This window comes from Dactylosporangium salmoneum, assembly GCF_039532525.1.
Taxonomy (GTDB): Bacteria; Actinomycetota; Actinomycetes; order Mycobacteriales; family Micromonosporaceae; genus Dactylosporangium; species Dactylosporangium salmoneum.
Window position 1 is genome coordinate 28139 of record NZ_BAAARV010000004.1, and the last position, 56297, is coordinate 84435.

At 71.6% G+C, this 56297-nt stretch carries 50 protein-coding genes (1 of these 50 cut by a window edge); 22 read left to right on the forward strand and 28 right to left on the reverse strand.

The genetic code is table 11. The features are described 5' to 3' along the window. Positions 1 to 54: 54 nt before the first annotated feature. From ABD352_RS01005 to ABD352_RS01020, 4 genes are all read right to left on the reverse strand, one after another. Positions 55 to 555 (reverse strand): prepilin-type N-terminal cleavage/methylation domain-containing protein, encoded by a 501-nt coding sequence (locus ABD352_RS01005; RefSeq protein WP_344610240.1) that lies wholly within the window; start codon positions 553 to 555, stop codon positions 55 to 57. 172 nt (positions 556 to 727) lie between these two features. Next, positions 728 to 1960: a type II secretion system F family protein gene (locus ABD352_RS01010; protein WP_344610241.1), complete on the reverse strand. Its 1233-nt coding sequence runs from the start codon at positions 1958 to 1960 to the stop codon at positions 728 to 730. 144 nt (positions 1961 to 2104) lie between these two features. Further along, positions 2105 to 3316, reverse strand: a complete 1212-nt coding sequence (locus ABD352_RS01015) for a type IV pilus twitching motility protein PilT (RefSeq protein ID WP_425553431.1) — start codon at positions 3314 to 3316, stop codon at positions 2105 to 2107. Positions 3317 to 3415: 99 nt separating this feature from the next. Continuing rightward, a complete protein-coding gene (locus ABD352_RS01020; protein ID WP_344610242.1) occupies positions 3416 to 5086 on the reverse strand; it encodes a GspE/PulE family protein in 1671 nt (556 codons plus the stop codon). Between the two features lie 198 nt (positions 5087 to 5284). Here ABD352_RS01020 and ABD352_RS01025 point away from each other — a divergent pair, with 198 nt between their 5' ends. After that, entirely contained in the window at positions 5285 to 6475 is a 1191-nt protein-coding gene (locus ABD352_RS01025; RefSeq protein WP_344610243.1) for a M48 family metalloprotease, read from the forward strand. 181 nt (positions 6476 to 6656) lie between these two features. On the opposite strand, the gene ABD352_RS01030 is transcribed toward ABD352_RS01025, so the two are convergent. Together ABD352_RS01030 and ABD352_RS01035 are read right to left on the reverse strand one after the other, a co-directional pair. Next, a complete protein-coding gene (locus ABD352_RS01030) occupies positions 6657 to 7520 on the reverse strand; it encodes an NAD-dependent epimerase/dehydratase family protein (protein ID WP_344610244.1) in 864 nt (287 codons plus the stop codon). Positions 7521 to 7842: 322 nt separating this feature from the next. Beyond that, complete coding sequence (locus ABD352_RS01035; protein WP_344610245.1) at positions 7843 to 8562, reverse strand: NADPH-dependent FMN reductase; 720 nt, start codon at positions 8560 to 8562, stop codon at positions 7843 to 7845. 51 nt (positions 8563 to 8613) lie between these two features. Here ABD352_RS01035 and ABD352_RS01040 point away from each other — a divergent pair, with 51 nt between their 5' ends. Next, positions 8614 to 9135, forward strand: a complete 522-nt coding sequence (locus ABD352_RS01040; protein WP_344610246.1) for a MarR family winged helix-turn-helix transcriptional regulator — start codon at positions 8614 to 8616, stop codon at positions 9133 to 9135. A gap of 165 nt (positions 9136 to 9300) precedes the next feature. Here ABD352_RS01040 and ABD352_RS01045 read toward each other — a convergent pair whose 3' ends face one another. The 3 genes from ABD352_RS01045 to ABD352_RS01055 form a co-directional block, all read right to left on the reverse strand. Next, positions 9301 to 10584 (reverse strand): LCP family protein, encoded by a 1284-nt coding sequence (locus tag ABD352_RS01045; RefSeq protein ID WP_344610247.1) that lies wholly within the window; start codon positions 10582 to 10584, stop codon positions 9301 to 9303. Positions 10585 to 10972: 388 nt separating this feature from the next. Then, positions 10973 to 11098 carry a hypothetical protein gene (locus tag ABD352_RS01050; protein WP_344610248.1) on the reverse strand — a complete coding sequence of 42 codons (126 nt, stop codon included), beginning with the start codon at positions 11096 to 11098 and terminating at the stop codon, positions 10973 to 10975. 230 nt (positions 11099 to 11328) lie between these two features. Beyond that, complete coding sequence (locus ABD352_RS01055) at positions 11329 to 12447, reverse strand: isopenicillin N synthase family dioxygenase (protein WP_344610249.1); 1119 nt, start codon at positions 12445 to 12447, stop codon at positions 11329 to 11331. 97 nt (positions 12448 to 12544) lie between these two features. Between ABD352_RS01055 and ABD352_RS01060 the strand changes: the two genes are divergently transcribed. The 3 genes from ABD352_RS01060 (at position 12545) to ABD352_RS01070 (ending at position 14595) form a co-directional block, all read left to right on the forward strand. Further along, on the forward strand, positions 12545 to 12826 hold the full coding sequence (locus ABD352_RS01060) for a helix-turn-helix domain-containing protein (RefSeq protein ID WP_344610250.1): 282 nt from the start codon (positions 12545 to 12547) through the stop codon (positions 12824 to 12826). A gap of 68 nt (positions 12827 to 12894) precedes the next feature. Beyond that, positions 12895 to 13446, forward strand: coding sequence for a Clp protease N-terminal domain-containing protein (locus tag ABD352_RS01065; protein WP_344610251.1), 552 nt, complete (start codon positions 12895 to 12897; stop codon positions 13444 to 13446). Between the two features lie 117 nt (positions 13447 to 13563). Continuing rightward, positions 13564 to 14595 carry a winged helix DNA-binding domain-containing protein gene (locus ABD352_RS01070; RefSeq protein ID WP_344610252.1) on the forward strand — a complete coding sequence of 344 codons (1032 nt, stop codon included), beginning with the start codon at positions 13564 to 13566 and terminating at the stop codon, positions 14593 to 14595. On the opposite strand, the gene ABD352_RS01075 is transcribed toward ABD352_RS01070, so the two are convergent. Then, the gene (locus ABD352_RS01075; RefSeq protein WP_344610253.1) at positions 14576 to 16204 is read right to left on the reverse strand and encodes an HNH endonuclease signature motif containing protein; all 1629 of its coding nucleotides are present in this window, start codon (positions 16202 to 16204) and stop codon (positions 14576 to 14578) included. The two genes, ABD352_RS01070 and ABD352_RS01075, sit on opposite strands and share 20 nt — an antisense overlap. Positions 16205 to 16257: 53 nt before the next feature. Further along, positions 16258 to 16899, reverse strand: a complete 642-nt coding sequence (locus ABD352_RS01080; RefSeq protein ID WP_344610254.1) for a hypothetical protein — start codon at positions 16897 to 16899, stop codon at positions 16258 to 16260. A gap of 59 nt (positions 16900 to 16958) precedes the next feature. Between ABD352_RS01080 and ABD352_RS01085 the strand changes: the two genes are divergently transcribed. Together ABD352_RS01085 and ABD352_RS01090 are read left to right on the forward strand one after the other, a co-directional pair. Continuing rightward, positions 16959 to 17753 carry a phosphatase gene (locus tag ABD352_RS01085; RefSeq protein ID WP_344610255.1) on the forward strand — a complete coding sequence of 265 codons (795 nt, stop codon included), beginning with the start codon at positions 16959 to 16961 and terminating at the stop codon, positions 17751 to 17753. A 274-nt stretch (positions 17754 to 18027) separates the two neighbouring features. Then, the gene (locus ABD352_RS01090; protein ID WP_344610256.1) at positions 18028 to 21354 is read left to right on the forward strand and encodes an AfsR/SARP family transcriptional regulator; all 3327 of its coding nucleotides are present in this window, start codon (positions 18028 to 18030) and stop codon (positions 21352 to 21354) included. 67 nt (positions 21355 to 21421) lie between these two features. Here the strand turns inward: ABD352_RS01090 and ABD352_RS01095 are convergent, their stop codons facing one another. Both ABD352_RS01095 and ABD352_RS01100 read right to left on the reverse strand, forming a co-directional pair. Continuing rightward, positions 21422 to 22252, reverse strand: coding sequence for an ABC transporter permease (locus tag ABD352_RS01095; RefSeq protein ID WP_344610257.1), 831 nt, complete (start codon positions 22250 to 22252; stop codon positions 21422 to 21424). Beyond that, positions 22249 to 23193 carry an ATP-binding cassette domain-containing protein gene (locus ABD352_RS01100; RefSeq protein WP_344610258.1) on the reverse strand — a complete coding sequence of 315 codons (945 nt, stop codon included), beginning with the start codon at positions 23191 to 23193 and terminating at the stop codon, positions 22249 to 22251. Before ABD352_RS01100 ends, ABD352_RS01095 begins: the two co-directional genes overlap by 4 nt. Positions 23194 to 23551: 358 nt before the next feature. Between ABD352_RS01100 and ABD352_RS01105 the strand changes: the two genes are divergently transcribed. Genes ABD352_RS01105 through ABD352_RS01115 form a run of 3 tightly spaced genes read left to right on the forward strand, consistent with a single transcriptional unit; the run spans position 23552 to position 24704 of the window. Beyond that, on the forward strand, positions 23552 to 24007 hold the full coding sequence (locus ABD352_RS01105; protein WP_344610259.1) for a cysteine dioxygenase: 456 nt from the start codon (positions 23552 to 23554) through the stop codon (positions 24005 to 24007). After that, positions 24004 to 24432 (forward strand): rhodanese-like domain-containing protein, encoded by a 429-nt coding sequence (locus ABD352_RS01110; RefSeq protein WP_344610260.1) that lies wholly within the window; start codon positions 24004 to 24006, stop codon positions 24430 to 24432. Before ABD352_RS01105 ends, ABD352_RS01110 begins: the two co-directional genes overlap by 4 nt. Continuing rightward, a complete protein-coding gene (locus tag ABD352_RS01115; RefSeq protein ID WP_344610261.1) occupies positions 24429 to 24704 on the forward strand; it encodes a Smr/MutS family protein in 276 nt (91 codons plus the stop codon). The genes ABD352_RS01110 and ABD352_RS01115 overlap by 4 nt, the downstream gene beginning before the upstream one ends. A gap of 480 nt (positions 24705 to 25184) precedes the next feature. Here the strand turns inward: ABD352_RS01115 and ABD352_RS01120 are convergent, their stop codons facing one another. Beyond that, the gene (locus ABD352_RS01120; protein ID WP_344610262.1) at positions 25185 to 25565 is read right to left on the reverse strand and encodes a DUF6401 family natural product biosynthesis protein; all 381 of its coding nucleotides are present in this window, start codon (positions 25563 to 25565) and stop codon (positions 25185 to 25187) included. A gap of 206 nt (positions 25566 to 25771) precedes the next feature. Between ABD352_RS01120 and ABD352_RS01125 the strand changes: the two genes are divergently transcribed. Next, complete coding sequence (locus ABD352_RS01125) at positions 25772 to 28348, forward strand: M28 family peptidase (protein ID WP_344610263.1); 2577 nt, start codon at positions 25772 to 25774, stop codon at positions 28346 to 28348. A 63-nt stretch (positions 28349 to 28411) separates the two neighbouring features. On the opposite strand, the gene ABD352_RS01130 is transcribed toward ABD352_RS01125, so the two are convergent. Continuing rightward, positions 28412 to 30487, reverse strand: coding sequence for an Hsp70 family protein (locus ABD352_RS01130; RefSeq protein WP_344610264.1), 2076 nt, complete (start codon positions 30485 to 30487; stop codon positions 28412 to 28414). Positions 30488 to 30651: 164 nt separating this feature from the next. Here ABD352_RS01130 and ABD352_RS01135 point away from each other — a divergent pair, with 164 nt between their 5' ends. After that, positions 30652 to 30918 (forward strand): hypothetical protein, encoded by a 267-nt coding sequence (locus ABD352_RS01135; RefSeq protein ID WP_344610265.1) that lies wholly within the window; start codon positions 30652 to 30654, stop codon positions 30916 to 30918. Between the two features lie 432 nt (positions 30919 to 31350). Further along, positions 31351 to 31983 carry a hypothetical protein gene (locus ABD352_RS01140; protein ID WP_344610266.1) on the forward strand — a complete coding sequence of 211 codons (633 nt, stop codon included), beginning with the start codon at positions 31351 to 31353 and terminating at the stop codon, positions 31981 to 31983. Positions 31984 to 32039: 56 nt separating this feature from the next. On the opposite strand, the gene ABD352_RS01145 is transcribed toward ABD352_RS01140, so the two are convergent. Next, on the reverse strand, positions 32040 to 34535 hold the full coding sequence (locus ABD352_RS01145) for a SpoIIE family protein phosphatase (RefSeq protein WP_344610267.1): 2496 nt from the start codon (positions 34533 to 34535) through the stop codon (positions 32040 to 32042). A 129-nt stretch (positions 34536 to 34664) separates the two neighbouring features. Here ABD352_RS01145 and ABD352_RS01150 point away from each other — a divergent pair, with 129 nt between their 5' ends. Together ABD352_RS01150 and ABD352_RS01155 are read left to right on the forward strand one after the other, a co-directional pair. After that, on the forward strand, positions 34665 to 35942 hold the full coding sequence (locus ABD352_RS01150) for a glycosyltransferase (protein WP_344610268.1): 1278 nt from the start codon (positions 34665 to 34667) through the stop codon (positions 35940 to 35942). Between the two features lie 305 nt (positions 35943 to 36247). Then, the gene (locus ABD352_RS01155) at positions 36248 to 37060 is read left to right on the forward strand and encodes an RNA polymerase sigma factor SigF (protein ID WP_344610269.1); all 813 of its coding nucleotides are present in this window, start codon (positions 36248 to 36250) and stop codon (positions 37058 to 37060) included. Positions 37061 to 37106: 46 nt separating this feature from the next. On the opposite strand, the gene ABD352_RS01160 is transcribed toward ABD352_RS01155, so the two are convergent. The 4 genes from ABD352_RS01160 to ABD352_RS01175 are packed head-to-tail and all read right to left on the reverse strand — an operon-like array spanning position 37107 to position 39127. Beyond that, positions 37107 to 37853, reverse strand: a complete 747-nt coding sequence (locus ABD352_RS01160) for a metallophosphoesterase family protein (RefSeq protein WP_344610270.1) — start codon at positions 37851 to 37853, stop codon at positions 37107 to 37109. Next, positions 37850 to 38095 carry a hypothetical protein gene (locus tag ABD352_RS01165; RefSeq protein ID WP_344610271.1) on the reverse strand — a complete coding sequence of 82 codons (246 nt, stop codon included), beginning with the start codon at positions 38093 to 38095 and terminating at the stop codon, positions 37850 to 37852. Before ABD352_RS01165 ends, ABD352_RS01160 begins: the two co-directional genes overlap by 4 nt. Positions 38096 to 38106: 11 nt before the next feature. Further along, the gene (locus ABD352_RS01170) at positions 38107 to 38706 is read right to left on the reverse strand and encodes a nucleotidyltransferase family protein (RefSeq protein WP_344610272.1); all 600 of its coding nucleotides are present in this window, start codon (positions 38704 to 38706) and stop codon (positions 38107 to 38109) included. A gap of 22 nt (positions 38707 to 38728) precedes the next feature. Next, positions 38729 to 39127, reverse strand: coding sequence for a hemerythrin domain-containing protein (locus tag ABD352_RS01175; protein WP_344610273.1), 399 nt, complete (start codon positions 39125 to 39127; stop codon positions 38729 to 38731). A gap of 111 nt (positions 39128 to 39238) precedes the next feature. Here ABD352_RS01175 and ABD352_RS01180 point away from each other — a divergent pair, with 111 nt between their 5' ends. The 3 genes from ABD352_RS01180 to rocD all read left to right on the forward strand — a co-directional run bounded on the left by ABD352_RS01180 (position 39239) and on the right by rocD (position 41592). Beyond that, entirely contained in the window at positions 39239 to 39454 is a 216-nt protein-coding gene (locus ABD352_RS01180) for a hypothetical protein (RefSeq protein ID WP_344610274.1), read from the forward strand. A gap of 120 nt (positions 39455 to 39574) precedes the next feature. Beyond that, complete coding sequence (gene ddaH / locus ABD352_RS01185) at positions 39575 to 40366, forward strand: dimethylargininase (protein WP_344610275.1); 792 nt, start codon at positions 39575 to 39577, stop codon at positions 40364 to 40366. Next, complete coding sequence (gene rocD, locus ABD352_RS01190) at positions 40363 to 41592, forward strand: ornithine--oxo-acid transaminase (RefSeq protein ID WP_344610276.1); 1230 nt, start codon at positions 40363 to 40365, stop codon at positions 41590 to 41592. The genes ddaH and rocD overlap by 4 nt, the downstream gene beginning before the upstream one ends. Here the strand turns inward: rocD and ABD352_RS01195 are convergent. The 5 genes from ABD352_RS01195 to ABD352_RS01215 form a co-directional block, all read right to left on the reverse strand. Next, on the reverse strand, positions 41567 to 42970 hold the full coding sequence (locus ABD352_RS01195; RefSeq protein WP_344610277.1) for a nitric oxide synthase oxygenase: 1404 nt from the start codon (positions 42968 to 42970) through the stop codon (positions 41567 to 41569). The two genes, rocD and ABD352_RS01195, sit on opposite strands and share 26 nt — an antisense overlap. Before the next feature lie 192 nt (positions 42971 to 43162). Continuing rightward, on the reverse strand, positions 43163 to 44179 hold the full coding sequence (locus ABD352_RS01200; RefSeq protein WP_344610278.1) for an ABC transporter permease: 1017 nt from the start codon (positions 44177 to 44179) through the stop codon (positions 43163 to 43165). Beyond that, positions 44176 to 45165: an ABC transporter permease gene (locus ABD352_RS01205; RefSeq protein WP_344610279.1), complete on the reverse strand. Its 990-nt coding sequence runs from the start codon at positions 45163 to 45165 to the stop codon at positions 44176 to 44178. Before ABD352_RS01205 ends, ABD352_RS01200 begins: the two co-directional genes overlap by 4 nt. Then, complete coding sequence (locus tag ABD352_RS01210) at positions 45162 to 46673, reverse strand: sugar ABC transporter ATP-binding protein (protein ID WP_344610280.1); 1512 nt, start codon at positions 46671 to 46673, stop codon at positions 45162 to 45164. Before ABD352_RS01210 ends, ABD352_RS01205 begins: the two co-directional genes overlap by 4 nt. 81 nt (positions 46674 to 46754) lie before the next feature. Then, positions 46755 to 47843, reverse strand: coding sequence for an ABC transporter substrate-binding protein (locus ABD352_RS01215; protein ID WP_344610281.1), 1089 nt, complete (start codon positions 47841 to 47843; stop codon positions 46755 to 46757). Positions 47844 to 48108: 265 nt separating this feature from the next. On the opposite strand from ABD352_RS01215, the gene ABD352_RS01220 reads away from it, so the two are divergent. Continuing rightward, a complete protein-coding gene (locus tag ABD352_RS01220) occupies positions 48109 to 50226 on the forward strand; it encodes an NPCBM/NEW2 domain-containing protein (RefSeq protein ID WP_344610282.1) in 2118 nt (705 codons plus the stop codon). Here the strand turns inward: ABD352_RS01220 and galK are convergent. The 3 genes from galK to ABD352_RS01235 are packed head-to-tail and all read right to left on the reverse strand — an operon-like array spanning position 50216 to position 53229. Then, positions 50216 to 51340 (reverse strand): galactokinase, encoded by a 1125-nt coding sequence (galK, locus tag ABD352_RS01225; RefSeq protein WP_344610283.1) that lies wholly within the window; start codon positions 51338 to 51340, stop codon positions 50216 to 50218. The genes ABD352_RS01220 and galK overlap by 11 nt on opposite strands. After that, positions 51337 to 52413, reverse strand: a complete 1077-nt coding sequence (gene galT, locus ABD352_RS01230) for a galactose-1-phosphate uridylyltransferase (protein WP_344610284.1) — start codon at positions 52411 to 52413, stop codon at positions 51337 to 51339. The genes galK and galT overlap by 4 nt, the downstream gene beginning before the upstream one ends. A 36-nt stretch (positions 52414 to 52449) precedes the next feature. After that, the gene (locus tag ABD352_RS01235; protein ID WP_259859061.1) at positions 52450 to 53229 is read right to left on the reverse strand and encodes a DeoR/GlpR family DNA-binding transcription regulator; all 780 of its coding nucleotides are present in this window, start codon (positions 53227 to 53229) and stop codon (positions 52450 to 52452) included. Between the two features lie 426 nt (positions 53230 to 53655). Here ABD352_RS01235 and ABD352_RS01240 point away from each other — a divergent pair, with 426 nt between their 5' ends. The 3 genes in view from ABD352_RS01240 to ABD352_RS01250 are tightly spaced (at most 11 nt apart) and all read left to right on the forward strand, a layout consistent with a single transcriptional unit that may run on beyond the window. After that, positions 53656 to 54930: an ABC transporter substrate-binding protein gene (locus ABD352_RS01240; protein WP_344610285.1), complete on the forward strand. Its 1275-nt coding sequence runs from the start codon at positions 53656 to 53658 to the stop codon at positions 54928 to 54930. A gap of 11 nt (positions 54931 to 54941) precedes the next feature. Continuing rightward, a complete protein-coding gene (locus ABD352_RS01245) occupies positions 54942 to 55817 on the forward strand; it encodes a carbohydrate ABC transporter permease (RefSeq protein ID WP_344610286.1) in 876 nt (291 codons plus the stop codon). After that, positions 55814 to 56297: the 5' portion of a carbohydrate ABC transporter permease gene (locus tag ABD352_RS01250; RefSeq protein WP_344610287.1), read on the forward strand. The gene runs 368 nt beyond the window's last position; 484 of the gene's 852 nt are visible here — the first part of the coding sequence; the start codon lies at positions 55814 to 55816; the stop codon falls past the right edge of the window. Before ABD352_RS01245 ends, ABD352_RS01250 begins: the two co-directional genes overlap by 4 nt.

Sequence of the window (56297 nt, forward strand, 5' to 3'; positions counted from 1 at the left end):
GATGGCCGTTTCGATCACGTTGTGCGTGGTCAGCCATGGTGCAGCCGGGTTCGGTCAACCCGTGGCGAGGCAGGTGTCCATGGTCTTGATGCCGTCCGCCGCCTTGCGGACCGAGCCGCCGGCCGAGCTGTCGTAGACGTAGTAGACGCCGCCGTCGGTGTTCACGGCGCAGATGCGGTAGCTGTCCTTGGTGGACGCCCTCTTGTACTGCATGCTGTTGCCGGGCGACAACGTGGCCGTCTGGGGCGTACCGCCCGTGGCCGTGGTGCCACTGGCCGTGGTGCCGAACAGGAGCTTGGTCTGGACGTCGGCCGTCGTGCTCTCCGGGTACGCGTTGTTGTTCTCGGTGTAGAACTGCTCGATCGCGCTGACCGCGGCGCGCACGTCGGACTCGGCGGACTTGTTGGCGGCGCCCTTGCGGTAGTTCAGGTACATCGGCACCGCGATCGCGACGAGCACGCCGATGATGACGACCACGACGAGCAGCTCGACGAGCGTGAAGCCGCCGTCTCCGGCAGCACGCTTCTTCTGCATCCTGCGCAGCGTCTCTTTCATGGGTGAGCCTCCTGCTCGACTGCCTGGGGTGTGGGAAGTGGCGAGGCTCCGGTGCCGGTCGCCAGGGGTCTTGCGTTGCTTTGGTGTGCTGTCCTGCGTGGTTCTCAGTAACCGGGCCGCCGGGTGCGCCGCCGTTGTCGTGTGCGGTGCGATCGTGTTTGCGCGGTCTCGGTCAGTTGCTCTGGATGTTCTGGTAGATCGAGAACATCGGCAGGTACAGGCAGACGATCATTCCGCCGACCACGCCACCCATGACGAGCACCATGATCGGCTCGATGGACGCGGTCAGTGCCTCCGCCGCACTGTCGACCTCTCGGTCGTAGAAATCGGCAACCTTTTCGAGCATCTGACTGATTTGGCCGCTCTCTTCGCCGACCTCGATCATCTGCACGACCATCGACGGGAAGATCTTGTGCTGGCTGAGCTGGGTCGACATGGGCCGGCCCTCGCGCACGGCCTGCTGCAGGTCGGTCATCGCCGCGGTGATGACCGTGTTGCCCGTGGTGGCGCCGACGACGTCGAGGGCCTGCAGTACCGGGACGCCGACCCCGAGCAGGGTGCCGAGGTTGCGGGAGAAGCGGCTCAGCGCGATCTTCGTGAACAGTGGGCCGAACACCGGCAGGCGCAGCTTCACCTTGTCGAACCACAGGCGCACGGCCGGATTGGCCGTCATGAGCCGGCGGAAGGCGACGGTGATGACAACCACGACGACGATGAGCACCGGCCCCAGCCAGAACAGCGTGTGACTGGCGGTGACGATGATCCGGGTGGGCAGCGGCAGCTCGCCGCCCAGCTGCTTGAACATCTTCTCGAAGATGGGCACGATGAAGATCAGGACGGCGCTGATCATCACCACGGTGAACAGCAGGACGATGACGGGGTACGTCAGCGCGCTCTTGATCTTTCCGCGAAGGGCGGCGTCCTTCTCGAAGTTGGTCGCGATCCGGTCCAGGGCGCCGTCGAGGAAACCACCGGTCTCGCCGGCCCGGATCATCGCGACCATGAGCGTCGGGAACACCTTCGGGTGCTTGCCCAGCGCCCCGGACAGCGACATGCCGCCCTCGATGTCCGCGCGCACCTCGCCCAGCGCCTTCTTCAGCGACGGCTTGGGCGCCTGGTCCTCCAGCACGGCCAGGGAGCGCAGCAGCGACATGCCCGACTGGGTCATCGTCGCGAACTGGCGGGCGAAGATCGACAGGTCCTTGAGCGTGGTCCGGCTGCCGAGCCCGGGGATGGTGATGTCGCGCTTCATCAGGCTGTCGGCGCTGGTGATGGCCAGCGGCGTGAGACCCTGCTGGCGCAGCAGCTGGGCCGCGGCCAGCTCGTTGGACGCCTCGATCTTGCCCTTGGTGCGCTTACCGTCGTGGTCGATCGTCTGGTAGTCGTACGTCTTGGTGGCAGCCATCTCTCTCGGCACCCTCGGTCGTCGGGTCGTCGGGTCGTCGGGTCGGGTCGTCGGGTCGCCGGGTCGTCAGGTCGTCGTCGGGCCGGTCGCTCCCGGGTCGTCCTGGTGGCGGGCGGCGGCTGGGCGCGGCCGGGCGGGCGGCGGCTAGTTACGGCCGGCCAGGCGGCGGAACTCCTCCGCCGAGTGGCTCAGCTCGAGCGCCACCTCGTAGGTGATCAGCTGCTGGCGGACCCGCTCGGCCAGGTGCTGGTCGAACGAGAGCATGCCGTCGTTGCCGCTGGACTGCATGAACGACGGGATCTGGTGGTTCTTGCCCTCGCGGATCAGGTTGCGGATGGCGGGGGTGGCGAACATGATCTCGCTGACGATCGTGCGGCCCTGCCCGTCGGCCCGCGGCGCGAGCGCCTGCGTGACGACGCCCTGCAGCGCGTTGGACAGCTGCGCGCGGATCTGCTGTTGCTGGTGGGGCGGGAAGATGTCGATGACCCGGTCGACCGTCTGGGCGGCGCTCTGCGTGTGCAGGGTGGCCAGCACGAGGTGGCCGGTCTCCGCGGCGGTGAGCGCCGTCGAGGTGGTCTCCAGGTCGCGCAGCTCGCCGACGAGGATGATGTCCGGGTCCTGGCGCAGCGCGTGCTTGAGGGCGAGCGCGAAGGACTGCGTGTCGGCGCCGACCTCGCGCTGGTTGACCAGGCAGCGCTTGTGCTCGTGCAGGAACTCGATCGGGTCCTCGATGGTCACGATGTGCGACGAGCGGGTGCGGTTGGCCAGGTCGAGGATGGCGGCGAGGGTGGTCGTCTTGCCCGAGCCGGTCGGGCCGGTGACGAGCACGAGGCCGCGGTGCATGTGGGCGAAGCGGGCCACCTGCTCGGGCACGCCGAGCTGGTCGAGCGGCTTGATGTTGTGCGGGATGGCGCGGAAGGCGGCGCCGAACGAGCCGCGCTGGTTGTAGAGGTTGACCCGGAAGCGGGAGACGCCCTCGATGGCGTAGGCGAAGTCGAGCTCCTGTACGTCGAGGAACTGCTGCCACTGGTTGGTGTTGAGCACCGCGGCGCGGGCCAGCATCTGGGTGTCCTCGGGCGTGAGGTCGTCGTAGCCGGGCAGGTAGCGCAGGCCGCCGTTGATGCGCACCGTGGGCGGGGCGCCGACGGTCAGGTGCAGGTCGGAGCCGCCGACGCGGACCAGGGAGACGAGCATGGCGTCCAGTGAGGCCCGCTCGTCGCTGGTGGCGACCCGGGTGGCCAGGGCTCCGGCCATGGCGTTGTGCATCGCGCCCTGGTGTGCGCCTTCCTTGGGGCTTGCCGATGCGCCGTAGGACATCGGGGTTTGCCAGCCGCCCGGGGCTGCTTGTGTGGTCACGCGGGCTCCTTGCGGTACCGATGCAGCGAAAAAAAGACCTCGTGAGCCCGATCGGCAGCCGTGGGGTAGAGCTGAGAACTCGGGCCGCTCGCGGCGCGCTCAGACGGCGACGCGCACGATCTCGGGGATCGACGTCTGGCCCTCGGCGGCCTTGGCCAGGCCGTCGATGCGCAGGTCGAGCAGGCCCTCGCGGTAGGCGACCGCCTGGATCTCGTGGGCCGAGGCGCGGTCGATGGCGAGCTTCTCGATGTCGGGGGAGACCGGCATGACCTCGTGCAGCGCGATGCGGCCGCGGTAGCCGGTGTTGGCGCACGAGCGGCAGCCGACCGGGCGCCACAGCGTCTCCGGGGTGCCGAGCAGGTCGTACGGCCACCGGGCACCCATCAGCTCGGCCTCGTTGGGGCGGTACTCGGTCTTGCACCAGTCGCACAGGCGGCGGGCGAGGCGCTGGGCCAGGACGCAGTCGACCGACGAGCCGACCAGGAACGGCTCGATGCCCATCTCGACGAGGCGGGTGACGGCGCTGGGGGCGTCGTTGGTGTGCAGCGTGGACAGCACCAGGTGGCCGGTGAGCGCGGCCTCGATGGCCAGCTGGGCGGTGGTGCGGTCGCGGATCTCGCCGATGAGGACCACGTCGGGGTCGGAGCGCAGGATCGCCGGCAGGACGGCGGCGAAGGTCAGGCCGGCCTTCATGTCGACCTGGACCTGGTTGATGCCGGGCAGCCGGTACTCGACCGGGTCCTCGACGGTGATGATGTTGACGGTGGGCTTGCTGATCTCGGCGAGGGTCGCGTACAGCGTGGTCGACTTGCCCGAGCCGGTGGGGCCGGTGACGAGCAGCATGCCGTGCGGCTTGTTGAACGACGTGGCGAACCGGTCGTAGTTGGTCTTGCTGAAGCCGAGCTTGGCCAGCTTGAGGTCCATGCCGCTGGTGTCGAGCACGCGCAGGACGATCTTCTCGCCCCACACCGTCGGCAGGGTGGCCGTGCGCAGGTCGACCGCCCGCTGGTTGATCTCGACCGTGATGCGGCCGTTCTGCGGCACGCGGCGCTCGGTGATGTCGACGTTCGACATGATCTTGAGGCGGGAGATCAGGGCCGACTGGACGTGCTTGGGCACCGTGTCGACCTCGTGCAACACGCCGTCGATGCGGTAGCGCACGCGCATGTTGTGCTCGCCGGGCTCGAGGTGCAGGTCCGAGGCGCGGTTGACGATGGCCTGCTCGAGCAGGGAGTTGACGTACCGCACGATGGGCGCGTCCTCGTTCACGGCGGTGAGGTTGGACACGGTCGGGGTGGCCTCGGCGCGCAGGCTCTCGGCGACCTCGCCGAGGTCGTTCTCCTCGCGCTTGAGCCGGTCGATGATCTTGCGCAGCTCGGAGCGGGCGACGACGACTGGGCGGACCGTGAGGCCCGTGGCGGCGCGCACGTCATCCAGGGCGAGCACGTCACCCGGGTCGGTGATGCCGACGGTGATTTCGTGGTCGTTGAGGGCGATGCCGAGGACGCGGTGCTTGAGCACCAGGGCCATCGGGATCTTGGTGACGGCCGCCGGGTCGATGGGGTATCCGACCAGGTCGAGGGTGGCGATGCCGTACGCGTCCGCGGACGCCTCGGTCAGCTGCTCCTCGGTGACGATGTGGTCGTTGATGAGCACGGCACGAATCGATCGGCCGGTGTGCTCGGCCTCCTCGGCCGCCCGGTCGACGGCCTGTGCGTCTGCCCCGCGTGCTTTCAGCGCGTCCAGTAACGGCCTGAACGTCTGGTACATCTCACCCCCGTGTCGCTGGAGGCCTTATCGGCGACTACCCGGGTGACTTTCGGGTTTCACCCCGGGCGCGTGGGCCGCACTCGTTGACTGGCCGCGATGGCGTCGTGAGGATGCTTCGCTGTGTCGGTTGCCGTCGTGGAAGAATTCAGAAGCGGATTGCCCGGCAATATCAGTATTTGGCGGGCGCGGTGGTTGCTGATGCGGTACGGCGGCCGCGCCCCCGGGGAGCCGTCATATCCGGGCGTGCCGGCCGCCGCGCAGGCCGAGCTGCTGTCGCTGGTCGCCGAGGTGGCGGCCCGGGTGGGGGTGGCGCGGCCGGACGCTGTGCTGCTGACCGGGTACGGAACGATCCGTTCCTGGGCGAGCCGGCGGCGCCGGCTGTTGCTCGTGGGGCTGCCGTTGCTGCAGTGCCTGACGGTCGACGAGGTGCGGGCGCTGGTCGCGCACGAGCTCGCGGTCGTCGACCACCGGCGGGCGCACCTGGTGGTGCGGCTGCGCGCGCTGTACGAGGAGGCGGTCGATCCGCTGTCGATGCTGCCGTCGATGCGCTCGGAGACGATCGCGCGGGCCACCCGGGACTTCGCCTCGGCGCTGGAGCGCAAGGCCGACCAGGCGGCCAGCAGCGCCTCCGGGCTGCACACCGCGGCCCGGGCCGTGGTCAAGGCCGACCTCGCCGCGTTCGAGTTCGCCGACCTGGCCTTCGACGTGGAGGAGCAGGTCTGGCAGCGCACCAGCGCGGGGGTCCAGGACCTGCACGCCGGCTGGCAGGAGGCGGTCCGGGCGGGGGCGGTGGTCGCGTCGCTGGACGACGACACCCGCATCGCCCTGATGGCGCGCCACCCGAGCCTGGCCGGGGCGATCGCGTCGCTGTCCCCGGCGCACGTGGCCTTGAGAGCCGTGGATTCGGTACCGCTGGTGCCGCTACCGCCGGACATGGAGCGGGAGCTGGCGCGGCACGTGCTGAAGCGCGACAGCGGTCAATGGGTCACGTTCGCCGCGGTCCCGGACGACGAGTGGCCGGGCTGGCTGGCCCGGCAGGCCCGGGCGGTGTCCGACCAGGTGGCGACGCTGCTGCGGCGCCCGCCGATCGGGCCGGCCGAGGTGGTGGAGGTGCTGATGACCCGGCTGGACGAGCTGGTGGCGGCGAACTGGCCGGCGCAGCCGGAGCCGCCGGCCGAGCCGGAGGAGCTGGACGGCACGCCGTCGGTCGTGGTGGTGGCCGAGTCGGCGCTGACCGCCCAGGGCTGGCGGCGGGTCCATCCGGCGGCCGCCGGAGTGCTGGTCAGTCCGGATGGAGAGCAGCACAACCTGATTCTGCTGGCGCGGGCGGCGCTCGACTCGCCGGCTGCCTTGGCGGTACTGCTGGAGCTCCTGTCCCGCCGGCCGTGACCTGGCCCGGGCCGCCTGGCGGTTGCCGCGTGCCTTCGGAGTGCCAGCCGCCTGTGGGGCTGGCCGGGCTCCTCCGTCGGCTCGGCGGCCTCGGCTACGTGGTCGGCCGGCCGTGCCGTGGCGCGGTGACCACCCTCTGTCATGCGGCATGGGTGGTCACCGCGGCAATGGGGTCTCGGGGTTACTCGGCCACGTGGTCGCGCCACGAGTGGGCCGGGGCGTAGCCGAGGACCTCGCGGGCGCTGTCGATGGCCAGCAGCGTCTCGAACTCGCCGAGCTCCCGGCGGATCGGGACGTCGGGGAACACCTCGGCCATGAGGCTCGCCGACGAGCGGTTCATGATCGTGTCGGCGGCGGCGATGACGAAGGACTGGGCGCCCTCGACGGGGGCGTCCAGCGAGAGGCGGCAGGCGGCGGCGACGTCGCGGGCGTCGACGTACCCCCAGAGGTTCCACTTCCGCGCGTGGGGGGCGGCCCAGTAGCCCGGCACCGCGGCGTAGTCGCCCGGCTGCGATCCGTCCACGGTGTGGACGTTGGACAGGCGCAGGGCCACGAACGGGATGCCGCTCCAGCCGGAGATCTCCCGGGCGAGCGTCTCGCCGACGACCTTCGACAGGGCGTAGGTCGTGGTCGGGTACGGGAAGTGGTCCTCGTCGGCCGGGGCGTACCGCGGCGGCGTGTCGAACGGCAGGCCCAGGGTCGTCTCGCTGGACGACCAGACGACCCGCCCCACCCCGGCGGCCTGGGCGGCCAGGAAGACGTTGGCGTTCATGGTGGAGTTGCGGTTGAAGGTCACCGCCGGCGGATACATGCCGGGCGCGGGGATGTTGGCCAGGTGCACCACGGCTTCGGCGCCCTGCAGCACCTCGACCGCCTGGCCGTAGTCGGTCAGGTCGGCGACGAGCATCGGGGTGCCGAGGTCGCTGAGGTGGCCGGCCTTGCCGACGGCGTCGGTGGCGACGACGTCGTAGCCGTGGGCGAGCAGGTCGGCCACGACCACCCGCCCGGTCTTGCCGTTCGCTCCGGTGACGACGATCCGTGACATGGGGCGATCCTGTCATGCGGCCGCGCCCGGCCGGCCGCGCGGTGCTGGAGATCGCACGCCCGAGGCGGCCGTCGGTGGTGCCGGCGACCGCCCTCGCGGTCCAGGTTCGGGTTGCCTTGCTGCTGGCCTACGTGCCGGCGGCTCTGCTCGCGGTCGTCCTGTCTGCCGGTGGTCCGTTGCCTGCCGCTGATCTGTTGCCTGCCGGTTGGTTGCCGCCGCCGGTTGCTCTGTTGCCTGGTTGCGCTTTGCCCGCTTGCGCTTGGGTCATCTGCGCCTCGGTCAGGTGCGCCGCCTGCTTGTGCTTCGGGCTCCTTGCGCCTGGCTACTTGACGGCCCTGAGGTTGGCGAAGGCCGGGGCCAGGCGGGCCAGGTCGTCGAGGACGGCCTTCGCGGAGGCCTCCAGGCCGGGGTCCGAGGTGAACCGCTTGTCCGGCGTGATGTGCGTGCGGGTGGGGATGGCCACGGCGGAGTTGATCGCCATCATGCCGAGCACGCTGACCACGGGGCGCAGGGCGTACACCGCCCGGGTGCCGGAGGAGATCCCGCCGTAGCTCACGAACGCCGCCGGCTTGTCGCGCCACTCCTTGGAGAGGTAGTCGAGCGCGTTCTTCAGCGGGGCGGTGAAGCTGTGGTTGTACTCCGGCGTGACGAACACGATCGCGTCGGCGGCGTCGATGGTGGCGCTCCACTCGAGGGTGTGCGGCTTGGTGTAGCGGCGCAGCGCCGGGTGCTCCGGCTCGTCCAGCAGGGGCAGGTTGAGCTCGGCAAGGTCCGACACGTGGATGTCGAAGCCGCCGTGCTGCTCGGCCTGGCCGATGAACCAGTCGGCGATCACGCGGCCGACGCGGCCCGGACGGGTGCTGGCCACGATGACCTCGAGCCGCGGGCGGCGCGCCGGGTGCTCGGCGGTGCCTTCCGCCAGGGCGGCGTTTTCCGCCAGGGCGGCGTTTTCCGCCGGAGTGGTGGTCTCCGCAGGTCGGGAGGGGGTCGTCGCGTGGGCCGCACTGGTAGGAGCGAAGTGTCCGGAACTGGTCGTTGACATGTCATCATCATGACCCTGGATTGGTGACGCGTCAACAAGTACAGTTGAGACATGGAAGACACCGCAGTGCTGCCAACGCCGGCCGAGGGCGTCGGGGCGAGGCCGGCGGCGGGCGAACCCCGCTGGCTGAACGACGCCGAGTTCCGCGCCTGGATCGGCTACCGGCGGATGCGCGCCCTGCTGGACCTGCAACTGGCCCGCCAGCTCGCGGCCGACCAAGGGCTGTCCGAGCCCGACTACGACGTGCTGACCAGCCTGTCCGACTCACCGGACCGGCGCATCCGGCTCAGCGAGATGGCCGAGCGGATGCTGTGGTCCAAGAGCCGCCTCTCCCACCACGTGACGCGGATGCAGCAGCGCGGGCTCGTCACGCGGAAGGAGTGCCCGTCCGACGGGCGGGGGGCGTTCATCGTGCTGACCGACCACGGGATGGAGATCCTGCGGGCGGCCGCGCCCGGGCACGTGACGGCGGTACGGGAACACTTCATCGACCTGATGACCGAGGAACAGGTGCGGGTGTTGGGGGAGATCACCGAGACCGTGCTGGAGCATCTGCGGAGGAGCACGGCGTAGCCGCGGGGCGGTAGCCGGTCGGGTCGTCGCTCTGGTTCGGCGTTTCGCGGTCCACGCGTTCTGGTCGCGTGCCTGTCCGGGTCCGCGCCCGTGCCTGTCCGGGTCCGTCCCCGTGCCGCTGGAGGCTTCGCGCTGGGATGGGCTTTCGCGGTACGACTGCGGCCTTTAGCTCTTGCTCACGAGGTCGACGTGGGAGGTCAGGAACTGCTCCACGGTGTTGCTGCGGACCGCCTGCAGGAGCGCCAGGGTGGTGTCGTCGAGCGCCTCCGCGCCGGGCTGCTCCGCGGACTCGTGGAACGTGCCGTTGTTGGATTTGACGGTGAGCAGGTTGTCGGCGCCGATGCCTTTCATGGCGAAGATCCAGTCCTGCAGGTCGATGCCGCCGGAGTCAATGGTCATCGACTGACCGACCACGTCCAGGACCTTCTTGAGCTTTCCGGGGTCGGTCAGCACGTCACGACTGGCGATCTCCCTGAACAGAGCCTTGATGAACTGCTGCTGGTGGCGCTGGCGGTCGTAGTCGCTGTTCGGCAGTGTGTCCCGCTGGCGGACGTAGTCGAGGGCCTGCCAGGGCTCCAGGTGCTGGTAGCCGACGTGGTACGTCTGGGGGGTCACGCCGGCGATGGGGATGAGGTCGGTGCCGCCCGAGCTGTTGAAGCGCTGGATGTACGGCACCTTGGTCTCGCCCTTGGCGTTGTGACCGATGTGGACGGAGCGGGTCTCCTGGTCGACGTACATGTCCACGCCGCCGAGCACGTCGACGACCTTGGTGAAGCCGGCGAAGTCGACGATCGCCGCGGCGTCGAAGGTGAGGTCCCAGTTCTCCTCGATCGTCTTGGCCAGCAGGGACATGCCGTAGCGGCGCTGGTCCTTGCCGGTCAGCTTCAGGCCGCCCTCGGCGAAGGCGGCGTTGATCTTGTCGTGGCCGCCGTTGTACCGTGTCCGGCCGTTGTTGAACTCCGGGATCCGGACCCAGGTATCGCGCGGGATCGAGATCAGGTACGCCGACCGGTGATCCGCCGGGATGTGGACGACGATGATCGAGTCGGAGCGGATGGCCTCCGACGGATCCTGGTCCGGCCGGGGGTCGATACCGACGAGGAGGATCGTCTTCGCGCCGCTGATCGTCACGTGGCGGCCCTGCTGCTCGGCCGCGGGAACGATGAGGTCGTCCTGCTGTACGTTGCTCGTGACGTACCCGACCAGCAGGTTCTTCGTCACGAAGGCGCTGCCGGCGAGCATCATCATGAGCGCGCCCAGGACGATCAGCGTGCGTGCCCACTTCGGATCGCGGCGGGTTCGGCGGAGGCTGCTCGTGTTCGCGCCGGTGACCGGTTCTCCGTTGTTGCCTTTGCCTTTGCCTCTGCTCCGGTCCTTGCCTGCTTCGGTGCCGGCGAGCGCGTGAGGGCGGGTGCCGTCGCCTGACGCGGCCGGCTGCTCGGAAGTCATCTCCGTCCTTCGCCCGCCCGGTACGGCTTGCGACTCGGCCCTCGGTTTGGTTCGAGTGGCGTTTGATGACGTGGGCACGGACGACATCGGCCGGCGCGACGTGTCGTCGGCCGGCCGGTCGGACTTCTCGTCGAGGGGCTCGTGGCGTTGGAACACTGCTCGTGGCTCCTGTTCGAGGGACTGCTGCGCTCGATGCTCGTCGACATGAGCGCCGGGTCGGGTTACGGGCTCCGTTGCTCATGCGGCTGTCTGGCTGTGCAGTTCTGCGTCGGCGCGTTCTTCCTGCTACTTGCCTCTGTTCGAGCTTCGGCCCGGCGGACGTCCGCGGATGGTGGTCGGCGTCGTCGCCAGGGCCGGAGCCTTTGGTGACAGTCGCGATCGGTGGCGGTCAGCCGCCGACGGCGATCACGCTGACCACGCTCAGCAGGACGACCGCCGCCAGGAACAGCAGCATGCCCTGCTCGCTGTCGAGCTTGGTGAGCTTGCGGGTCGTGGTGGGGGTCGGGGTGGCCATCGTCGCCTCCTGTTGCGGTGTGGTGACTCTTACGCTACGAACACCGCGGACAGGTTTGCTCCCGTCATCGTGCCACCTGCCCGACCTGCTCGAACGGCTCGCCGAACCCTTACGTGGGTTCTACGATCCGGGCCGCCGTGGGGTAACGGGCGCGCCGTCCTGAACCGCCTCGGCGGCGCTCGTTCGAGGCTGCCGTGGCGGCTGGACGTCGTTTCCGTTGACGGCCGGTGTCAGGTCGTCGGGCCGATGCCGGGTGCGTTACCGCCGCCGACGTCCGCGCTCAACTCTGGAAACACCTTGCCCACCTTTCGCACGAGGTATTCACCGTAAGTGCCGGTAAATGCCCTCAGATCCTGGCCGTCCCAGCGCTTGGCTCCGCTCGGGTCGCCGGTGGCGGCGCGTCCGGGCAGCGGAGGTACCTCGGCGGTGAAGTCCGGGTCGAAGAAGAACGGGAACGACAGGCGCTCGTTGCCGCTTACATTGCGGACCCGGTGTGGCGTCGAGCGGTACCAGCCGCCCGTCATCCGGTCGAGCATGTCGCCGATGTTGCATACGAACGTTCCGGGGATCGGCGGGGCGTCGAGCCACTGTTCCGGGTGATCGTCGCCGGTGGGCCCCTCGCCGGGCGAACGGTCGACGGTGGCCTCCTGAGCGGCCGGGGTCTGTGGCTGCGCTGGCGCCGGGTCGGGTACGCGGACCTGGAGGCCGCCGTTGTCGTCCTGCAGCAGCAGCGTCAGCAAGCCGTAGTCGGTGTGCTCGCCGACGCCCCAGTCAGTGCTGTCCGGGGGTGTCGGCGGATAGTGGAAGATCCGGAACAGGACGGTGGGGTTCGCGGTGTAGCTCGCCGCGAAGTAGTCGGGGGACAGACCGAGGCTCTGCGCGATGCCGCGCATCACGGCCTGCGCGGTGGCGGTCATGGCCTCCAGGTACTCCAGCACGGCGCCCCGCAGCTCGGGGATCTGCCGCGGGAAGAGGTTGGCGCCGTGCAGCGGCAGGCCGGCGCGCACCTGCGGGGCGTCCGGGCCCAGTTCGGTACCGAAGTAGAGCCCCTCCTTCTGGTCCGGCACGCCGGATGTCAGCTCGGCACCGACCGGGAAGAAGCCGCGCCAGGCACGCCCGCCCTGGGCCATGGCGATCTCGAGCTTGTCGGCCTCGGGGAGGGCGAAGAAGTCGCGGGCGCTGCGGTCGAGGCGGGTGATGAGTCCGGGGTCGACGCCGTGGCCCGATATGTAGAAGAACCCGCTGGCGCGGCAGGCCGACTCGATCTCGCGCGCGGCGTGGTCGTCCTCGCCGTGGCGGATCAGGTTGGCGACGTCAACGACAGGAAGCCCAGCCTGAAATGAGGTCACCCAACGAAGGGTAAGTGCCGGGCGGCCGCTACTCATTGCCTCATATTCGCGTCAACTCTGGTTGACGCGGCGCAGGGGTGTCAACTAAGGTTGACGCATGACGGAGGCAAACGACCTCGCGGCCGCGGCGGCAAGTCCCGATCCACGCATCGGCCTGCGGGCGGCGGTGGCGCTACGGCGGCTCGCCGACGCGCTGGAGGTGCTCCAGGTCGACAATGCGCGCCTGCAGGGCTGGTCGTGGCAGGAAATCGCCGACGCCCTCGACGTGTCGCGGCAGGCCGTGCACAAGAAGCATGCCGGGCGCACACCGACGCGCGCTGCCGCTGACGCGTCGCAGGCGACATCAGGGCCCCCGGGGCCTGGGCCTGGGCCTTCCTAGGGGACGGCCTCGCAACCGACAACCGGAGCGTCGCCCTCGGTGGCGCACACGCCGAAAGGGGAGCATTGATGTTCGAACGGTTCACCGACCGGGCCAGGACGGTCGTCAGGGTCGCCAAGGATGAGGCCGACAGCCTCAACCACCGCACGATCGGCACGGAGCATCTGGCGCTGGCGTTGCTGCAGGACGAGGGCGGCATCGGTGGCACAGTGCTGCACGCCTGCGGCATCGAGTACGACGCCGTCCGGGCGGCCGTGGCCGCGGGGGACGATGCCGCGGCCCTGCGAACGATTGGCATCGACCTCGACGCGGTGCGGGCCAGCGTCGATCAGACCTTCGGGCCGGGCGCGCTGGACCGTGCCGAGCCGGCCGAGCGGGGCGGGTTTCTGTTCCGCCGCACGAAGATGCCGACCCGGTTCAACAACTCGGCCAAGAAGAGCCTCGAACTCTCCCTGCGGATCGCGCTGTCGATGAAGCACAACTACATCGGCACCGAACACCTGCTGCTGGGGGTGCTCAAGGAGGACCGTGGCAACGGCGGCGGGCTTCTGCGCGAGCTCGGCATGACGTACGACCGCACCGCCGACCTCGTGCTGACCGCGTTGAAAAACGCCGCCTGAGAGGCTTGACCCGCCTGGCAGGCTCGACAAAACGCGCCGCTACGACGCGCGGCGCACGCCGGTCGGCCGGGCCTTGGGAATTCATGCGCCAACCCGGCAATCGTTTACGGTTCCGGCATGGACCGGACCCTCACCTGGCACGACCTGAACCGATCGCTCCTCGCCCGCCAGATGCTGCTGGAACGTGTCTCACTGGACGTCCCTGAGGTCCTGCAGCGCATGGGTGGCCTCCAGGCCCAGTACGCACCGTCGATGTACATCGGCCTGTGGACCCGCATCGCGGGCTTCGACCGCGACGAGCTGACCCGCCTGCTGGAGCGCCGCGAGGTGATCCAGGCGACCCTGCTGCGCGCCACCATCCATCTCGTCTCCCGATCCGACTACTGGCCATTCGAGGTCGGCGTCCGGTCGGCGCGCCGCGACGTATACCTGCGGGCGGTCCGCGACCGGCATGACCCCGAGGCCATGGACGACGCGGTACAGCGGCTGCGGACGCTCCTCAGCGAGCGCCCGGTCCGCCGAACCGAGATCGACAAGCTCTTCGGACCGCAGGTCCGCCACGGGATCGGCATGCACCTCGACCTGGTCCGCGTTCCCCCGTCCGGTACGTGGGCGCGGCGCCGGGCCGACCTCTTCGGCGCCGCCGAGGACTGGGTAGGCCCGTCCGACGTGACCGAGGAGGACGCGCGAGACCTCCTGATCCGCCGCTATCTCGGCGCGTTCGGTCCCGCCCACCGCACCGAGATCGCGGACTGGGCGGGACTGCCGGTGTCCGAGGTGACCAAAGTGCTCGCCCGCCACGAACTGTGCACCTACCGCGACGAACGCGGCCGGGAGTTGGTCGACGTGCCGGACGGCCCGCTCCCGGATCCCGACACCCCCGCCCCGGTACGGTTCCTGCCGACCTACGACGCCACGCTGCTCGCCCACGCCCGCCGGACGCTGATCCTCCCCGAGGAGCACCGCTCGAAGGTGTTCCATGTACGTATGCCGCAGTCGATCGGCACGTTCCTGGTCGACGGGCAAGTGGCCGGGACCTGGTCCCTGAAGGCCAGCCGCGTCGAATGGACCGAGTTCGCCCCGCTACCGCCGCGAGTCCGCCAGCAGGTCGCCGCCGAGGCCGATCGTCTCACGGCGTTCCACGGCTGACCCGGTCCTCCTGCCCTCGCTCGCGCCGCCCGCGGACCCTGAGGCTCCCGCGCCCAGGCCCGGCCCGCCCCGCCTCCATCGTCGGCGGCGGGGAACCCCCAGCCGGCGGCGAACCGCGCCTGCCGACCGAATCACCGGATGACGCCGCAGCCTCGCCCGGCGTCCCCGCGGCCCCGTCGGTTCCGGCGCTCCGCCCGCCGCTCACGACCGGCGCAGAGGGCAGCACCGCCGCGCCCACCGAGCCGACGTCATTCGCGTGCCGCGACCCCGGCGGCGGCTTCCCGCTCGCCGCGCCCGGCGGCGCTGCACGGACCCGCGGCTGGCTAGGCCCCAACTCGTACCGCCGCCCGTCCGGCCGCATGATCCAGATCCAGCCACTACGCGGCTCACGGAACATCCGCCAACCGCGCTCGTGCATGCAGACGTGGTGGTACCGGCACAAGAGCACGAGATTGTCCACGTCGGTCTCGCCGTGGTCCCGGATCCACTCGCGCAGATGATGGCTGTCGCACCAGTTCGCCGGTATCCGGCAGCCCGGCCATCGGCAGAATGGGTCCCGAGCCGCGAGCGCCCGCCGCAGCGCCGCCGGCGTGTTGCGGTACGCCCGGCCGAGCTTGAGCGGCACCCCGTTCTCGGGATGCAGCCACAGCTGCTGCAGCGTCGCATCGCAGCTGAGCCGCGCGACCAGCGCATCGCTGACCGGCCCCCACCCCGCCATCACAGCGGGCCCGTCGACATCCCCGCCGTCGGCATCGGAGCCCGAGCCGCGCCCCGACTCCCCGCCGTCGCCGGAAGCCATCTCCGCGGAGACGCCGCCATGATCGTGCACCTGCAGGTACCGCCGAACCGGCATGAGCAACCCGATACAGGGCCGTCCCCCGGCGACCTCGGGCGCCTGACCCGAGCGCAGCACCGCGTTGAGCATGTCCGCCGCCGCATCGTGCCGCCGCTGGGCCGGGCTGCGATCGTCTCCCTGCCCGGGCGGCTTCGTGAACGCCTCCAGCGCGGAGTCGAACAGCGCTCCCGTCTCGATGTCGAGCACGCCGCGCAGCCGCCACATATCGCCCAGCCGGGTCAGCGTCACACCCCGCCGCCGGTACTGCTCCTCCCGCGGCGTGTTCCGATCCGCCAGCGCGAGATCCCGGAGATGGCCGCACGCCTCCTGCAGATGCTCCGGGTTGGCGTTCTGCGCCAGCTCGACCAGCGTGTGCTCAGCCTGCTCCATGACCTCGTCGCCGACTTCCTCGGCGGTCAGGCCCATCCGGTTGACGTGCTCAGCGCTCACCTCGCCTGACTCGAACGCCTGCGCCAGCTCCGGCAGCAGCCGGGTGACCTCGGTGGCGCGCATTCTGCCGCTGGCCGCCGGCCCGGACAGCCGCCCGAATCCGACCAGCCACTGCTTCGTCGTCCCGAACCCGTCGCGATGACTCAGCCGGCGGTCGTCGAAGGCGCCGACGAATTTGCCGATGACCGCGTCCAGCCGATGCTGGCACCGCAGCAGCTCCAGCAGCGCATCCCGCATCGCCGCGTCGTCGAGCGTGTCGGGATCGAGCGTCGCGAGCGTGGACAGCGCCTCCGAGAGGGGCTCCACCACCCCCGTCGCATCCATTCCCCGACCGTAACCACCCCCACCCCGGATCCCCGCATCGTCAATCTCCTATGTCACTCTGTGCGGTCCTCCATCTCCCACAAGTGATCGAGCGCGTGCCACACGAACCGCCGCGTCGCGTACCGCGCGGTCCAGCCCTTGTCCGCGAGCGGCCCGCCGTCGCCGGTCCGGCCGAGCACGCCGATCACGTCTTCGCGCAGCGCCTCGATGGCGGCCCGGTCGTCGAGCGCCGGCGGCCGGTGCTTGACGCCGATCTTCCTGGCGTACGCCGCCTCGGCCTCGACGACGTGGCCGATCATCTTGTCCCGGTCCCGCCCGCCGCCCCGCGGACCCTTGCGCAGCGACTCGGGCGCGACGGCGCTGTACGCGTCGAACGCCGCCCACGCGGCCCGCAGCAGCTTGATGTGCCGATCGGCCACCGCCGCGGTGACCGGAGCGTTGTCCGCCGCGGGCCGCCCGTCGGGCGCACCGAACTCGGTGGTCGCCGTGCCGGGCACCCGCTCGACCACGGTCAGCCGGGGAGCGGCGGGGAAGCTGTACCCTGCGGCGGTGGCGATCGGCGCATAGCGGGCGCCGTACGAGGTGAGCGCCTCGATCGCGTCTTCTTCGGTCTTGCCGAACCGCCCCCAGCCGGGCCAGTCAAGGCTCCCGGCGAAGACCTTCTTCTTGCCCATCTCGAGGTAGATGTCGGCCATATTGTGACCTTAAGCCGCATACCTCGGCTGCGCTGCGCGTGTTACCTACCATGGTTCACATGCCTGAGCTTGTGAATTACCTTCGCGAAGCCCTGCTCGCCGGTGATGTCGAGACCACCCGGGACTCCAATCATGGCAACGCCGCGGCCTTCGCCGAAGGGCGCGAGGGCTATGTCTTCGGTCTCGTACCGCTGAAGACCTGGACGCTGCCCGAGGTACTGGCCGTCATGGCCGAGCGGGTGGGCATCGACCCCGACCCCGGGCGCTCGACGGGCACCGACATCATCGACCCCCACAAGACGGTCCGGGCGCTCGAGCGCATGCGCGACCGCCTGCGCCTCGCCGCCCGCCGCCGCGAGCGAGTGATCGTCGCGACGGGCCACCCGGCCGGCATCATCGAGGTGCACCTGGCGATCGCCGCAGCACTGCGCGCGGCCGGCTGCGAGCTGCTGCAGCCCGCCCCCGGCGCGGCCTTCGACGGCCCAGGCCGTTACGCCAGCCGTGAATTTCCGCTGGCCGTCCGGTACATCGGCGGCGTCGCCGTCGCCGCGGAGCGCGGCATCGCGCTGTGGCACACCCACTCGCCCGACGGCATGCGGGCCATGCTGGCCGAGCTCGACCAGCAGCGCCAGGCGCCCCCGGACCTGGTCGTCGCCGACCACGGCTTCGCCGGCGCGGCCGCCGCGGCCGGCCTCGACGTGGTCTCGTTCGCGGACAGCAACGACCCGGCACTCTTCATCGGCGAGGCCGAGGGCCGTGTCTCGGTGACGGTCCCGATCGACGACAACGTCCAGCCGCAGCTGTACGGCCCGGTCAGCGACTTCCTGCTGGAGGGCGTCGCCGCGAAGGCGTGATCGCAGGCGCAACGGACCGTCGGAGCGGGTGCCCGCCGAAAGAGCCACCCGGACCACCAGCAGGTCAACGCAACAGCGGCGGCTCCCTGTCCGGCGCCACGACGGCGATCGGACCCACGTCGTGGCGGCAGCGGCAACCGCACCACCGGCGGCGTCACCGACCTCCAGCCGGTCACGAAACCGCTGAACGTGTACGGCGTGAGCGTCCACTGACGACAGTAGGCGGAATCGCCCGGTCACCGTTTTTGTCGTACCCGGATGGCAAAGTTGAGGCATGCGAGTCGGGCTGCTCGGACCGCTCACGGTCGAGGTGGACGGCCGGCCCATAGAGGTCGGCGGGGCGAGGCTGCGCACCCTGCTCGTCCGCCTGGCACTCGAACCTGGCCGCTTCGTGCCCGTCGATCAGCTCGTCGACGCGCTCTGGCCGGAGAGCACACCCGCGCCCAACACGCACACCAGCGGTGGGACCACCAGCGGCAGGACGAACACGCCGACCCCCAGCGACCCGGCCAACGCCGTCCAGTCGCTCGTCTCCCGGCTGCGGAAGGTGCTCGGCGGCCACCCCGCCCTGGAGTCTGGCCCGCGCGGGTACCGCCTGGACATCGAGCCCGCCGACGTGGACGCCTGCCGGTTCGAGCGCCTCGTCGCCGACGGCCGCCGCGCCCTGCGAGCCGACGACGCGCCCAACGCGACCCGGCTGCTACGCGAAGCGCTCGACCTGTGGCGCGGCCCCGCGCTGGCCGACCTCGACGAACACGGCGCGGTCGTCGCGCGTTGGGACGAGCTGCGCCTGGCCGCCACCGAGGACCTCATCGAGGCCTCCGGCTTCGCCCCCGACACCCGCGCGGCCGCCATCGCCGAGCTGCAGGAGCTGATCGTCGCCCACCCCCTGCGCGAGCGGCTCGCGGCGCTGCTCGTCCGGGTCCTGCACGCCGACGGGCGGCAGGCCGAGGCGCTCGCCGCGTTCGAGCAGACCCGGGCCCGCCTCGCCGCCGAGCTGGGCGCCGACCCCTCCCCGGAGCTGCGCGACGCCCACACGGCCGTCCTGCGCGCGGAGGCCCGCCCGCCCCGCGCCGGCAACCTGCGCGTCCCGCTGACGAGCTTCGTCGGCCGCGCTGACGACGTCGAGCGGCTCGCCTCCCAGGTCGCCGACAGCCGCCTCGTGACGCTCGTCGGTCCGGGGGGCGCCGGCAAGACCCGGCTGGCCACCACGGTCGCCGCGACGCTGACCCGGCACCTGTCCGACGGTGCGTGGCTGGTCGAGCTCGCGCCGGTCGCCGAGGCGGAGGAGGTTCCCGCAGCGGTACTGCGAACGCTGACCGCCGGGGGGCTCGTCCAGCAGGAGGCGGCTATGCGTCCGCGCCGGGTCGACGTCCTGGACCAGCTGGCCGAGACGCTGACGCTGCCCGGCGTCCTGCTCGTGCTGGACAACTGCGAGCACGTGGTGGACGCCGCCGCCAAGCTGAGCGAGGAACTGCTCGGCCGCTGCCCGAAGCTGCGCGTCCTGGCCACGAGCCGTGAGCCGCTCGGCATCCTGGGGGAGACGCTGTTCCCCGTCGGCCCGCTCCCGCTCCCGGCCGCGGACCAGGCATCCCCCGACCGCCCGGCGGCGGTGAACGCCGTGTTGGCGGGCGCCTCTCCCGCCGTACAACTCCTGCAAGATCGGGCGACGGCCGTGCGCCCCGGATTCACCGTGACCGACGACAACGCCGGGGCGGTCGTGGAGATCTGCCGCCGCCTCGACGGCCTGCCGCTGGCGATCGAGCTGGCCGCGGCCCGGCTGCGATCGTTCACGCCGGAGCAGGTCGCAGCGCGCCTCGACGACCGGTTCCGGCTGCTCACCGGCGGCAGCCGCACCGCCCTGCCCCGGCACCGCACCCTGCACGCCGTGGTCGCATGGAGCTGGGACCTGCTCGGCCGCCGGGAGCGCGAGTTCGCCGAGTCTCTGGCCGTGTTCCCGGGCACGTTCGACGCCGATGCGGCCGCGGCCGTCAGCGGCGCCGCCGACGCCGAGCAGCTCCTCGACACCCTGCTCGACCGGTCGCTGCTCCAGGTGGGCGGCGACGGCCGGGTGCGGTATCGCATGCTCGAAACCATCCGCGAGTTCGCGCTCGAGGAGCTCGGCCGCCGCGGGGGAGTGGGCCCCGCGCGGGCCGCCCACGCCGCCCACTTCCTGGCCCTGGTGGAGGAGGCCGACCCGCACCTGCGCACCGGCGCGCAGGTGGAGTGGCTCGAGCGGCTGCGTCCCGAGCAGGACAACGTCCATGCCGCGGTGGCCTATGCGTGCGACGCCGGCGACGCCCCGACCGCCTACCGCCTGGGCGCCGCCTGCGGCTGGTTCTGGACGTTCGAGGACAACCACGGCGAGGCAGCGCTGTGGCTGCGCCGCATCCTCGCCATACCGACCGGCCCGGCCGACGAGAAAGCCGGCGACAAAGCCGGCGACAAGCCCGACCACGAACCCGGTGAGGAGGCCGGCGAGCAAGCGGACGGGGGATCGGCGCCCGCGCCCGCGTCCGTGCCGCTGGAGCTGCGGCTGGTCGTCATGTCGATGTACGTGGTCAACAGCGGCTTCTCCGGCGACTTCCAGTGCCCGTCGGACCAACTCGACGAGCTGGTCGAGCTGTCCGCCGCGATCCCACCCGGCGCCCACCCGTTCGTCACGCTGATCGAGCCAGTGGTCCTGCTGTTCCGCGACGACAGCGAGCGCGGCGCCGAGGCCATCCAGCGGCGGCTGGCCTTGCCGATCGACACCTGGACGAGGGGCATGCTGCTGTCGATCCTCGGTCACCTGCACGAGAACGACGGCGACATCGACGGCATGGTGCGCGACCTCGACGCCTCCGCGGCCGCGTTCCGCCGTGTCGGCGAGCGCTGGGGCCTGGCGATGACCCTCGCCTCACTGGCCTCGGCCAACACCCGTCGCGGCGACTTCGCGGCGGCGATAGAGCTGTTCGAGGAGTCGATCGATCTCCAGGCCCAGCTCGGAGTCCACTCGAGCCAGGCCTACCTTCAGGTCAGCATGGCCGCCCTGCGCCGGCACACCGAGGGCACGGAGGCGGCCCGGGCGGCGCTGCGCGGGTTCGTCGAGGACGTCACGCAGAGCGCCCGCGACGTGTCGCACGCGATGCTCGTGCTCGGTCACCTGGAGCGGGCCGCCGGAGACCTCGACGAGGCGGACCGGCTCTACGCCGAGGCGTGGCGGCTCCAGCAGGTGTCACCGGTGGTCGCCCCGCAGTACAAGGCGATCCTCCTCGCCGGGCGGGCCGAGGTCGACATAGCCCGCGGCGAGGACGACCTCGCCCGCAGGCGCCTGGCCGAGGCGATGACCCTGGCCCTCAGCGCCCGGGACATGCCGGTGGTCGGCACCCTCGCCGTCACGCTGGCCGGCCTGACCATGGCCCTCGGCGACCACGCCCGGGCGGCGCAGCAGCTGGGCGCCGCCGCCCAGCTCGCCGGCGCTCGCGACGCCGCCAACGCCGACTGGACGGCCCGGCTGGCGGCCCTGCGCGCCGAGCTGGGCGGGCCCGCCCTGGAAACGGCGCTGGCCCGCGGCACGAGCATGCCGCGGGCCGAGGCGCTGGAGTTGGTCACCCCGTGAGAACGGGACCACCAGCTCCAGCGTAAGAGTCGGACAACCAGCGTCGGAGCCGGCGAACGACGGGGCGTCAGGCCTTGCGACGGTAGGCGCGCACGGCCAGCGGCGCGAACACCAGCAGGATCGCGACTGACCATGCCAGCGTCTTCATCACCGGCTCGAACACCGGCGAGTGCCCCACCATGAGCCCCCGCGCCGCCTGCATCGCGTCCGCGACCGGGTTGACCTTGACCCAGGCCTGCAGCCACCCAGGCAGCGTGTTCGTCGGCACGAGCACGTTGGTCCCGAAGGTCAGCGGGAACATGATCACGAAGCCGAGCCCCTGCACCGCGCCCGGCTCCCGCACGATCATGCCCAGCAGCACGAACATCCAGCTGAAGCAGAACGCCATGAACATGACCAGCAGGCAGCCCGCGATCACCTCGGGCCACGACGTGCCGATGCGGAAGCCCAGGATGTACCCGAAGCCGATCATCACCACGATCGACACCACGAACCGGATCATGTCCCCGAGCACGCCGCCGATGAGCGGCGCCGAGCGCCCGATGGGCAGGCTGCGGAACCGGTCGAAGACCCCCGTCTTGATGTCCGTGTTCAGGCTCACCCCGGTCGGCGCCGATGCGAAGAGCACGTTCTGCACCATCAGGGCCGGCAGCAGGAACTGCAGGTAGTCGTGGCGCGACCCGGCGATGGCGCCGCCCAGGAGGTACACGAACAGCACGATGAAGATGATCGGCTGCAGCGTGACGTCGAGCAGCTGCTCCGGCGTGCGCATCGTCTTGATCAGGCTGCGCCGGGCCATCACCAGGCTGTGCCGCACCAGCCCGAACGGCCGCGCCGGCACGGCCGCGATGAACTGCGTGCCGTCGGCCGAGGCCTCGCGCGTCGTCGTGGTCGTCATGCCGCCACCTCCTGCCGCTCGCGGGTCAGCGTGAAGAACACCTCGTCGAGGCTGGGCAGGTGCAGCGACAGCTCGATGACGCTGATCCCGGCCTCGTCCAGCCGCCGCACCACGGCCGTCATGGCGCTGTCGTCGGAGACCGGCACCGACAGCACCCCGCGCGCGTGTGACTCCGGCTCGTTGCCGGACACCGCGGTGAGGATCGTCGCGACCATGTCCAGGTGTGCCGGATCGGCCGGCCGCACGCTGACCGTCTGCCCGCCGACGATGTGCTTGAGCTGCGCCGGCGTGCCGTGCGCGATGACCTTCCCGTGGTTGATCACCGAGATGTTGTCGGCGAGCGCGTCGGCCTCCTCCAGGTACTGCGTCGTCAGCAGCACCGTCGTGCCCTCCTGCACCTGCGCGCGGACCATGTTCCACACGTCCTCGCGCTTGGCCGGATCCAGCCCGGTGGTCGGCTCGTCGAGGTAGACGACGGCCGGCCGCCCGACCAGGCTCGCGGCCAGGTCGAGCCGGCGCCGCATGCCGCCGGAGTACGTCTTGGCCGGCCGGTTCGCCGCCTCGGTCAGGTCGAACTCGGCGAGCAGCTGCGCCGCCCGGGTCTTGGCCTCCTTCGCCCGCAGGTCCAGCAGCTGTCCGATGAGCACGAGGTTCTCGGTCCCCGTGAGATCCTCGTCCACCGACGCGAACTGCCCGGTCAGCCCGCTGATGCGGCGCACCGCGGCCGGCTGGCGCACGACGTCGTACCCACCGACGACCGCCCGGCCCTCGTCCGGGCGCAGCAGCGTGGCCAGGATGCGCACCGCAGTGGTCTTCCCGGCCCCGTTCGGGCCCAGGACGCCGAGCACCGTCCCGGGCTCGGCGGCCAGGTCCACCCCGGCCAGCGCGGTGGTCTTGCCGAAGCGCTTGACCAGGCCGGTTGCCTGGAAAGCGAAGCTCATGGCGTGTTCCCCCTGTGGAAGTCTTTCCTAACGCAGTGCAGCATGCCCTGCCCCGCTGTCAAACCGCGCACATCGTCCTGTCATCCGCTGACAGCCCGCCAGCCGTTCTCAGCATCACATCTTTCCCGCATCGTGGACGCAGGTTGACGATGTCGCGGGTAGCTCGGCAACATCGATTTCATGGGGCCTGACGGCGCGCTGCTGACCCAACGACTGGTGGTCGACCTGGTTCGACACGCCAGCGCGCGCTGTCCCCGCTAGAGCTCTCGCTCGCGACCCCTTCGCCGTGCCTCCGTCCATAGGGGCACTGTCTCTGGTTAAATTCCTATCTAACAAGTACTAATACTGGAGAAATGACATGCCCATCGTCACCGCCACCGACTTCCTGTCGCTCGCCCGTGCCTACGCCGCGGAGCCCGACGACTGGCCGTTCGCCCCCCGTTTCGACCCTGCCAAGCGCTGGTACGGCCGCCTCGCCGTCGCCGACGACCACGAGGTCTGGCTGCTCACCTGGCTGCCCGGCCAGGCCACCGACCTGCACGACCACGGCGGCTCCGCCGGCGCCTTCACCGTGGTCTCCGGCGAGGTCGTCGAGCAGACCGTCCGCGGCGGCGAGCTGGCCGCCACCCCCTACGCCGCAGGCGACGGCCGCCGCTTCGGCGCCCACCACGTGCACCGCATCGTCAACGCCGGCGCCCGCCCGGCCGTCACCGTGCACGCCTACGGCCCGGCCCTGACCGCCATGACCCGCTACCGGCTGCACGACGGCCGCCTCAGCGTCGAGTCCATCACGACGGCGGGGGCGGACTGGTGACGACGACCACCCCGACCCGCACCCCCGGCCGAGGCATCGACGCCATCCTGGCCGAGGCCCGCGCCCGCCTGACCCGCCTCGACGCCGACCAGGCCCGCCTGGCCGCCGCGGAAGGCGCCGTCCTCGTCGACATTCGCCCCGCCGCCCAGCGCGCGGCGGAGGGCGAGATCCCGGGTGCGCTCGTCATCGAGCGCAACGTCCTGGAGTGGCGGTTCGACCCGCGAAGCGACGCCCGCCTCGACATCGCCGACCGCTACGACCTGCCGGTCGTGGTCTTCTGCTCCGAGGGCTACACCTCGTCGCTGGCCGCCGCGGCGCTGCAGGACCTCGGCCTGCACCGGGCGACCGACCTGGCCGGCGGCTTCCACGCCTGGAAGGCGGCGGGGCACCCGGTCACCGGGGGAGTGACTACGCTGGGAGGGTGAAGCTCAAGCTCGACCTCCACGACATCTTCAACCGCAGCGGCGACATCGACCGCGCGCTGCGCGCGATCATCGACGAGGCGGTGGCCAAGCGCGCCACCCTCGTCGAGATCATCCCCGGCAAGGGGTCGGGCGCCCTCAAGAAGCGTGTGCTGCGCTTCCTCGACCAGCGCGAGATCAAGGCCCTGTACCACCGCGTCGAGAAAGACTCCGACAACTTCGGCCGCCTGTTCGTGCACTTCCGCTGGAACGAGTCCTCCGGCCGCCGCCGTTAACGACCGCAGTTGTACGTCAAGTGCCCACTTCGGTATCCCACAGTGCCCTAGCGGCAACAAGCAGTGACACCCGGCCCGAAGCGCGCACAGTGCCCTGCGGGCACTCCGCTGATGTGCTGCCCCATGCGTTGACGCGTGCCCTGATGGCGTCCGCGCTGCACCGCGCTCGCCGCTGGGCGACCTGCATTCCTGTGCTGAACCTCGGCCTGGTTCCAGCCAACGGCCCTGGCCTGGGTCAATGCGGGCCTGGGTCAATGCGGGCCTGGGCCAATGTGCCCGGCCCCGATGATCGGTCTTGGTCTCGGCAAATCGGTCTTGACTTCGATAAGTCGGGCGCTCCGCGCCACGACTTATCGGATTTTTCGCCCGACGGGACTTATGTCCAGTTCGACGGCACTCCGATCCCGAGTCGCGCGCCCCACGACCCGCCCGCGGCGAGCCGCACGGTGAGCGCGCCACACACCCACCCCCAGGCGGAGATCAGAACGCGTCGACGGCGTCGGCAAGATGGCAGACCGCCACCAGCCGCAGCACGGTCCAGTCCGCGTCCGACCAGTTCACGCTGTCCGGCGTCGGCAGCGGCCGCCCGTGCCGCTGGTGCACGGCGATAACCGACCGGGCGTACCCGGCCAGCGCAATCGAGTCGATCGTCTTCCCGGCCGCGACCAGGCTCTCCCGCACCGCCGCGGCGTGCTGGTCGACCCGCGCGAGCAGGAACGGCTGGGCAAGGGCCTCGACCAGCCCGTCGACGCCGACCATGGCCATGACCTGGTCGAGATAGAACCGGGCATCGAGCTCGGCGGTCGCCAGGTACCCGGCGTCGAATTCCACGGGGGCGGCGGGGGTGAGTTCGTTGTTCATGGACGATGACGCTAGGCACTCCAGGCCCCGAATTGGTCGCCAACAACCGACCGGCACCCGTTCATGAACCGGAGCACTCCGTTCGGAGGACATCACACTCCGGAATCGGTCTTCCTGGCCCGCCCGAGCCCCGCGGGAGACCGTGTGCAGAATGGCTTCACCCCGCGCCGGGACACCCCGCCGGCACCTGCCCAGGAGGACGAACCGTGTCCGACGACACCACACCCGCCAGCCCCGGCGACACCCCGGCCCCCGCCGCCAAGCCCGCCCCGGAGCCCGTCGCAGCCACGACGCCCCCCTCCGTGGAGTCCACCGAGCCCGCTCGAATCGACGCCACCAGCACCGAGCCGCCGGCCCACAGCGAGCCAAAGGCCGGCACCGAGCAGGCGAGCAACGCCGAACCGGACGACCGGACCAGCGCCGTCACCCCATCGCCAGCCACGGCTCCCGTACAGGGGGACCGCAGCTTCGCCACCCCGCCCCGCCGCCCGCTGGTCGCCGCCGCCACCCTCATCGTCCTCGCGATCATCGCCGCCCTGGGCATCGCCGACGTGCAGCCGCCATCCCCCCGCCCGGCGACGGCCCCCGCCGACCAGTTCTCCGCCGGCCGCGCGTTCGAGCACGTGCAGCGCATCGGCCAGGAGGTCCACGTCACCGGCAGCCCCGCCGCCGACCGCGTCCGGCAGTACGTCATCGACACCCTCACCGCCGACGGCCTCCACCCCGAGGTCCAGGACGCGGTCGGTGTCAACGCCGGCAAGTTCGGCGACGGCGGCATGGCCCACATCCGCAACGTCGTCGCCGTGCTCCCCGGCACCGCCTCGACTGGCCAGCTGGTCCTGATGGCCCACTACGACTCCGTCCAGGTCAGCTACGGCGCCAACGACGACGGCGCCGGCACCAGCACCCTGCTCGAGGTCGCCCGCGCCCTCACCGCCCCCGGCGCCGAGCGCCCCCGCAACGACGTCGTCTTCCTGTTCACCGATGCCGAGGAGGCCTGCCTCTGCGGCGCCGAGGCGTTCGTCAGCCAGCACCCACTCGGCCAGAAGCCGTCCGTCGTGCTCAACTTCGAGGCCCGCGGCAGCAGCGGCCCCGCCGTCATGTTCCAGACCTCCGAGGGCAACGCCGACCTCATCGACGTCTACGCCCGCACCCCGTACCCCGTCGGCACCAGCCTCGCCGTCGAGGTGTACCGCCTGCTGTCCAACGACACCGACTTCACGCCGTTCCTGGCCCAGTCCCGCTTCACCGGCCTCAACACCGCGTACATCGACGGCTCCTCGGTCTACCACAGCCCCTTCGACCGCCCGTCGACGATGAACCGGGCCAGCCTCCAGCACCACGGCGACGAGGCGCTGGCGCTGACCCGCGAGTTCGGCCGCGCCGACCTGCCCCCGCTCATGCGCCCCGCGAGCAGCGACGCCGTGTACTTCCCCTTCGCCGGCCTCCTGGTCCGCTACCCGGCGACACTGACCTGGCCGATCGCGGCGCTGGCCCTGCTCGCCGTCGCCGCCCTGGTCCTTCTGGCCCGCCGCCGAGGCCTGACCACGATCCCGCGCACCCTGTCCGCCCTGGCCCTGACGTTGGTACCGCTGATCGCCGCCGCCGTGGCCGCCCAGGTCCTGTGGTCGCTGCTGGTGCTCATCCGCCCCGGCTACGGCGAGCTGCTCGACCCGGCCCGCCCGACCTGGTTCCGTTTCGGCGTGCTGGCGCTCACGGCCGCGATCTTGCTGACGTGGTACGCCACGAGCCGCCGACGCCTGGGCCCGGTCCCACTGGCGACGGGCGGCCTGGCGCTGCTCGCCCTGCTGGGCGCGGTCTTCGCCGCCGTGATCCCCGGCGGCTCCTACCTGGTGGCCATCCCCGCCCTGGCCGGCTCGCTGGCCGGCATTGCCGCCCTGTACGTCCGCCCGCACCTGGCCAGGACCGCCGTGCTGACGGTGGGCGCCGCCGTGCCCGTGCTGGTGCTGGCCCCGACCGTCGCGCTGTTCCTCCCGGCCCTCGGCCTGGCCACCGGCGCGGCGGCGGCGATGTTCGCGACGCTGCTCGGCCTGGCCGTGCTGCCGGTCCTGGAACTGCTGTTCCGCCCGCCGCTGGCCGCGCGCAGCCGTCTGCGGGCCGCCGCCCCGGCCGCCGTGGCCCTGGTGGTGTCGCTGGTGTGCACCACCACCGGCATGGTGGTCGACAACTGGGACCCGGCCCACCCCGAGCCGACCCACCTGATGTACGCCCTGGACCGCGACACCGGCACCGCCGAGTGGGTCAGCCTGGAGCAGTCCCCGGGCGACTGGACCTCCCGCTATGTGCACGGCCACCAGTCCCTGAACCGCCAGTTCCCGGTCCTGCCGGCCGGCGAGCTGTCGGTAGGCCCGGCCCAGGCCGCCGACCTCCCCGCCCCCGAGGCCACGGTGCTGTCCGACAGCACGGCGGGCGGGCAACGCACCCTGCACCTGCGCATCGCCTCGAAGCGTTCGGTCCGCTTCCTGTCCTTCTACGGTCCGGTCGGCGACCACCGGATCGTGTCGGCCACGGTGGAGGGTCGCGCCGCCACCACCTACATCGAGGAGCAGGACCGCTTCGGCGTCGTCTTCCACGGCCCGCCGGCCGAGGGCCTGGACGTCACGCTGGTGCTGAAGGACACCGCCCCGTTCGCCCTGCGCCTGGTCGACGGCAGCGACGGCCTGACCGCCCTGCCCGGCTTCACTCCCCGCCCCGACACGGTAGGGGTCTTCGGCAGCCACTCCAGCGAGCTGCTCGCCGTGGCCAAGACCCAGACCCTCTGACCCCGGGGCCGACCGCCGATCGCCGCGCCCGGGCCGCACGGCCCGGGCCCGGTGGCGCGTGCGTCAGCCGACGAACTCGTACGCCCAGGCGAACTCGCCGTACGAGACGGTCACGATGTCGTGTCGCGTGGTCCCCTCATAGGAGCTCGGCCCGGCCACGATCTTGATCACCACCCGGCCACCGTCGTCGAGCGTGATCTTCCCGGCGTGCACCGCTGCTGTGCAGACCGAGGAGTCCGTCGTGTACGGCCCCGACCCCCACACCGTGATGATCGTCCCGCTCGCCGGGCACTGGTACCCGATCGTCGTGCCCGGCTTGTTGTCGTACGCCTCGGCCGTGCTCGACCAGTCGACGTCGGGATGCTCGAGGTCCGCCGTGACGTGCGTGCCCTGACCGGATCCGTCGTCGCCGGACCCGCCGCCCAGCTTGTCGATGGCGTACACCACCCCCCACGCCCCGAGCCCGAGCACCAGCACCAGGATCACGACGGCGGCGGCGATCACTCCCTTGCCGCGCCTCCGCTCGGCCGGAGCCCCGCCACCCGCGGCACCACCGGAGGCGGCCCGCCCACCGCCGGTCGGACCGACCCCGGCCGGACCCGCGGGAATCCGCCCGCCGGCCGGACCGGAACGCTCCGCTCCACCAGCGCCACCGGAATAGACTGCTCTGTTCCCGGGCGACGCGACCGGTGACCCACCGACCGGAAACCCGCCGGCCGGAGACCCACCGACCGGGGACCCAGTGGCCGGAAACCCGCCGGCCGGAGACCCACCGACCGGGGACCCAGTGGCCGGAAACCCGCCGGCCGGAGACCCAGTGACCGGCGCCGACAAGAGCCCGGGCGACACCGGCGCGACCGCCCCACCTCCGCCGAGTCCACCCCCGGAGGACGGCGTCCCCGACACGGGCATCCCCGACACGGGCACTCCCGACACGGGCGCCGGGTAAGGCCCGGAACCGCCCGCATACGCCGCGCCGGAACCGCTCGCATACGCCGTGCCGGCACCGCCCCCGTAACCGCCTCCGGCAACCCCACCCGGCGACGGCAGCGTGAACTGCGCGGAGGCCCCCACGGCCCCCTGCGCCACCACCAGCTCCGGCTGCTCCACCACCGTGGGAGCCTTCCCGAGCGCCTGGTGCAGCATCGTCGCCACCAGCGGAATCCGGCTCCCGCCGCCCACGAGGAACACCCCGCCGACGTCCCCGGGCCCGAGCCCCGCCGCCGCGACCGCGGCCCGCGTGGCCGTCACGGTGGCCGTGAGGATCGGCCGCGCCAGCTGCTCGAACTGGTCCCGCCCCAGCGGCACGTCGGCGTCGAGCGGGGGCACGTGGATCATCGTCGACGCGGTCCGCGAGAGGATCTCCTTCGCCGAGCGCACGTCGTCCCAGAGCATCCGGTGCGCCCGCCGCTCGGCGCTGGTCGACGGGTGCGCCAGCCGCCCCCACGCCTCGGGGTTCTGGCCGCCGTTGCTCGCGCCGAGGTACGCCACGATCGCCGCGTCGATGTCCAGCCCGCCGCTGGTGTTCAGCCCCTCCGTCGCGAGCACCTCGAAGAACTCCCCGGCGTGCCGGACCACGGAGGCGTCGAACGTCCCGGCGCCGAGGTCGTACACGACGAACGCCGGCCCCGGCCGCCCGCGCGGCGCGTCCTGCCCGGGCAGCGTGAGGAAGACCTGGGCGGCGGCCACCGGCTCCGGCACCAGCGTCACCTCGCCGAGCCCGGCCCGCCGCGCGGCGGCCAGCAGCACCCCGCGCCGGGTCTGCGCCCACGCGGCCGGGCAGGTCACGGTGGCCGGCCCGAGGACCCCGCCGGTCACCCGCCGCGCCTCCCCGGCGACCCGGCCGAGCACCGCGGCGATGAGGTCCACGGTGGCGATCTCCCGGTCGCCGAGCAGCACCGCGGGCTCGTCGATGCGCCGCTTGGGGTTCGGCTCGTACCGCTCCGGCCCGATCCGCGCCGCATGCATCGCGTCACGCCCCACGAGCAGGCCGCCCGCCTCGTCCGCGTACACCGCCGACGGCAGCGTCGGCGACCCGTCGAACAACAGCGGCCGCACGTGCCCGTCCGGCCAGGCCAGCATCGCCACGGTATTCGAGGTACCGAAGTCGACCCCGAGCCGGTACCCCACCGAGTCCACGGCGCCAGCATACGGATCGGCCATCTCGCCGCGATCGTCTCAACGGCCCGCGTCGGCCTCTCGACGGCTGTATTGACATCCGTTCGCCCGACCGATCGGGAAGTTATCCACAGGAAAAAAATCTTGGTGGCGGTACCTCCCGGGCCGTTCTTATTGTCAAAACCATGATGGTCGATGTGCTCCCGTCGGCGTGCACCGTCGACGACCTGTGGCGAGTCCCGGCCGCCGTGGTGCGCCGGGCCGGCCGGGCCGCGCTGGACGCCCAGCGTGCCCTGAGCGCGATCCTCGAGCGTCTGGAGGTGCCCGTCCTGCTGCGCGACGACGGCCGCCTGACGTTCTTCCCCCACGACCCGGCCGACGTGGCCGCCATCCGCGCTGCGCAGACCGCGGCCCGCACGATCCACGCCCACCTGCAGGCCGCCCTGCACTGACCGCGCGCCCGGAGTCCGGGCCCACAGACCGCACCGGCACGTTCTGGGCCGCCCCCGGGGCGTGTCGGTGCGCCCCAAAAAGGCCCCGACCGCCACCCCCAAAAGCCCCCGACCGCAACTCAGTCCGCGACTCTCAAAGCCCCGACCGCGAGTCCGCGACCCCTCGAAGCCCCGATCGCGACCAGCCCGCGACTCTCAAAGCCCCGACCGCGAGTCCGCGACCCTCGAAGCCCCGATCGCGACCAGCCCGCGACCCTCAAAGCCCTGACCCGGCCGAAAGCCGGTAGGGACCCGGTCCCCGGCGGTCGGGCCCCCGCCGAGGACCGGGCCGCTCATCCCCACCCCGAAGCCCGCGCCCCCATCCACCGACATTTATATCGCCCCGCACCGGCAACAGCGACGCCCAAAACGCGGCGCGGCATCATGGTGCCCGTGTACGAGTTGGACGTCGTAGCCCCCGACAGCCTCGGCCGCTTCGTCTACCGCTGGTACGGCCCACCCGACCGCCCGCCGGCCCCAACCGCCGAGCAGGACGAGGAAGGCGGGAAGGGTGAGGCCCCCGAGCCGCTGCAGGAGTGGCACCGCCTGGCCGCCCGCTACTCCTACCCCCTCAGCCGCGACCACGTCATGCTCCCGCCGCCCGGCCCGCGGGAGCGCCGAAACCCGGCGATCCGCTTCTGGCAGGGCGCCGGCGACTGGTACTCCTACGAGAACACAGGCACCCCCGACCCCGAGGTGATCGAGAACGACGAGTTCCCGACCGGCCTGACGCTGTCGCGCTTCCTGGTGTACGTCGCCGTCTACGAGGCCACCTACGCCCCGCTGCACGGCCTCGTGCGCATGCACCCGGCCCCCGAGGAGCTACGGTCCGTCAAGGTCCGCCTCCGCGAGCTCGACGACGCCCTGTGGCAGTGGCCCGACCCGCGGCTGCGCTACTACGGCGACGACGACCTGCTCGCCCACCTGGGCCCCGACCGGATCGTCATCGCCGCCCGCCACCGCGACGCCCTGGGCCGCTTCGACGGCCTGTCGCTGCCGTGGGAGTGGGACACCCGCACGCTCTGAGGAGGGCACCCGCACGCTCTGAGGAGGGCACCCGCACGCTCCAGGAGGGGCAGACGTCAGGGCACGTGCACCAGCATCGCGCACACGTCCTCGTCGTCCGGCACGTTCAGGCTCGTCACCAGGTGCGTCACCACCGAGTCGAAGTCGGTCAGGTCGATGGTCTCCCCGGCCCGCCGGATCAGCTCCAGGCTCCCGCCCCGGCGCCGGTCGCCCCGGCTGCGCCCGGCCCCCGACTGCCCGCCGGCGTAGAACAGCACCCGGTCGCCCGGGGCCAGGGTCACCACCGTGTCGGTGTAGCGCATCTCGGCGACCTCGCCCAGCGGCAGCCCCAGCGGCCCCGACAGCACCGTCCCCTGCCCGTCCGCGGTGTACCGCACCGGCGCCACCTGCCCCGCCGCCGCCCACCGCAGCTCGCGCGAGGCGGGGGAGTACCGCGCCACCACGAGGCACGCGGTGTGCTCCACCTCCATGTCGCACAGCATCGCGTTGACCGCGGTCAGGATGTCGCCCGGGGACATGTCCAGCGTCGCGTAGGCCCGCACCGCGTAGCGCAGCCGCGCCGCCGTGGTCATCGACGACAGCCCGCGCTCGTCCACGTCACCCAGGACGAGGATCGTGCCGTCGCCGGCCATGGGCGTGGCGTCGTACCAGTCCCCGTCCACGGTCCCGACCCGCTCGGGGGAGCGGCATCGCCCGCAGATCTCCACGCCCTCCATGCGGCCGAGCTCCGGTTCGGTCGGCAGCAGCGCCTTCTGCAGGGCCTCGGCGGCCCGCCGCTCGTCGGCCAGCCGGTGCCGCTGCGCGGCCAGGGCCTCCTCGGCCCGGCGCAGGCGGGCCTCGATCGCCCGCTCCTCGGTGACGTCCTGCACGGTGCCGCGGACCGCGGTCACGTTGCCGGCGTCGTCGAAGATCGGCTCGGCGGCGATCCGCAGCCGGCGCCCGTTGACCCGGCCTGCCCCGCGCACCTCGCAGAGCAGTTGCTTGCCCTCCACGATCGTGCGCCGCACGGCGTCCTGCACGCCGAGGAGGTCGTCGGGGTGCACCGAGGCGGTGAGCTCCTCGACCGGCACCCGCCCGCCGTCGCGCGGCGCCGCGCCGCGGTGGAAGAGCCGGACGAGCTCGGGGGAGCAGCGCGGCTCGGGGTCGCGCAGCTCCCAGCAGAAGGAGCCGATGCCGGCGATGCGCTCGGCCTGCAGCAGCTGGTCGTACAGCAGGTCGGCCTCGGTCGCGACCCGCCAGACGGCGAACACCCGGTCCCACAGCCGCACGGCGTGCACCGAGAGCGTCTGCGGCCCGGGCACCCCGTCGGTGCGCGGGTCGGCCCGCAGCCCGTCCAGCCGCCGCGGCTGGCCGTCCTGCAGTACCAGCGCGAACTCCGGCAGCAGCGTCGAGCTGCCCAGCGCCGGGTACGCCGCGAGCAGCGTCGCCTCGTCCGGGTCCACCCGGGCGCCGGCAAAGATCTTGCGGGCCAGCCCGTTGGCGTACTCCACCCGGAAGTCGACCAGCTGCCCTTCCTCGAACACGGGGGAGAGCAGCGCCCCGGGGTCGTGCAGGGCGTCCACCACCGTCGGCAGCCACACCTGGGCGGGGGCGGCCTGCCCGATCTCCTCGCCGGCCACGTGGAACCAGGCGCTGGCGATCTCGTCGCCGATGAGCGCGTCGACCTGGCGGGCGACCGGTTCCAGGAGCGCGCTGACGTACCGCCGCAGCTCCTCGGCCTCCGGCAGCCCGTCGGCCCAGGTCAGCAGGATCCCGCCGATGACCCGCTCGCCGGAGATCAGCGGGGAGGCGAGCAGCGTGTCCCCGCTGAACGGAATGTGCCCCATCACGGGGTACCGTCCCGACGGGTTCTGCCCGGAGAGCCAGAGCGTCTCGACGTCCTGCACCGCCACGACGAGCGGCAGCCCCGGGTCAGGGGGGATGCGCGACCACCGGCTGCGCACCTCGCCGGGCACCCCGTGCGCGCCGACGCCGCGCTGCGCGCCGTCCGGATCGAGCAGGGTGAGCAGCACCGAGCTGGGCGCCGGCCAGGCGGTCGGGGCGGTGCCGAGCACCTCGCAGATCTCGTCGTAGCTGCGGGCGGCCGCGATCCGGGCGCTGAGCAGCTGGTGCTGGGACTGCAGTGCCTCCACCTCGGGCGTGCGGCTGGCGCGTTTGCGGGCTGACGGCGGTACGGTATCCGGCTTTTCCGGCTTTTTTGCCCCGGTTTGCCGCGAATCGGCCCTGCGCCGCGCCACGTGCAGGCGCAGCTCGTCGTCGATGAGATTCACCACGTCCGGCGCGTTGGGATCGGGCGAGGTGGTGCCCACGATCGCCGCGGCGACCTCGATGAGCTTGATGTTGGTCCGCTGCGACAGCCGAACCAGCTGATCGAACCCCTGGTCCGGGCTGATCCCGAGCCGCTCCACGAGCACGCCCTTGGCCTGCTCGATCACGGCGCGGTTCCGCATGGCGGTGCGCACCCCGGTCAGCTCGGCGCGCAGCTTGGCGACCAGCGCGGCGAGCGCCTCGGCCGGCTCCGCGCTGCCGCCCTCGGGTGCCCTGTCGACCATGCCTGCGCCCCTCCTGCTCGGTACGGTCTGTGTTGGTGCGGCCGACGACCGGCTCGCCCGTTGATGTTTACCACCTACCGCCCCGGGTAGGGGCGGTGGCAGGTGAGCGCAGTCTGGAGGTTCAGTGTCTTGAGGATCGCCCTGATCTCCGGGCAGGCCAACCCGCTGGCATTGGGCCGGCCCGGCACCGGGGGCAAGCACACGCACGTCGCGGCCCTGTCCGACGCCCTGGCCCGGCTCGGCCACGACGTCGTCGTGTACGCCCGCCGGGACGACCCGGCCGTACCCGACAGCGTGAACCTGGAGTCCGGCGTCACCATCGAGCACCTGCCCGCGGGGCCCATCGCCCCGGTGCCCGCCGACGAGCAGCTGCCCCTGATGGGCGACTTCGGCCGCGCGCTCGCGGCCCGCTGGTCGCGCCCCGGCGCCGGCCCCGACGTCGTGCACGCCCACTACTGGCTCTCCGGCCTCGCCGCCCTCACCGCCACCAACGACGACCGGCGCCCGGTCGTCGTCACGTATCACGGCCTCGCCTCCGCCGAGCGCCGCCGCCTGCCGCGCGAGCACAACGTGCCCAACGACCGATCGGGTGGCCCGGGACCGCGGGCCGGCCTGGAGCGCACGCTGGGCTCGATGGCCGACCGGGTCGTCGCGCAGAGCGAGGACGAGGTCGCCGAGCTCGGCCGCATGGGGGTGCGCCGCTCCGGCACCGTCATCGTCCCGTCCGGCGTCGACACGGACCGGTTCACGCCCGGCGGCCCGGCCGCCGACCACCGCCGCCCCGGCCTGCGCCGCATCCTCAGCGTCGGCCCGCTCGTGGCCCGCAAGGGCTTCGCCGACCTCGTCGCCGTCCTGCGCCGCGTGCCGGGCGCGGAGCTCGTCGTCGTGGGCGGCCCCGACCCGTCCGGCGTCGACCGCGACCCGGAGGCCCGCCGCCTGCTGCAGCTCGCCGACCGCCACGGCGTCGCCGACCGGCTGCGCATCGTCGGCGCCGTCGGCCAGGAGGACCTCGCCGGCTGGTACCGCTCCGCCGACGTCCTGGCCTGCACGCCCTGGTACGAGCCCTTCGGCCTCACCCCGCTGGAGGCGATGGCCTGCGGCGTGCCGGTCGTGGCCTACGCGTCCGGCGGGATCGCCGAGAGCGTCATCGACAACGTCACCGGCGTCCTGGTTCCCCCGCGCGATACCGTTGCCCTGGCCACCGCCCTGCGCGGCCTGCTCGGCGACGAAGTCCGCCGGATGAGCTTCGCCAGCGCCGCCATCGACCGGGTTCGTTCCCGCTACACCTGGGACCGCACCGCCGCCGAGCTGGAGCGCGTCTACCGCTCGGTGACTGGCAGCGTCGCCGAGCCGGAGCCCGCGGAGGAGACCGACGAGGACGACGAGGCCCTCTCCGAGGTTTCCTGAGACCCCGCAGTTGTACGGCATGAGCTCGTCCCCATTCGTGTGCGCACCTTGCCCGTGGCGTATGCGCCGCGGTACGTTGGTCTGACCGCATCAGCCGAACGGCCGATGGTCGCTCCGCCGGTCGTCCCTTGACGGATGTGGAAGCTCGCCCCGGCGGCCTCGTCAAGCAGCCGCGATCCCGCCACGGGCCGCTGCAGGCCGGGCGCTCGAGAACAGGGCGCCGATCGGCCTTCGCTTCTCCCGCCCGGGCACCGCGCCGTCCGCACGCACCCGTGCCCCGGGCCGGCAGGCAGGGGGATCCCCTCATGACCGTCACCGCCCATTCCCACGGCCCGCAGGGCAGCTCCCACGGCGGCCCGAACCACGACGAGGCCGCCGCCCGGTCCCTGCTCACGCTCCTGGCCGACCTCCCGTCCGGCAGCCCCGACCGCCCCCGCGTCCGCGGCCGCCTGATCGAGCTGTACCTGCCGCTCGCCGAGTACCTGGCCCGCCGCTTCCGCAACCGCGGCGAGCCCCTGGACGACCTGGTCCAGGTGGCCGTGGTCCGCCTGATCAAGTCCGTCGACGGCTTCGACCCCGCCCGCGGCGCCGCCTTCACCAGCTACGCCATCCCGATGATCGCCGGCGAGCTGAAGCGCCACTTCCGCGACAAGGGCTGGGACGTCCGCGTGCCCCGCCGCCTGCAGGAGCTCCGCCTGGAGATCGCCAAGGTCTCCGGCCCGCTGGCCCAGGAGCTGGGCCGTTCCCCGACGATCGCCGACCTGGCCGCCCGCCTGTCCGTCACCGAGGAGGAGATCATCGAGGGCCTGGAGGTCACGCACGCCTACCGCGCCCTGTCCATCAACGCCCCGGCCGGCGGCGATGAGGCCGGCGCCGAGCTCGCCGACCTGCTCGGTACCACGGACCGCGCCCTGGAGGAGGTCGACGACCGCGAGTCCCTGCGCCCGCTGATCTCCCGCCTGCCGGTCCGCGAGCAGCGCATCCTGGCCATGCGCTTCAGGGACAACATGAGCCAGAGCCAGATCGCGCAGCGGCTGGGCATCTCGCAGATGCACGTCTCGCGCCTGCTGGCCCGGGCCCTGACCTTCCTGCGCGGCGAACTGCCGCAGCCGCTGTGAGCGGATCCGACGGGCCGGGCGCCGGCGCGTCCGGCCCGTCGGGAGGTCAGGCCGGGGTCAGGGCCACCGGGACCGACAGCTGGTAGACGTTGTACGCCTGCTTGATGACCGGATGCGCGACGTTGCGCACCGGCACGCCGCCCGGCGTCGTCCCGCGCTCCGAGCCCGCGTGCGCGTGGCCGTGGACGGCGAGCCCCACGCCGGGGGCCGAGTCGATGGCCTGGGCCAGCTGGTACGAGCCGAGAAAGGGATAGATCTCCAGCGGCTCGCCCAGCAGGGTCTCCGGCACGGGGGAGTAGTGCGTCAGGGAGATCCGCACGTCGCAGTCCAGCGCGGCCAGGGCCTCGCCGAAGCGGGAGGCCACCTCGCGGCCGTGGCGGGTGAAGGCCTTCATCTCCGGCTCGCCGAACTCGCTCGCGCAGGCGCCCGCGAAGCCGCCGCCGAAGCCCTTCGTGCCGGCCACGCCGACCCGGGTGCCGTCGCAGTCCACGACGGTGCCGGAGCACTCCAGGACCGTGAGGCCGGCTTCCCGCAGTACCGCGGCGACCTCGTCCTGCTGATCACCGTGGTAGTCGTGGTTGCCCAGGATGGCGACCACCGGCACCGGGAGCCCGCCGAACTCCTGGGCCACGCAGCGGGCCTCCTCCGGGGTGCCGTGACGGGTCAGGTCGCCGGCGAGCAGGAGCAGGTCGGCCTTGCCGGCCAGGTGCTCCAGCGCCGGGCGGTACCGCCCGAGGACATCGGCGTCGAGGTGCACGTCCCCGACCGCGGCCACCCTGACACATGCCGTCACAGCTCCTCCACCTCTTCCGGCTCGTGGGTGCGGGTCAGGCCGATGTTGCACCGCACCGGCAGGTCCGGGAACGCCTCGGCGACGACCTGGCAGATCAGGTCGCGGCGCTCGGCGCTCTCCACCTCGCCGACCAGCGAGATGCCGGTTTCGGTGCGCACGAACCGGATCCCCTGCTCCGCGATCCGTTCGTCCTCGGCGAGCAGGTGCTGCAGCTCGCCCTCGACGTATTGGTCAGTGGACATCGTCAGCCCCCTCAAACGGCCGCGGACAGGGCGCCGGCCTCGGCCAGCGACATGACCCCGAGCTTGTCGATCAAGAACAGGAAAGCATGGGCGTACGGCGAGTGGGCCGTTTCCCGGTACACCCGCGCCCAGTCGATCTGCTCGCGCAGCGAGCGCGCCACCGGCAGACCGCGCGCGTAGTCGCAGTAGTGCGCCGACCAGGTGAGCACCTTGTGGATCATCAGCTCGGTGGCCGAGAGCACCGGCATGTGGCAGGCGTTGACCGCGATGACGTCCGTGTCCCGGAACGTCGCGTCGGTCACCGGGCGCTGGACCGGGCAGAAGATGAAGTCGATGAGCAGGTCGCCGTGCTCGGTGACGTCCCAGGCCTTCACCAGCCAGCCCTCCGGCGGCACCTCGCCGCGGAAGCCGACCTCGGCCAGCGCGGCGAGCACCCGCTCGGCGTCCTCTTCCTTGATGAGGAAGTCGATGTCGTGATCGACGGACTCCCCGCCGCGCGCGTACACCGCGAAGCTGCCCGCCAGGCAGAACGGGATCCCCGCGTCCTTGAGATGGAATGCGGCCTTCTTGAGCGTGGCGATCAGCGGCTGCCGGTCCTCGGAAACTGCCATGAATAGCGGCTTACCCGCCCGATCATTCCGTCACACGCACCGATTCGAGCAGGTCGCCGAGGCGGCGCAGCTCCGCGGCCGGGCAGGCCTGGGCCAGCCGCGGAAAGAGCTCGGTCTCCGCTTCCTGCATGTGCTGGCGCACCGCGTCGAAGAGCCCCGCGCCCCGTTCGTCGGCCTGGCGCTCGAACGACGCGTGCTCCGCGTCCTCGTAGGCGGCGATCTCCGTCCCCGCCGGCAGGTAGTCGCGCAGCGCGGGGTGCAGGAACCGCTCCTCGGTCAGGGAATGTCGCTCGAGCGCGGCCAGCGCCGCACCCAGCGCCGCCTCCCGCCCGGCGGCCGTGCGCGCGGTCTCCACGTCGGCGAAGAGCGACTCCAACCGGCGATGCTCGGCCACCAGGAGGTCGATGAGATCCGCCGGCATGCAGACAGGCGTACCCAGACGGGGCGCCCGGCTAACCCGCGGCGCGCAATGGCGTCGATATGGGCGGGTCGCCCTTCCGCAAGGTTGGCACATGTGTTCGAATAGGTTCTCATGGAGCGCCGAAAGCACTGGTGGAACGGCAGTTGGGGACGTCTGGCCCGCCGCGACGTGTACCTCTTCGAGGACGCCGGCAACTGGTGGGTCGAGTCCCGCGAGGGCGGCGCCGACGGCCGCGCCCGGCGGTACGAGTTCGGCGACGAGGACAGCGCCATGGACTGCGTCTCGGGCCTGCTGGCCCAGCCCGGCGTGTGGCGCGAGGTCAGGTAGCCGCGCCGCCGTGAGCGCGCAACGGATCACCGGAAACAGGGGGCAGGACACAAGAAAAACGCGAGCAGAAGCAGTGAATCGCAATGGTTCGCCGCGCCGGGCGGCCGTAGGTTTTGAGGCATGAGTCGTCGCTACCTCATGTGCCGCCCGACGTACTTCGCCGTGGACTATTCGATCAACCCGTGGATGGACCCGGCCGCCCCGGTCGACGTCGAGCGGGCCGTCGCGCAGTGGACGACGCTCTACGAGCTCTACCTGGAGCTCGGCCACACCGTCGAGCTCATCGACCCCGTGCCGGGCCTGCCCGACATGGTCTTCGCGGCCAACGGCGCCACGGTCATCGACGGCCGCGTGTACGGCGCCCAGTTCCGCCACCCCGAGCGGGCCGACGAGGGCCCCGCGTACCTCGAGTGGTTCGCCCGCAACGGCTTCGAGGTGCACGCGGCCAAAAGCGTCAACGAGGGCGAGGGCGACCTGCTGCTCGCCGGCGAGCGGATCCTGGCCGGCACCGGGCTGCGCACCGAGCACGCCGCGCACGCCGAGGCCCAGGAGATCTTCGGCCGGCCGGTGATCACCCTGCAGCTGGTCGACCCGCGCTACTACCACCTCGACACTGCGCTGACCGTGCTGTCGCGCGAGAACATCGCCTACTACCCGGGGGCGTTCTCGCCGGGCAGCCGGGAAGTGCTCCGCCGGCTGTACCCCGACGCCGTCCTCGCCACCGCCGACGACGCCGCCGTGCTCGGCCTCAACGCGGTCAGCGACGGGCACCGGGTCGTCCTGCCGTCCGCCGCTACCGTGCTTGCCGCCGAGCTAGCGTCAAAGGGGTTCCAGCCGGTCCCGGTCGACGTCTCCGAGCTGCACAAGGCCGGCGGCGGCCCGAAGTGCTGCACCCTGGAGGTTCGGTCATGACCAGCGTTGCGAACAGGACCGCGCCGGCGGTCGAAGAGGCCGAGCGGCACACGGCCCACAACTACCACCCGCTGCCGGTCGTCATCGCCGAGGCCGAGGGGGCCTGGGTCACCGACATCGACGGCCGGCGGTACCTCGACTGCCTCGCCGGCTACTCGGCGCTGAACTTCGGCCACCGCCACCCCGGGCTGATCGCCGCCGCCCGCGAGCAGCTGGACCGGGTCACGCTGACCAGCCGGGCCTTCCTGCACGACCAGTTCGGCCCGTTCTGCCGCGACCTGGCCGAGCTGACCGGCAAGGACATGGTCCTGCCGATGAACAGCGGGGCCGAGGCCGTCGAGACCGCGATCAAGGTGGCCCGCAAGTGGGGGTACAAGGTCAAGGGCGTCCCCGACGGACAGGCCACGATCATCGTGGCCGACGGGAACTTCCACGGCCGCACCACGACGATCGTCAGCTTCTCCACCGACCCCGAGGCCCGCGCCGACTACGGGCCCTACACGCCCGGCTTCCGGGTCGTGCCCTACGGCGACCTCGACGCGCTCCGGGCCGCGATCGACGAGACCACGGTGGCGGTACTGCTGGAGCCCATCCAGGGCGAGGCGGGCGTCCTCGTCCCGCCGCGCGGCTACCTGACCGGCGTGCGCGAGGCGTGCACCGAGCGCGGGGTCCTGTTCGTGGCCGACGAGATCCAGTCCGGGCTGGGCCGCACCGGGGCCACCTTCGCCTGCGACGACGAGGGCGTCGTGCCCGACATGTACGTGCTGGGCAAGGCCCTCGGCGGCGGCATCGTCCCCGTCTCCGCGGTCGCCGCGGACCGCGACGTCCTCGGCGTGCTGCGCCCCGGCGAGCACGGCTCCACCTTCGGCGGCAACCCGCTCGCCTGCGCGGTCGGCCGGGCCGTGGTCGGCCTGCTGGCCACCGGCGAGCCGCAGCGGCGCGCCCGCGAGGTCGGCGAGCACCTGCACCGCCGGCTCGGCGAGCTGGTCGGCCACGGGCTCACCGCCGTGCGCGGGCGCGGGCTGTGGGCCGGCATCGACATCGACCCGGCGCTGATGACCGGGCGCGAGGCGAGCGAGCGGCTGATGGCCCGGGGCGTGCTGGCCAAGGACACCCACGGCTCGACCCTGCGCCTCGCCCCGCCACTGGTGGTGACGCGCGAGGAGATCGACGGCGCCGTGGACGCCCTGGCCGAGGTGCTCAGGACCGCCGGATCAGCCGGCTGAACCAGCCGGGCCGCTGCCGCGGCACCACCGGCCCGCCGTTCGACCGCATGGGTTCCAGGACCACGCTGTCGGGAGCGGCGGGCCGCACCGGCGCGATGACCGTCGGGACCGCCCTGGGCCGGGGGACCGGCGGGGTGTGGGCCACCGGGCAGCGGGCTGCGGCCGGCGGAACCGGCGGCGTGTGGGCCACCGGGCAGCGGGCCGCGGCCGGCGGGACCGGGGAGCGGCCCCGCTTGCCCAGCTCGCGGGCGTCGGAGTCGAGGTAGAAGCCCGGCCGCTGGTCGGCCTCGTCGTAGTACCGGTGGAAGACGCCCGTGGTCGAGGGGCTCATCGGCGGCACGATCCACGACCAGTCGGCCGGCACGCGCCGGCCCGAGCGCTCCTCGCTGGTCAGGTGGGCCAGGAACCGCTCCGACTCGGTGTGGTGGTCGCTGATGCGCGCCCCGGCCTGGTCGAAGGACCACAGCACGGCCCGGTTCAGCTCGACCAGCGCCCGGTCCTTCCACAGCGAGCGCTCGGTCGAGGTGTCCAGGCCCATCCGGGCGGCCACCGCCGGCAGCAGGTCGTAGCGGTCCCGGTCGGCGAGGTTGCGGGCGCCGATCTCGGTCCCCATGTACCACCCGTTGAAGGGCGCCAGCGGGTAGTCCACCCCGCCGATGCTCAGCCGCATGTTCGCGATCGCCGGGATGGCGTACCAGCGCAGCCCCAGCTCGGCGAACCAGCGCAGCTCCGGGTGCTCGATCGGCACCTCCCAGACGGCGTCCTCGGGCAGCTCGTACAGGCTCACCGACCTGTCCGGGGCCTCGATGGCCAGCGGCAGCACGTCGAACGGGTTGTCCGGCTTGCCCCGCCAGCCGTACTGCTGGAGCGTCTCCGTGAACTGCACGTACCGGGGGTCGCCGCTCACGGTCCCGTCGGCGTGGCGGTGGCCGGCGTACCGGACGAGCTGGTCGTTCCACAGCCGGGGGCCCGGGCGGCCCGGCCGGTGCGGCGCGAAGACCGAGATCACCGGGCGGATCACGTGCCGCTCCCGCTGCCCGGCCGTGCGCAGGTGCCGGACGAGCTCGTCGAAGATCTCGGCCGGCTCGGTGACCTTGCGCAGGTCCCGCACGACGAGGCTGCGCCAGTACAGCCGCCCGATGCACCGGCTCGCGTTGCGCCACGCCACCCGGGCGCCGAACGCCAGCTCGGCGTAGGTGTGCGCGTAGGTGCCGGTCTCGGCGATCTCGTCCCGCACGCGGGCCAGCCGTTCGCGGCCGTCGCGCTGATGCTGCTCGTTGTAGTAGAGGGCGAGGAACTCCTCCGCCTCCGCAAGGTCCACGGGGGAGTGGGCGTCCCACTCGCGCCCCGGCATGTCGCGGTACCCAGGCACGCTCACGCGCGACCTCCCAGCGTCTCCGGTGAGTGGCAGGCACCCATCGTGTCGGGGCCGCCGGAGGCGAGGTCGCACAACGTGTGCGGGTGGCGGCGCTGCGTCAGCGGTTGCACATCGCCGAATGCAAAGGCAAATGCAAGCCGAATGCGAAGGGGCGCCGGGAAGTCCCGACGCCCCTTGCCGATCCGGGAACGGCTAGCCGGAGGCGACCCGGCGCAGGCGGGCCAGGTACGTCTGGGCCACCACGACGAGCGCGATGAACGTGCCGCTGATGACCGTCTGCCAGTTCGAGCTCACCGAGCCGATCTGGTTGATGAGGTTCTGGATCACCTGCAGCAGCAGCACGCCGGCGATGGTGCCGCCGAGCGTGCCCGCCCCGCCGGTCAGCAGCGCGCCGCCGATGACCACCGCGGCGATGGCGTCGAGCTCCATGCCGGTGCCCAGCACCGTGACGCCGGAGCCCAGCCGGGCCGCGTTGATCGTGCCGGCCAGCCCGGCCAGCAGCCCGGAGAGCACGTACACGCGGATCTGCGTGCTGCGGATGCGCACGCCCATGAGCCGGGCGGCGTCCTCGCTGCCGCCGATGGCGTAGACGGACTGGCCGAAGCGGCTGCGGTACAGCAGCAGCATCCCGACCGCGAACAGCGCCGCGACGAGGTAGACCGGCCAGCCGATGCCGGCGAGCTCGCCCGTGCCGAAGTGCTTGAACGAGTCCGTCTTGACCAGGTAGGTGTTCGCGCCCTCCTTGGACAGCGCGAGCATGAGCCCGCGCGCCCCGAGCAGGCCCGCCAGGGTGACGATGAACGGGGCCAGCCGGGCGTAGGCGATGATCGCGCCCTGCACGAAGCCCCAGGCGCCGCAGACGGCCAGCGGCAGCGCGAAGGCGGCCCAGGTGCCGTACTGCGACCCCCACGCGGCGAGCACCCCGCCGAGCACGTACAGCGAGCCGACCGACAGGTCGATGCCGCCGCTGATGATCACGAAGGTCATGCCGAGCGCGATGAGCGCCGGCGCGGCCGCCGAGATGAGCACCGTGCCGAGGTTGTCGTAGGTGCGGAACTTGTCGAAGGAAACCGCCCCGACGATGATGACGAGCGCCAGGACGGCCAGCGCGCCCTGCCGCTGCACCAGCTCGACGATGCGCTCGGTGCGCATCGAGGCCGCCTCGGCCCGCTCCACCGCGTCCGGGGCGGTGGTCATGGTCTGGCTCACCGGGTCCTCCGCTCGCGCGCCGCGTAGACCGCGACCAGGATGATGACCGCCTGGACCATCTGCGCGGTCGAGTCCTTCAGGTTGTTGGCGATCATCGTCGCCGTGAGCAGCTGCATGAGCAGGGCGCCGGCGACGGTGCCGAGCACCCGCACCCGGCCGCCGGTCAGCGGCGTGCCGCCGACCACCACCGCGGTGATCGCGGACAGCTCGATGAGCAGGCCGATCCGCGACGCGTCGGCCGAGCCGATCCGGGACACCTGGATGATGCCGGCGACCGCGGCGAGCATGCCCGAGATGATGTAGACGGTGATCAGCACGCGGCGCACCGGCACGCCGGCCAGCACCGCGGCCGGCCGGTTGTCACCGATGGCCAGCAGCCGCCGGCCGAAGACGGTCCGGCGCACCACGAAGCCCACGATGACGGCGAGCACCGCGGCGATCCACACCGTGTAGGGCACGCCGAGCAGGGAGTCGGTGCCGATGGCCAGGAAGTCCTTGTCGTGGATGTCGCGGTACCGCCCGTTGGACAGCACCAGCGCGATGCCCCGCCCGGCCACCAGCATGGCCAGCGTGGCCACGATCGGCTGCAGCCCGACGAAGGCGACCAGCCCGCCGTTGATCAGGCCGATCGCCACGCCCCCGACCAGGGCCAGGACGATCGCCGGGACCATGCCGTAGCCCAGGTACAGCGGGATGATCGCGGCGCCGAGAGCCATCACCGAGCCGACCGACAGGTCGATGCCCTCGGTGCCGATCACCAGCGCCATGCCCAGCGCCACGATCACCACCGGGGTGACCTGGACGAGCTGGATGCGCAGGTTGGACCACTCGAGGAAGTTGTCGGTGTACACGATGTTGAACAGCACCAGCACCAGCAGCGCCACGTAGACGCCGTACACGGGCAGCAGCCGCCGCACGCGGGCCATGTCGAACCCGCCGGACGACGCCGCAGGCGCCCCGGGCGGAGTGGTGGTCATGTCGCTCATGCCGACGCCACCGCGATCACGTTCATCAGATGCTCCGTCGTCACTTCGTCGCCGCGCAGCATGCCCACGACGGCGCCATCACGCAGTACCACCACACGGTCGGAGCCCTCGATCAGCTCCTCGGCGTCGGAGGACACCAGCACCACCCCGAGGCCCTCGGCGGCCAGCTCGTCGATGAGCGCCTGCACCTCGGCCTTCGCGCCGACGTCGATGCCCCGGGTCGGCTCGTCCAGCAGCAGCACCTTCGGGCCGGTGGCGAGCAGGCGGGCCAGCAGCACCTTCTGCTGGTTGCCGCCGGAGAGGTCGCCGACCCGCTGGTGCGGGCTGGACGCCTTGATCCGCAGCCGGGTCATGAACGTCTCGACGATCTCGTCGATCTTGCGCTCGGCGACCACTCCGGCCGTGGCCAGCCGCGGCAGCACCGCCAGGGCGATGTTCTCCCGCACCGACAGTCCCAGCGCGATCCCCTCGGCCTTGCGGTCCTCGGGCTGCACCGCGATGCCGGCCTTGAGCGCGGCGACCGGCGTCGGGCGGCGCAGCGTGCGGCCGTCCACCTCGACCGTGCCGCTGTCCAGCGGCAGCGCGCCGGCCACCGCCTTGATGGTCTCGCTGCGCCCGGCGCCGAGCAGGCCGCCGAGGCCGACCACCTCGCCGGGCTGCACCTCGAAGCTGACCCCGGCCAGCCGGTGCCGGCTGTTGAGGCCGGTGACCCGCAGCACCGGGGTGCCACCGGCCGCGTCGTGCTCGCCGGCGAAGCTGGTGAAGGAGCGCCCGGCCGAGACCGGGCGGCCCAGCATGTGCGAGACCAGCTGGACCCGGTCCAGGTCGGCCAGCTTGCCGGCGTGCACCAGCTTGCCGTCGCGCAGGATGGTCACGCCGTCGCAGATGCGGTAGAGCTCGTCGAGCCGGTGGCTGACGTAGATGATGCCGACGCCCCGCTCGTGCAGCCGGTGGATGACCCCGAAGAGCGTCTCCACCTCGCGCGGCTCCAGCGACGAGGTGGGCTCGTCCATGACCACGACCTTGGCGTCGATCATGACGGCCCGGGCCAGGGCCACCATCTGCTGCGCGCCGAGGGGCATCAGGCCCAGCGGGCGGCGCACGTCGGAGGTGATGCCGTAGCCGGCCAGGATCTCGGCCGCCTCGCGGTTCATCCGGCCCACGTCGACCAGGCCGATCGCGTTGCGCGGCTCGCGGCCCAGGAACAGGTTGCGGGCCACGCTCATCAGCGGGACGAGGTTGACCTCCTGGTAGATCGTGGAGATCCCGGCCGCCTGGGCGTCCATCGGGCCGCCGAAGGAGACCGGCTGCCCCAGGTAGCGCACCTCGCCGGCGTCCGGGCGGTAGACGCCGGTGAGGATCTTGATCAGCGTGGACTTGCCGGCACCGTTCTCGCCGACGAGGGCGTGCACCTCGCCCGCGCGCAGCGTGAACGAGACGTCGTCGAGCGCGCGCACGCCGGGGAACTGTTTGCTCACTCCCGCGACTTCGAGCAAGGGCTCGGTCATATCGCCTCTTTCCAGAAAGGCCCAGGCCGGAGGTTTCCGGCCTGGGCCATCAGCTGTAAAGGTCAGTACGGGCGACCCGGGTCAGTAGGAGAGGCCCAGGTCCGACTGCGCGTTGGTCGAGTCGTACTCGCGGTCGGAGATGATGATGTTCTCCGGGATCGACTCGCCGTTGAAGAACTTCGTGGCGGTCGAGAAGGCGAGCGGGCCGAAGCGCGGGTTCGACTCGATGACCGAGTAGATCCAGCCGTCGACGATGCCCTGCACGGCGCCCTTGGTGCCGTCGATGGTCACGATCTTGACGTCGCCGGCCTTCTTGCTGGCGCCCTTCAGGGCCGTGACGGCGCCGAGGGCCATCTCGTCGTTCTCGGCGTAGATGCCGTTGACGTTCGGGTTGGCCTGCAGCAGCTGCTCGGCGGTCTTCTGGCCCTCCTCGCGGGAGAAGTTGCCGGTCTGCTCGAACACGATCTTGATGCCGGGCGCGACCTTGGCGATCTCGTCCTTGAAGCCGCTGGTGCGCAGCGTGGTCACGTTGTTGCCGGGGGCGCCCAGCAGGATCGCCACGGTGCCGGTGTTGTTGAGCGCCTTGGCCATCTTGTCGGCGGCCCGCTTGCCCTGTTCCGCGAAGTCCGAGCCGATGAAGGTCAGGTAGTCGGTGCAGCTCTTCGCGTTGATCTTGCGGTCGATCGTGATGATCGGGATCTTCTTCTGGGAGGCCTTGGCGAAGACCGAGTCCCAGCCGTCGGAGTTCAGCGGGGCCACGATCAGCAGCTGAACGCCCTGGTCGATCAGGGTGCTCACGTCGGTGATCTGCTTGTCGAACTTCGAGTCGGCGTTGGTGGTCTTCAGGTGGTCGGAGGGGATGCCCAGCTTCGCCGCCTCGTCCTTGATGGACTGGGTCTCGGCGATGCGGAACGGGTTCGCCTCCTTCTCCGACTGCGAGAAGCCGACCGTGGCGGTCTTCAGGTCGATCTTCGTGCCGCCGTACTGCTGCAGCGTGCAGCTCGCGCCGCCGGCATCGGCGGACTTCGTGGCCTGGGCCGCCGCGGACGCGCTCGCGGTGGAGGGGGAGCCGGCGTTGTCGTCCTCGGATTTCGCGCAGCCGGACATCAGCAGGGCCGCGGCGCTGAGTACGGCCAGAGCGGGCCGCCAACGGCCACGCATATCGATCATGGTGTCACTCCCTTGAGCGAGGGGTGGACTGGGGTGTCTGTGCGGGCACCTCATCGAGGTGTATCGCATTCACTCATCCTCCAACTTTTTCTGTCAAGACTTTCCACCCACCCGCCCAAAACCAAACACCAACTGTCACATGACCGAGACCTGGACGCGACCACATCGTCACCGGCGGAGGGTGCTCGTTCGACCTTGTGCCGTGGTATCCAGCGGCGTACAACAATATTCAACAGGTTCGATCGAAATCCACCTGGGAGCTGCGATGAACCGATCTCGCGGGGCGCTGCACCGTGCCCTGACGGCGGCCGCCCTCACCCTGGGGCTGGCCGCCCCGACATCCATCCTCGTCGTTACGACCGTCACCTCGCCCGCCGCGGCCGCCGCCACGCCGCAGCCGGGCCCCCTCACCGCCCCGGTCATGGGGTGGAACAGCTGGAACCGGTTCGGCTGCAACATCGACGAGAACCTGATCAAGGCGACCGCCGACGCCATGGTCAGCACCGGGCTGCGCGACTCCGGCTACACCTACGTCGACATCGACGACTGCTGGATGGCCTCCACCCGCGACGCCCAGGGCCGGCTGCGGCCCGACCCGACCCGCTTCCCGGGCGGGATCGCCGCCATCGCCGACTACGTGCACGCCCGCGGGCTGAAGCTCGGCATCTACTCCTCGGCCGGCACTGCCACCTGCGCCGGGTTCCCGGCCAGCCTGGACCACGAGACGACCGACGCCCAGACGTGGGCCTCCTGGGGCGTGGACCTGCTCAAGTACGACAACTGCAACAACCAGGGCCGCCCCGCCGTCGACCGCTACAAGGCGATGGGTGACGCGCTCAAGGCGACCGGCCGGCAGATCGTCTACAGCCTGTGCAACTGGGGCAACGACGACCCGTGGCTCTTCGGGCCGAACGTCGGGGGGAGCTCCTGGCGTACCACCGGGGACATCAGCGCCAGCTGGGGGAGCGTCACCTCGATCCTGGACCAGCAGGCCGGCCTGGAGCCGTTCGCCCGCCGCGGCTACTACAACGACCCCGACATGCTCGAGGTCGGCAACGGCTCGCTGACCCAGGACGAGAACATCAGCCACTTCTCGCTCTGGGCGCTGCTGTCGGCCCCGCTGCTGCTCGGCAACGACCTGCGCTCGGTCAGCTCCTCGACGCTGAGCGTCCTGCGCAACGCCGACGTCATCGCGGTCAACCGGGACTGGGGCGGTTCTCAGGGCCGGCGCGTGGCCGACAACGGCGACCAGGAGGTCTGGGCCAAGCCGATGAGCGACGGATCGGTCGCCGCCGTCCTGCTCAACCGCGGCAGCGGTACCGCGACGGTCGCCACGACCGCCGCGGCACTGGGGCTGGCGGGCTCGAGCTCGTACACGGCCAAGAACCTGTGGACGGGCGCCACCTCCAGCACGACGGGCGCGCTGAGCGCCTCGGTGCCCGCGCACGGCGTGGCCATGTTCCGGCTCACCCGGGCCGGCACCCTGGCCGCCGCCCCGGCCTCGGGCACGCTGCAGGTCAGCGACATGACCTGGGCGGACAGCAGCAACGGCTGGGGCCCGGCCGAGCGCGACCGGTCCAACGGCGAGACCGCGGCGGGCGACGGCGGAACCCTCAACATCGGGGGCACCACGTTCGCCAAGGGCATCGGCGCCCACGCCGACTCGGCCGTGCACGTCTACCTCGGCCGGGCGTGCCAGGCGTTCACCGCCCAGGTCGGCGTCGACAACGAGGTCGGCGGCAACGGCTCGGTGCGCTTCGCCGTCTACGGCGACGGCAGGCTCCTGGCGTACTCCGGCGTGAAGACCGGCGGCCAGGCCCCCACCCGGATGACGGTCTCCACCGGCGGCTACCTCACCCTCGAGCTGCGGGTGACCGACGCGCGCACCAACGGCAACACCTACGACCACGCCGACTGGGGCGCGCCGACCCTCACCTGCGCCACCGCCGGCGCCGGCTCGGCCGTCAGCGACCGGTCCTGGGGCACGGCGACCAACGGCTGGGGCCCGGCCGAGCGGGACATGTCCAACGGCGAGCAGCCCGCCGCCGACGGCAGTGTCATCACCGTCGGCCAGGTGTCCTACCCGAAGGGCCTCGGGGTCCACGCCGCCAGCGACGTCACGGTGCCGCTCGGCGGCGCGTGCAGCCGGTTCACCGCCGTCGCCGGCCTGGACGCCGAGGTGGGCCAGCAGTCCACCGGCGTCACGTTCAGCGTCCTCGGCGACGGGGTGACGCTCTACACGAGCCCGACGGTGACCGCGGCCGCGCCCGTGGCCATCGACGTGAGCGTGGCCGGGCGCACCAACCTGCGGCTGGTCGTCGGCAGCGCCGGCAGCATCGACTACGACCACGCCGACTGGGCCGACGCGAGGCTCATCTGCTGATGCGGTGGGTCCCCTCCGCGGGGGTCACGACGAAGGCGTCGGGGGGCGCGAAGCCGGCATCGGCGAACGCCCCCCGCACCGCCGCCTCGACCTCGGCGCACCGCTCGGCGTCCACCAGGGCCAGCACGCACCCGCCGAAGCCGCCGCCGGTCATCCGGGCGCCGTACGCGCCGGCCGCCAGGGCCGCCTCGACCGCCGTGTCGACCTCCGGCACGGTGATCTCGTAGTCGTCGCGCATGGACGCGTGCGAGGCGGTCATCAGCGGCCCGATGGCCCGCGCGTTCCCGGCCCGCAGCGCGTCCACGGTGTCGAGCACCCGCTGGTCCTCGGTCACCACGTGGCGCACCCGCCGCCGCATCACCTCGTCGTCGAGGCGCGCCAGGGCCGCGTCGAGCCCGGCCTCGTCGATGTCGCGCAGCGCGGTCACGTCCAGGATCTTGGCCGCCTCCTCGCAGCTGCGCCGGCGGGCCGCGTACTCGCCGCTGACGTGCGCGTGCGGGGCCTTGCTGTCCACCACGAGGATGGCCAGGCCCTGGGCGGCGAGGTCGAAGGGCACCTGCTCGGTGGCCAGCGACCGGCAGTCCAGGAACAGCGCGTGGCCCTCCTGGCACAGCGTGGACGCGGACTGGTCCATGATGCCGGTCGGCGCGCCCACGTACTCGTTCTCGGCCCGCTGGGCCAGCCGCGGGCGGTCGGCCATCGGCACGTCCAGCCCGGCCAGGTCGAGCAGGCAGGCCATCACCGCGCACTCCAGGGCCGCGGAGCTGGACAGCCCGGCGCCGAACGGCACGTCGGAGGCGATGGTCAGCGCCGCGCCCGGGACATCGTGGCCGGCCTCGCGCAGCACCCAGACGATCCCGGCCGGGTAGGCGGCCCAGCCCTCCACCCTGTCGCCGGCGGTGAACTCCACCGTCTCGCCGGTCTGCTCGGAGGTGATCGACCAGCGCGGCCCGTCGAGGCGGCGGGCGCCGACCACGGTCAGGTGCGGCAGGGCGAAGGGCAGCACGTAGCCGTCGTTGTAGTCGGTGTGCTCGCCGATGAGGTTCACCCGGCCCGGGCTGGCCCACACGCAGTCGTAGGGCCCGTCCGGGAGCCGTTCCAGGGCGGTGCTCACAGGTTGACCTCCCGCAGCATCGAGGCGGCCTGCTCGGGCCGCACATCGTTGATGAACACGCCCATGGCCGACTCGGATCCGGCCAGGTACTTGAGCTTGCCCGGCGCCCGCCGGGTGCTGAACACCTGCAGGTGCAGGTAGGCCACGTCCCGGGCGACCCGCACGGGTGCCTGGTGCCAGGCGGCGATGTACGGCATGGCCAGGCCGAACAGCCCGTCGAGGCGGCGCAGCACCTCGAGGTACAGCGGCCCGAACGCGTCGCGCTCCTCGTTGCTCAGCGCCGGGATGTCCGGCACGTGCCGGTTGGGGTACAGGTGCACCTCGAACGGCCAGCGCGCGGTGGCCGGCACGAAGGCGGTCCAGTGCGCGTTGCCGGCCACGATCCGGGTGCCGTCGGCCCGCTCGGCCGCCAGCACGTCGGCGAAGAGGTTGCCGGGGCCGCGGTGCTCGCGGGCCGAGCGCAGCATGCGCCGGGTGCGGGGGGTCACGAAGGGGTACGCGTAGATCTGCCCGTGCGGGTGGTGCAGGGTGACGCCGATCTCCTCGCCGCGGTTCTCGAAGCAGAAGACCTGCTCGACGTCGTCGCGGGTGGACAGGTCGGCGGTCCGGTCGGCCCACGCCTCCATCACGGTGCGCACGCGGGCCGGGCTCAGCGACGCGAACGAGGCGTTGTGGTCCGAGGTGAAGCAGACGACCTCGCAGCGACCGGCCGCCGGTCGGGTCGGCACCAGGCCGGGCAGCACGTCGCCCTGGGCGGGTCCGACCCGGTGGCTGAAGGAGGGGAAGCGGTTCTCGAAGACCACCACGTCGTACTCCGGCGCGGGGATCTCACTGTGCCACTCGGGCGTCGACGGGCAGAGCGGGCACTGGTCCGAGGGGGGCAGGAAGGTGCGCGCCTGGCGGTGCGCCGCGATGGCCACCCACTCGTCGAGGATCGGGTCGTGCCGCATCTCCGAGGCCGGCGGCGGCGGGGGCAGTTCCCGTTGGTCGACGTTGTCCCGGGACGCGTCGTCGCGCTCATCGAAGTAGATGAGCTCCCGGCCGTCGGCGAGGTGGGTGACCGTGCGCTTCACTCGTTCTCCAGGGTCCTTGGCCAGCCACGGTCGTGGCTAGCCGTTCGGGTCGACGACGATGAGCTCACCGACGCGCTCGGCGAGCTGCACCCGCGCCTCGGCGGCCAGCCCCACGTCGGTGATGAGGATGTCCGCTTCGTCCAGGGGCGTGATGGTGGCGATACCCACCATTTCCCATTTCGTGTGGTCGGCCAGCACGACAAGTCGGCGCGCGGCCGCGACCAGCAGCCGGTTGGTGCCGGCCTCCATGAGGTTTGGCGTGGTGAATCCGGTGCGCGGGCTCATCCCGTGGACGCCGAGGAACAGCACGTCGACGTTGAGCGAGCCGATCGCCGCCTCGGCCACCGGGCCGGCCAGCGCATCGGAGGGGGTGCGGATCCCGCCGGTGAGCACGACCGTCTGGTCGGGGCGCCCGGCGTGGTACAGGGTGTCGGCGACCGGGATGGAGTTGGTGACGATGGTCAGTCCCGGGACATCGACGAGGTGCGCGGCCAGCGCGGCGGTGGTGGTGCCCGCCGACAGGGCGACCGCGGTGTGCGGCTCGATGAGCTTCGCGGCCCGCTCGGCGATCGCCGCCTTCTCGTTGCGCTGGCGCACCGACTTGGCGTCGAAACCGGGCTCCTCCGTCGAGCCGGGCCCGGCGATGGTCGCGCCGCCGTGCACCTTGTCGACGAGGCCGCGGTCGGCCAGGGCCTCGAGATCACGCCGGATGGTCATGTCGGAGACGCCGAACTGGCGGACCAGTTGGCTCACGCGCACGCCACCGTGGCGGCGGACCAGATCGAGGATGGCCGCCTGACGTTGCTGTGCGAGCATCACGCCGTTCCCTTCGCAGGCGCAGCGGGGGTCGTCATCACGGCTGCGCGGGTGTCCGAACCCCCAACGGGTTCCAACGCAGACGTTACGTCGCTCGCACACGAGCGCACCTCGCTGGCCCGGCCGAAGAATTTCGCCGGGCGGTCACCCCCCAGGGGCGCGCATGGGTGCGCTCGCATGGCGTACAGCTTCGAACCTAGCCGACCAGAAGTCAACAAACTCGAACAACGACTTACTCACTGCGCGCCTTGCGTCGTCCGGCGTTGTTACCGACACATGTCGATGAAGTTTCCGGGCAAACCTTATCGATCTCTGCAAATCACTCCTGATCAAGAGCGTAGATCCATTGACAATGACCGTTTCTGCGAGGACTGTCGCCCTACTGGAGGTTCTCGTTTGGTTCTGTGCCTTGCTGAGGAGGAAGCGATGAACTTCTCCCGTAGATCCGTCCTGGGCGGAGCGCTGGCCGGGTTCGGAGGCGTCGCGGCGACGTCGTTGCTCGCCGCGTGCGGCGGTGACTCCGGCGGCGGCGGGGGCGCCACCGCGGACGTCACGTTCGGCTCCAACTACTCCGACTCGGTGCCCAAGGCCGCGATGGCCGCCGTCCTGCAGGCCTACCCCAACGGCTCGCACGTCAGGGTCAACACCGTTGACCACAACTCGTTCCAGGAGAACATCAACCGGTACCTGCAGGGCAATCCGGACGACGTGTTCTGCTGGTTCGCCGGCTACCGCATGCAGTTCTTCGCCAAGCAGGGGCTGGCCGGCGACCTGTCCGACGTCTGGAAGGAGGTCGGCGGCAACTTCTCCGACGCGCTCAAGGCCGCCTCCACCGGCGAGGACGGCAAGCAGTACTTCCTGCCCTTCTACAACTACCCGTGGGGCGTGTTCTACCGCAAGAGCGTGTGGCAGCAGAAGGGCTACGCCGAGCCCAGGACGCTGGACGAGTTCAAGGCGCTCTGCGAGAAGATGAAGACCGACGGCCTCGTCCCGGTCGCCTTCGCCGACAAGGACGGCTGGCCGGCGATGGGCACGTTCGACTACCTCAACATGCGCATCAACGGCTACCAGTTCCACGTCGACCTGATGGCCGGCAAGCAGGCCTGGACCGACGCCAAGCTCAAGACCGTGTTCGACACCTGGCGCGGCCTGCTGCCCTACCACCAGCCCGGCGCCAACGGCCGCACCTGGCAGGAGGCGGCCCAGTCGCTGCTCAACAAGCAGTCCGGGATGTACGTCTGCGGCACCTTCGTCGGCGAGCAGTTCCCCGGCGCCGACCTCGACGACCTCGACTTCTTCGCCTTCCCGGAGATCAGCTCGGAGTTCGGGCAGGACTCGGTCGAGGCGCCGATCGACGGGTTCATGATGGCCGCCAAGCCCAAGAACGCGTCCGGGGCCAAGGAGCTGTTCAAGTACCTGGCCACGGGCCCCGCCGAGCTGGCCTACCTCAAGAGCAACCCGACCAACATCGCGGCCAACTCCACCGCCGACACCTCGGGCTACAACGCGCTGCAGAAGAAGTCCGCCCAGCTGGTCGGCAGCGCCAAGCACATCTCGCAGTTCCTGGACCGCGACACCCGCCCCGACTTCGCCTCGCAGGTCATGATCCCCGCACTGCAGACGTTCATCAACAAGCCCGACGACGTCGACGGCCTCCTGAAGAACATCGAGGCCCAGAAGAAGACCATCTTCACGTCTTAAAGGGAACTCGTGTGAAGATCCGTCGCTTCAGTGCTGGCGACCGCGCCGTCATCGCGGTCGTGCTCGGCGTGGCGATCGTGCTGGACCTCGGCCTCATCTGGGGTCCCACGATCGCCTCGGTCGGGCTGTCCTTCACCTCCTGGAACGGCGTCACCGACCCGGCCTGGGTGGGCGGTCGCAACTACGACACGATCGTCAACGTCTACCCGCCGTTCTGGCCGGCCGTCCGCCACAACCTGCTCTGGCTGGCCTTCCTCGGCGCCGTCGCCACGCCCCTGGGCCTGTTCTTCGCGGTACTGCTGGACAAACGCCTGCGGCTGGGCCGCTTCTACCAGAGCGCCCTGTACCTGCCCGTGGTGCTGTCCCTGGCCATCGTCGGCTTCATCGCCCAGCTGGTGTACTCGCGCGACTACGGCGCACTGAACAACGTCCTGGGCCGCACCGGCAACCCGATCGACTTCCTGGGCGACCCGTCCATCAACATCTGGGCGGTGCTGATCGCCGTCGGCTGGCGCCACGTCGGCTACGTGATGATCCTCTACCTGGCCGGCCTGAAGGCGGTCGACCCGGCGCTGAAGGAGTCCGCCGCCCTCGACGGCGCCGGCGAGGCCCAGACGTTCTTCCGGGTCACGTTCCCGACCCTGCGCCCGGTCAACATCATCGTCCTGGTCATCACCGTCATCGAGGGCCTGCGCGCCTTCGACATCGTCTACGCCATCAACCGCGGCCGCAACGGCCTGGAGCTGCTGTCCGTGCTCGTGACCGACAACATCATCGGCGAGGCCAGCCGAATCGGCTTCGGCTCCGCGATCGCGGTCATCCTGCTGCTGATCTCGCTGGGCTTCATCGTCACGTATCTGGTGCGCATCCTGCGGGAGGAGCGATGAGACCCGCGCGGCTGGCCCTGAACGCCTTTCTCGTCATCGTGTCGCTGGGCTGGCTGGCCCCCTTGGCACTGGCCGTCTACGCCAGCCTCCGCCCCTACGCCGAGACGTCCCGCAAGGGGTACTTCTCCTGGCCCGACCGGCTGACGCTGCACTACTACGCCCAGGTGTGGGACTCGGCCGAGCTGCCGAAGTACTTCACCAACTCGGTGATCGTCGCCGTGCCCGCGGTCATCGTGACGCTGTTCCTGGCCTCGTTCGTCGCCTTCTGCATCGCCCGCCTGCGGGTGCGCTGGTCGCTGGCCCTGCTCGTGGTGTTCACCGCCGGCAACCTGCTGCCGCCGCAGGTGCTCGTGACGCCGCTGTACGAGATGTACAAGAAGATCCCGGTGCCCTCGTTCGTCTCCGACTCCGGCACGCTGTACGACTCCTACCTGGGCCTGATCGCCATCCACGTGGCCTTCCAGGCCGGCTTCTGCGTCT

Coding starts and splice junctions, on each gene's coding strand:
- ABD352_RS01145 (WP_344610267.1), bottom strand. CDS start 34,535: ATGGTCGACAGGGCACCCGAGGGCGGCAGCGCGGAGCCGGCCGAGGCG.
- ABD352_RS01090 (WP_344610256.1), top strand. CDS start 18,028: ATGCGAGTCGGGCTGCTCGGACCGCTCACGGTCGAGGTGGACGGCCGG.
- ABD352_RS01085 (WP_344610255.1), top strand. CDS start 16,959: ATGCCTGAGCTTGTGAATTACCTTCGCGAAGCCCTGCTCGCCGGTGAT.
- ABD352_RS01025 (WP_344610243.1), top strand. CDS start 5,285: ATGCGGTACGGCGGCCGCGCCCCCGGGGAGCCGTCATATCCGGGCGTG.
- ABD352_RS01135 (WP_344610265.1), top strand. CDS start 30,652: ATGATGGTCGATGTGCTCCCGTCGGCGTGCACCGTCGACGACCTGTGG.
- ABD352_RS01100 (WP_344610258.1), bottom strand. CDS start 23,193: ATGAGCTTCGCTTTCCAGGCAACCGGCCTGGTCAAGCGCTTCGGCAAG.
- ABD352_RS01035 (WP_344610245.1), bottom strand. CDS start 8,562: ATGTCAACGACCAGTTCCGGACACTTCGCTCCTACCAGTGCGGCCCAC.
- ABD352_RS01165 (WP_344610271.1), bottom strand. CDS start 38,095: ATGTCCACTGACCAATACGTCGAGGGCGAGCTGCAGCACCTGCTCGCC.
- ABD352_RS01105 (WP_344610259.1), top strand. CDS start 23,552: ATGCCCATCGTCACCGCCACCGACTTCCTGTCGCTCGCCCGTGCCTAC.
- ABD352_RS01180 (WP_344610274.1), top strand. CDS start 39,239: ATGGAGCGCCGAAAGCACTGGTGGAACGGCAGTTGGGGACGTCTGGCC.
- ABD352_RS01070 (WP_344610252.1), top strand. CDS start 13,564: ATGGACCGGACCCTCACCTGGCACGACCTGAACCGATCGCTCCTCGCC.
- ABD352_RS01220 (WP_344610282.1), top strand. CDS start 48,109: ATGAACCGATCTCGCGGGGCGCTGCACCGTGCCCTGACGGCGGCCGCC.
- ABD352_RS01170 (WP_344610272.1), bottom strand. CDS start 38,706: ATGGCAGTTTCCGAGGACCGGCAGCCGCTGATCGCCACGCTCAAGAAG.
- ABD352_RS01205 (WP_344610279.1), bottom strand. CDS start 45,165: ATGAGCGACATGACCACCACTCCGCCCGGGGCGCCTGCGGCGTCGTCC.
- ABD352_RS01095 (WP_344610257.1), bottom strand. CDS start 22,252: ATGACGACCACGACGACGCGCGAGGCCTCGGCCGACGGCACGCAGTTC.
- ABD352_RS01120 (WP_344610262.1), bottom strand. CDS start 25,565: ATGAACAACGAACTCACCCCCGCCGCCCCCGTGGAATTCGACGCCGGG.
- rocD (WP_344610276.1), top strand. CDS start 40,363: ATGACCAGCGTTGCGAACAGGACCGCGCCGGCGGTCGAAGAGGCCGAG.
- ABD352_RS01065 (WP_344610251.1), top strand. CDS start 12,895: ATGTTCGAACGGTTCACCGACCGGGCCAGGACGGTCGTCAGGGTCGCC.
- ABD352_RS01010 (WP_344610241.1), bottom strand. CDS start 1,960: ATGGCTGCCACCAAGACGTACGACTACCAGACGATCGACCACGACGGT.
- ABD352_RS01210 (WP_344610280.1), bottom strand. CDS start 46,673: ATGACCGAGCCCTTGCTCGAAGTCGCGGGAGTGAGCAAACAGTTCCCC.
- ABD352_RS01050 (WP_344610248.1), bottom strand. CDS start 11,098: ATGGCCACCCCGACCCCCACCACGACCCGCAAGCTCACCAAGCTCGAC.
- ABD352_RS01045 (WP_344610247.1), bottom strand. CDS start 10,584: ATGACTTCCGAGCAGCCGGCCGCGTCAGGCGACGGCACCCGCCCTCAC.
- ABD352_RS01175 (WP_344610273.1), bottom strand. CDS start 39,127: ATGCCGGCGGATCTCATCGACCTCCTGGTGGCCGAGCATCGCCGGTTG.
- ABD352_RS01030 (WP_344610244.1), bottom strand. CDS start 7,520: ATGTCACGGATCGTCGTCACCGGAGCGAACGGCAAGACCGGGCGGGTG.
- ABD352_RS01215 (WP_344610281.1), bottom strand. CDS start 47,843: ATGATCGATATGCGTGGCCGTTGGCGGCCCGCTCTGGCCGTACTCAGC.
- ddaH (WP_344610275.1), top strand. CDS start 39,575: ATGAGTCGTCGCTACCTCATGTGCCGCCCGACGTACTTCGCCGTGGAC.
- ABD352_RS01005 (WP_344610240.1), bottom strand. CDS start 555: ATGAAAGAGACGCTGCGCAGGATGCAGAAGAAGCGTGCTGCCGGAGAC.
- ABD352_RS01155 (WP_344610269.1), top strand. CDS start 36,248: ATGACCGTCACCGCCCATTCCCACGGCCCGCAGGGCAGCTCCCACGGC.
- ABD352_RS01080 (WP_344610254.1), bottom strand. CDS start 16,899: ATGGCCGACATCTACCTCGAGATGGGCAAGAAGAAGGTCTTCGCCGGG.
- ABD352_RS01075 (WP_344610253.1), bottom strand. CDS start 16,204: ATGGATGCGACGGGGGTGGTGGAGCCCCTCTCGGAGGCGCTGTCCACG.
- ABD352_RS01060 (WP_344610250.1), top strand. CDS start 12,545: ATGACGGAGGCAAACGACCTCGCGGCCGCGGCGGCAAGTCCCGATCCA.
- ABD352_RS01235 (WP_259859061.1), bottom strand. CDS start 53,229: ATGCTCGCACAGCAACGTCAGGCGGCCATCCTCGATCTGGTCCGCCGC.
- ABD352_RS01240 (WP_344610285.1), top strand. CDS start 53,656: ATGAACTTCTCCCGTAGATCCGTCCTGGGCGGAGCGCTGGCCGGGTTC.
- ABD352_RS01020 (WP_344610242.1), bottom strand. CDS start 5,086: ATGTACCAGACGTTCAGGCCGTTACTGGACGCGCTGAAAGCACGCGGG.
- ABD352_RS01040 (WP_344610246.1), top strand. CDS start 8,614: ATGGAAGACACCGCAGTGCTGCCAACGCCGGCCGAGGGCGTCGGGGCG.